This window comes from Pusillimonas sp. T2, assembly GCF_002236805.1.
Classification (GTDB): Bacteria; Pseudomonadota; Gammaproteobacteria; order Burkholderiales; family Burkholderiaceae_B; genus Neopusillimonas.
On the sequence record NZ_NIQA01000008.1, the window covers coordinates 1 to 57,671 of the forward strand.

Consider the following 57,671-nt stretch of genomic DNA (forward strand, 5'->3'; position numbering starts at 1 on the left):
CCCGATAATGGGGTAGAGCCGCTTGATCGAGCAGTTTGAACAAAGTCCGGCGCGAGCATTGGCCCAAACGCTCAGGGCGTGGCTCGAGCCCATCGTGAGAATGTGGCGCTTTACCAAATCCAACGGCATTACAGAGGGCTTCCACAATAAAATGGAAATGCTCTCGCGCCGTGCGTATGGATTCAGGAACTTTGAAAATTACCGCATGCGGGTCTTGGCTCAGTGCGGTTGGAACGGTGTGATTAACCGTGTCTAGTGAATGCGTATCCCCCGATAATGGGGTAGAGCCGTCAATTTCAAGATAGTGGTGCGAACGGAGAGACTCGAACTCTCACACCTCTCGGCGCCAGAACCTAAATCTGGTGCGTCTACCAATTCCGCCACGTTCGCAAATGGGAAGCCGATAAGTATAGCAAGTGCAACGCTGCATGGCAACTGCATGCAACCCCAATACAGCCAGCGCACGGCTTGCTAAAATGGCAGGTTAACCCTGCATATTCAGAACCATGAACCCCAGACTCGGCGACCTGCACCCCTATCCGTTCGAAAAGCTGCGTGCTTTGCTGGCACAGGCCAAGACACCCCCTGCGCATCTTGCCCCTATCAGCCTGTCTATTGGCGAACCCAAGCATCCAACCCCTGACTTTATTATCAAGGCGATGCAAAACGCCATGCAGGGTTTGGCTGTGTACCCGCCCACCAAGGGCGACGCTCAGGTTCGAGGCACCATCGCCGACTGGATCGCTCGCCGATACAGCGTCGAGCGGCCTGACCCCGAAACGCAGGTTCTGCCCGCCGTCGGGTCGCGCGAGGCGTTGTTTTCGTTTGCGCAAACCATTGTCGACAGTCAGGCCGGCGGCTGGGTCGTTTGCCCCAACCCGTTTTACCAAATCTACGAAGGCGCGGCCTTGCTGGCTGGTGCCAAGCCGTATTACATCAATGCCCAGCCCGAACGCAATTTTGGCTACGACTGGGCCTCTGTACCTGCCGATGTCTGGCAAAAAACGCAACTGGTGTATGTATGCTCTCCCGGCAACCCGGCGGGCAATGTACTCGAATTGTCCGAATGGCAAACTCTGTTTGAACTGTCCGACACCTACGGATTTGTCATTGCGGCCGACGAATGCTATTCAGAAATTTATTTTGACGAAGCCAAGCCACCTTTAGGCGCCCTGCAAGCTGCGCGCGCCCTGGGACGCAACGACTATCGCAATTTGGTCAGTTTTTCCAGTCTATCGAAGCGCTCGAACGTACCAGGGCTGCGATCCGGTTTTATTGCAGGCGATGCCAAGCTGCTGAAGCATTTTTTACTGTATCGCACCTATCATGGCAGTGCGATGAGCGCCGTCGTATCGGCGGCAAGTATTGCAGCCTGGAACGACGAAACACACGTACTTGAAAATCGTCGACAGTATCGCGAGAAGTTCGATGCCGTCTTGCCCATTCTGGCCCCAGTGCTTAAAGTAGAAAAGCCGCAAGCCGGGTTTTACCTGTGGGCCCAAACCCCAGGCAGCGACACCGACTTTACCCGAGACCTGCTAGGTGCCACCAACGTCACCGTGTTGCCCGGTAGCTACTTGGCACGCGAGGCCCACGGCCTGAACCCCGGGGCCAACCGGGTTCGCATGGCATTGGTTGCCACTAAAGAACAATGCATTGAAGCCGCCGAGCGCATCGCCGGCTTTCTTCGAGGTTGAAGCCGGCAGACCTGGTCACGCATTACGCTGTGGCTAGGCTCACATGCCGCAACACCATCCTTTCCTTTCATTAACCCTGAATAACGAAAACGACCATGACCACAGATTTACAAAACACCATTGAAACCGCCTGGGAAAACCGGGCCGACCTAAGCCCTGCCAACGCACCGGCCGCAGTTCGCGATGCCGTCAACCACACCCTGGCTGAACTCGATAAAGGCACGCTGCGCGTCGCCGATAAATCCACCGGCCAATGGGTTGTTCACCAGTGGATCAAAAAGGCCGTGTTGTTGTCGTTCCGTCTGGAAAACAACGGCGTAATGGGCCAGGCGCCTGCGCAGTACTACGACAAGGTTGGCCTGAAGTTTGCCGACTACACCGAACAAGATTTTGCCAACGGCGGCTTCCGTGTCGTGCCCCCCGCCGTGGCCCGTAAAGGCTCGTTTATTGGCAAAAATGTCGTCCTTATGCCCTCTTACGTCAACATCGGCGCCTACGTCGACGAAGGTACCATGGTCGACACCTGGGCTACCGTTGGCTCATGCGCGCAAATTGGCAAAAACGTCCACCTCTCCGGCGGCGTCGGTATCGGTGGCGTACTCGAACCCCTGCAGGCCAACCCCACCATCATCGAAGACAACTGCTTTATCGGTGCGCGCTCCGAAGTCGTCGAAGGCGTGATCGTTGAAGAAAACTCGGTATTGGCCATGGGTGTCTACCTGTCGCAAAGCACCAAAATCTACGACCGCACCACGGGCGAAGTCATTTACGGTCGTGTCCCCTCGGGCTCTGTGGTCGTGCCTGGCGCGCTGCCGGCCGCTGACGGCTCGCACAGCCTGGCCTGCGCGGTCATCGTCAAGCGCGTCGACGCACAAACACGTTCCAAAACCAGCATCAACGAACTGCTGAGGGCTTGATGTCATCTTCCGCTGTACTGCACCTGACCAAAGACCTGATTTCACGCGCTTCGGTTACGCCGGCCGATGCCGATTGCCAGGCCGAGCTGGCCCGCCGGCTCGAGCCCCTGGGCTTCAAGGCCGAGACACTGGCTTTCGACGACGTCACCAACTTGTGGCTACGTAAAGGCACGGCGGCGCCGTGCGTTGTCTTTGCCGGCCATACCGACGTCGTTCCGACCGGGCCACTCGACAAATGGGACAGCGATCCGTTCACACCAACGGAGCGCGACGGACTATTGTTTGGCCGCGGTGCAGCGGATATGAAAAGCAGTATTGCCGCATTTGCCATTGCGGCAGAAGAGTTTGTGTCGGCACACCCCGATCACGCCGGATCAATCGCCATGCTTATCACATCCGACGAAGAAGGGCCGTCGATCAACGGTACCGTCAAGGTGTGCCAGGCGCTGCAGGCCCGCAACGAAACGCTTGACTATTGTCTGGTGGGCGAACCGACCTCGGTATCTGCCTTGGGCGACACCGTCAAGAACGGTCGGCGCGGATCGTTGTCGGGTCGCCTGACGATAAAAGGCAAACAGGGGCATGTTGCCTATCCTCATCTGGCCCGCAACCCCATACATCTGGTGGCCCCTGCGCTGGCCGAACTGGCGGCCGCCCAGTGGGACAACGGTAATGAGTACTTCCCGCCCACCACATTCCAGATTTCAAATTTTCATTCGGGTACCGGCGCCACCAACGTTGTTCCCGGCGAGGCCGTTATCGATTTCAACTTCCGGTTCTCGACCGAAAGCACGCCGGCATCGCTCAAAGCGCGGGTTCACGGCGTTCTTGACGCCCTATCGCTCGAATATGACCTCGTCTGGACACTGTCCGGCGAACCGTTCCTGACGCCAAAAGGCGAACTGAGCCGTGCGCTGGGCGACGCCATTTTGGCTGAAACCGGTGTTGCTACCGAATTGTCGACCACGGGCGGGACATCCGATGGCCGATTCATTGCCAAGATCTGCCCCCAGGTGATTGAGTTCGGCCCGATCAACGCCAGCATTCACCAGGTCAACGAACATATCCGGGTAGCCGACCTGGAACCCCTGAAAAACATTTACCGGCGCACCCTCGAAAACTTGCTGCTTAAATAACGCATACGGAACACGCATGAACCCATCGGCCTACCAAGAACTGCATACCGTACGCGACCTGCTGCGTTACACCGTCAGTCAATTCAACGCAGCAAAACTAAGTTTTGGCCACGGCAGCGACAATGCCTGGGACGAAGCCGTTTACCTTCTGCTTCACGTCCTGCATTTGCCACTCGACACGCTCGACCCATTTCTGGATGCCCGTGTCCTGCCTGAAGAACGGGAAAAATTCCTCGACCTGGTTACACGCCGACTTGATGAGCGCGTACCGGCCGCCTACCTGACGGGCGAGGCCTGGCTGCAGGGCCACCGATTTGTGGTCGACCCTCGCGTCATTATTCCCCGCTCTCCCATTTCCGAACTGCTAGCTGAACAACTGTCGCCGTGGGTTACCGATCCAGACGACGTTGATTACGTACTTGATTTATGTACAGGCTCGGGCTGTCTGGCGGTGCTTGCCGCGCTCGCCTTTCCAGGTGCACAAGTCGACGCCGTCGACCTATCAGAACATGCGCTTGAAGTCGCCGATCAAAATATAGAATTGCTAGGCGTCGATGGCCGCGTCACTACGCATCGCAGCGACTTGTTTGATCAACTGCCCGATTGTCAATACAACGTCATCATCTGCAACCCGCCCTATGTCAACAGCCATGCCATGGAGTCCTTGCCTCCCGAATACCGGCATGAACCCACACAGGCACTGGCGGGCGGCCCCGACGGCATGGACTTAGTCCGGCGCATCGTCCGCGACGCACCCCGCTTCATGGCACCAGAAGGCATTCTGGTACTTGAAATTGGCAACGAATACGAAAACTTCATCAATGCCTTCCCCGAACTAGACCCCGTCTGGCTGAGCACCGAAAACGCTGAAGATCAGATTCTCATGCTGACGCGCGAGCAGTTGCAGGAGCCCATGGCATCGTGATCAGGGCAACCGGCATTACCCTTCGACGCGGCACAAAAGTGCTGCTCGACGACACTGACTTTGTCATCAACCCAGGCGAGCGCGTCGGCATTGTCGGCAAGAATGGCGCTGGCAAATCCACGCTATTTGCATTGCTTAAAGGCGAGCTCGATGCCGACGCCGGCACACTCGACCTGCCTGCTGCCTGGCGCATTGCAGCGGTCGAACAAGACATCAGCACGCCCGAGCGCCCCGCGCGTGAGTTCGTTATTGACGGCGACACCGGATTACGCCGTCTACAAGCCGAGCGAGCAGCGACCCCCGACAGCGAAGGCACACGCATAGCCGAGCTTGAAGCCGCCCTAGTCGAAGCCGACGCCTGGAGCGCACCGTCGCGGGCGGAACAACTGCTGGCCGGTCTGGGTTTTACGCCCGACCAATGGCTAAACCCGGTACGCAGCTTTTCGGGCGGGTGGCAAATGCGCCTGGCCCTGGCCCGCGCCCTGATGGCACCGTCAGACCTGTTATTGCTAGACGAGCCGACCAACCACCTCGACCTCGATGCCATGCTCTGGCTTGAGCGCTGGCTGGCGGCCTACGATGGCACGGTCATCCTGATCTCGCACGACACCGAGTTTTTAGATGCGGTAGCCCGCGCAATATTGCACTTCGACAATGGCAAACTGGTGCGCTACAAAGGTGGGTATGAAGACTTCCTGACCCAGCGCGCCGAGCGCATGCGCCAAACGCAACTGGCACACGACCGTCAAGCGCGCGAAACAGCACGCCTGCAAAGCTTTATTGACCGCTTCAAGGCCAAAGCCACCAAAGCTAAGCAAGCGCAAAGCCGTGTAAAGGCCTTGGCCCGGATGGAAAAACTGGCACCGTTACAGGCCGATTCGGGCATTGACATCCGTTTGCCCGAGCCGGACAGCATGCCCGACCCTTTGTTGATTCTCGAGCACCTCAGCACAGGTTACCCCGGCGCTGACGGCAAGCCGGCCGCGGTACTTCAAGACATCAACCTGATGGTTCGCGGCGGCGCGCGTATTGGCATTTTGGGTGTCAACGGCGCAGGCAAAAGTACGCTGATCAAAACCCTGGCTGAGGAGCTGGCCCCCATAGCGGGCGAGCGCCGGGCCTCGAAGGGCCTGAAAATCGGTTACTTTGCCCAGCAACAGCTCGATATGCTCGACGCTGGCTCGACACCACTGCAACACCTCGCACGGCTGGCCCCCGAACTGCGCGAGCAAGAGCAACGCAATTACTTAGGTAGCTTTGGCTTTAGCGGCGACATGGTCAACCAGCAAATTGCGCCTTTGTCGGGCGGTGAAAAAGCCCGCCTGGCGCTAGCCCTGGTTGTCTGGCAAAAGCCCAACCTGCTGCTGCTCGACGAGCCCAGCAACCACCTCGACGTCGATACGCGCGAAGCCCTGGCTACTGCGCTGGCCGAATATGAAGGCAGCGTGCTTTTGGTGTCGCATGACCGGCACCTGCTGCGCACAACCGTAGATGAATTCTGGATTGTTGCCGATGGCCAGGTCAACGCTTTCGATGGTGACCTGGAAGATTACCGCGATTGGCTTAACCAACGCACGGCAAACCAGCGTGCTGCGGCGCGTAACGATGCCCTGCGCGACGCGGGCGACACGGAACCCGTTATCGACCGCAAAACACAACGCCGTCTTGATGCCGAAGCACGCCAACGTCTTGCTGGCCTGCGCAAACCCTTGTTGAAGCAGGTTGAGGGGCTAGAAAAGAAAATGACCCAAGCGCGAGCAAGGCTGGATGCGCTCGATGCCTTGATTGCCGACCCTGATTTCTACAGCGACGACCGGCGCGACGAGCGCGTGGCTGCGCTGGCCGAACATGGTGAGACAACAAAAGCCATGGCTCAAATGGAAGAAGAATGGCTTGAAGCCCAAGAAGCGCTTGAAGCCATTGAACAACCCGCAGACTAGGGTTTGACGGGTGTTTATCGTAAACGTGCCGGCGTACAGCCGGCACCCTACCCTTTAACCGGCAGTAATAGCCAGTTTGGCCACGCCCAACGCTAGCGTTTTGGTACCCACATCGCGAAACTGGATTTGCGCTTGTGCGTCGGTGCCGCTTCCGCTTAGACCAATAATAGTGCCATCGCCGAACTTGGCATGATGCACCCCCTGGCCGATACGAAAGTGCTGCTCGCCCACCGTAACACCCGTCGTCAGGCTACGCGGTGTACGGGGCGCCATGGTGCCCGTAGAAGGACGCCCGTAAGCATCCCCCCGCCGATAAGCGCCCGCCCATGGCGGGGTATCAACCGGCGCACGCTGCTGCTCGCGTGGCGTGAGCCACTTGAGATGAACATCGGGAATTTCGGACAGAAACCTCGAGCGCAAGGCATAACGTGTTTGCCCATGCAGCATGCGGCTTTGCGCGAGCGTAAGGTACAACCGCTTGCGCGCGCGTGTCATGGCCACATACATTAGCCGGCGCTCTTCTTCAAGACCGCCCTGCTCGGTCAGACTGTTTTCGTGCGGAAATAAGCCCTCTTCAAGACCGGTAATGAATACGGCATCGAATTCGAGCCCTTTAGCGGCGTGAACCGTCATCAACTGCACAGCATCTTCACCGGCCTGGGCCTGGTTGTCGCCAGCCTCGAGAGAAGCATGCGACAAAAAGGCATCGAGCGGCGAAAGCGTTGGACCACCCACCGCTTCTGGATCAGGCGCATTGGTTTGCCCGGCCAGCAACAGAGCCTGCCCCGACAGCAACGGATCTTCGGCGCGTGCAGACTGCGACAGCGCAGGCTCGCCCATCAGCCCTTCTTCGCCCACAAACACAGCGGCCGCGTTCACCAGTTCTTGAAGGTTCTCGAGGCGATCGGCGCCTTCTTTTTCGCCCATGTAGAACGTGCGTAGACCACTGTGATGCACCACATGCTCGATCAACTCGGGCAATGGCAGCTCACGGGCTTGTTCAGCCAGACCGGAAAGCAGCTCGACAAATGCTTGAAGCTTGGCCCCGCTTTTACCTTGCAAGGCATCAACGGCCTGATACAGGCTGGTACCGGCCTCGCGAGCGAGGTCGCCCAACTGTTCGAGCGTACGCGCGCCGATGCCCCGCGTCGGGAAGTTGACCACGCGCAGCCAGGAGGTATCGTCGTTGGGGTTGGCAATAAGCCGCAGATACGCCAGGGCGTGCTTGACTTCTTGCCGTTCAAAAAAGCGCTGGCCCCCGTAAACCTTGTACGGAATACCGGACGAAAACAATGTGTGCTCAATAACGCGCGACTGCGCGTTACTACGATACAGGACCGCAATATCGCGACGCGGGTGACCACTGGAGATCAGTGCGCGCATTTCATCAACAACCCACTGGGCCTCGAGCAAATCGGTGCCCTGTTCGCAAATACGTACCGGCTCGCCTTCACCCTGCTCTGTCCAGAGATTTTTACCCAGACGGGCACTGTTATGCGCGATAAGGGCGTTGGCCGAATCGAGGATATGGCCGAACGAGCGGTAGTTTTGCTCGAGACGGATGACATTACCTTGCGCGAACTCTCGCTCGAAGGCCGCCATGTTGCCCACATTGGCCCCGCGGAAAGCGTAAATAGACTGGTCGTCGTCGCCCACGGCAAAAAGCGAGGCACCCCCACCAGCCAACAGTTTGAGCCAACGGTACTGCAGGTCGTTGGTGTCTTGGAACTCATCGACCAGAATATGTTGAAAACGGCGCTGGTAATGCTCGCGAATCGGGGCATTACGCAAAAGCAACTCGTAAGCACGCAGCAACAGCTCGGCAAAGTCGACTACGCCTTCGCGTTCGCACTGCGCCTGATACTGCCGATAAAGATCAACCATGCCGCGGCGGTGCGCGTCGTAAGCCTCGACATCATCGGGGCGCAGACCTTGTTCTTTTGAACCATTGATAAAGCGCTGGACATCGCGGGGCGGGTACTTGTCGTCATCGACACCCGCCGCCTTGAGCAGGCGCTTGATCGCCGAGAGCTGGTCGGCGGAGTCAAGAATTTGAAAGGTTTGCGGCAAGCCGGCATCGCGATGGTGCGCACGCAGCAAGCGGTTGCACAAGCCATGAAACGTGCCCACCCACATGCCGCGGGTGTTGATGGGCAACAACGCCGAAAGGCGCGTGAGCATTTCACGCGCCGATTTATTGGTGAAGGTAACTGCCAACAGGCCAAAAGGACTGACCTGACTGGTTTGAATCAGCCAGGCCATGCGGGTGGTAAGTACCCGGGTTTTACCGCTACCGGCACCGGCCAGCACCAGGGCATGGCCGGTAGGTAACGTAACTGCGGCTTGTTGTTCGGGGTTAAGCGACCCGATCATGCCGCGTAGCGGCGCAGACGCAGTGCAAACTGCTCAAGACCTTCGATACCGCTTTGCTGGGCGCGATGGCACCAGGCCTGGAGGTCGGTTAACAATTGCTCGCTGCTGGCGCTTGAGCTTTCCCAGAGGCGGATGAGCTCGCGACGCATTTGAACCAAAGTAGAGAGCGACTGGTTCTGTGCCAACACGGTGTCGAGTTCGGCACGTTGGTCGGGGGCTAATTGACTGTCGTCAACCTGGCTTAGCCACTTTTTGGCACGAGCCAGCAATGACCAGCGGCAATCGGCACTACCCTTTTGACGCGTAGGTTTAAGCTTGTCGAGTTCGTCGGCAGCCGCCTTCTTAACCAAGTCGGTATAACGGGCCAGAATTTCGTAACGATGCTGAATGACGCCTTCGAGAGTTTTCAGGCTGACGGAGGCATCGGCGGCGGGTTCGAGCTTGAGCTTGGGCGCCACGCGGCGTACTTTGGCCAGGCCCAGCACGCTGAGGATTTGGATGTAACCCCAACCGATATCGAATTCGTACCACTTGGCCGAGAACTTGGCCGACGTACCATAAGCGTGGTGATTATTGTGCAGCTCTTCGCCGCCGATAATCAGGCCAATGGGGAATACGTTGGTGCTGGTGTCGGGACTGGCGTAGTTGCGATAACCCCAGAAGTGACCGATACCGTTAACCACACCGGCCGCCCAGAACGGGATCCAGGCCATTTGGACTGCCCAGACGGTTAAGCCCAGCACACCAAACAAGGCCAAGTCGATACCCAGCATGATGAGAATGCCCATAGCGCTATGGCGCGAATAAACGTTGCGCTCGAGCCAGTCGTCGGGGGTGCCGTACCCGAAACGCTTAAGGGTTTCTTGGTTGGCGGATTCTTCGCGGTAAAGTTCGGCGCCTTCGAAGAACACACGGTTAATACCGTAAATCATGGGCGAGTGCGGGTCGCCTTCGCGCTCGCACTTGGCATGGTGTTTACGGTGAATGGCGACCCATTCTTTTGTGACCATACCAGTGGTCATCCAGAGCCAGAAACGGAAAAAGTGCATGACCACGGGGTGCAGATCGAGGCCCCGGTGGGTTTGGCTGCGGTGCAGGAACAGCGTGACACCAACAATAGTGATATGGGTGAGCACCAGCGTGACGAGCGCTACCTGCCACCAGCTAAGCTGCAGCAAACCGCCCGAGAGAAAAGATAAGACGTAGTCCATAAACCGTGTGTTTGGTCCTTACAAAATAACCATCAAAGTGTAGCGTAGATGGAAGTGGTGTGACAGTACTATTGCAATTAAGTTCTTGCGGCAAATCAAACGTCTGGCTTGGCTGGCGCCGGTTTCACCCGCTCTAGTACTGCGGCAAAGAAGCCGTCAGTGCCATGCACGTCGGGGCGCAATGCCAGCATTGGCGTTTCAAACGTTAGATTTTTACAACGATCCGCCACGATTTTGCCGGCATCTAGCAGCGTAAATTCGGGATTTTCTGCCAAAAACGCCTCAACTTGCTGTTCATTCTCTTCGGGCAAGATGCTGCAGGTGGCATACACAAGACGGCCACCTGGGGCCACACACTGCGAAGCCTGACGCAAAATGCGCGCCTGCAGGGCCAGCAAAGCACCAAGCGACTCGGGGTGCTGACGCCATTTCAGGTCGGGGTTACGGCGCAGGGTACCCAGCCCGCTACACGGCGCATCAACCAGTACCCGATGCGCCTTCCCGCGCAGCCGCTTGACACGCTGGTCGTTGTTCTCGGCAATAACCACAGGCACAATATTAGACAAACCGCTACGCGCGAAACGGGGTTTGGCGCGCGCCAAACGTGCGGCCGACACATCAAAGGCATAAAGTCGGCCCGTAGAACGCATCAGAGCTCCCAGCAACAGCGTCTTGCCGCCCGCACCTGCACAATAGTCAATAATCATTTCGCCGCGCTTGGGCGCCACCAGCGCGGCCAGCAACTGGCTACCCTCGTCCTGCACCTCGATTTCACCCTTTTCGAACATGGGCCAACGATTGACAGGCGGACGCCCCTGAAGACGAATCCCCCAAGGCGAATACGGCGTAGGCTCGGGGTTGAACTTTGCCGCCGGCCCGTCTCGCAAGACCGCAAGCATTTCTTCCCGATCGGCTTTGAGCGGGTTGATACGAAGGTCGAGTGGAGCCGGTTGATTCAGGGCGGCAATAAGGGCGTCGGCGTTGGGCAATGTAGACAAACGCTCGTCGAGCCAGTCGGGCATGCTGTCGCGTACTGCACGCGGCAAACGCGCTACCGGAATCTTTGCCACATGCGACAGCCAGTTTTTCTCGGGCTCGGTAAGCGCTTCTGCCAATAATTTTTCGGACACGACCGCTGAAAGCCCCAAAATGGCCAGACGACGCGCAGCTGGGCCCATGCCACTTTCGGAAAAATGGCGATACCGGCGCAAATGCCGTAGTACATCGAATACGGCATCGGCCACCTCGCCGCGATCTCGTACGCCAAGCTTGGGGTGTGCTCTCATCCAGCGCGACAACACGGCATCAGCCGGATGCGCCCATTGGAGAACCTCGCCCAGAACGGATTGCACCTGTTCGACGCGCGCCGCGCCCAGGTTGTACGGACGCTGCGTGGTCTTCTTTTGATTCATTTCAAGCCTTCAAGTATTTACTGTATAGATTGCGCATGCCCTGCGGGCAAAACATAAGCGCGAAGCGTGTCGGCCTCGACAGTGACCCGCCCTTCTGGTGACAGGTGCACCCGGCCAGCCGTCAACCAGCCCAGCACATCGGCATACAGACGATGCTCGGCAACCAGCACCCGTTGCGCCAGCGAATTGGACGTATCGTCGGCCAGCACAGGCACGACAGCTTGCGCAATAATAGGGCCGCCATCGAGTACCGGCGTGACAAAGTGAACTGTGCACCCGTGCCATTGCACACCGCAAGCAATGGCCTGCTCGTGGGTACGCAACCCCGGAAACGCCGGCAGCAGCGAAGGGTGGATATTGACCAGCCGACCCGCGAATTGTTGCACAAAGCCATCGGAAAGTATCCGCATGAAGCCAGCCAGCAACACATAGTCGGGATCGAAACTTTCGATCAGTGTCGCCAGGGCCTGATCATACTCTTCTCGGGTAACATAACCGGCCGACTCAAGCACTCGGGTTTCAAGCCCCTGGCTTCGCGCCCAGAGCAGGCCAGGTGCCTGGGACTTGTCTGATACGACGGCCACTACCTGGGCATCCAAGCCCCGGTCGGCAATCGCACTGACAAGCGCCTGCATGTTCGAGCCCCGACCTGAAATCATGATGACCAGACGGCGAGGATGCGAACGGTGATTGGAAGCTGGGGTTGAGTCAAATGTGGTCAAAATCGAATTCCTGAGCAATGCAACATAAAATTGTAAACTGTCGTCTGTGAAATCAGCCCTGAAAATCTACCGATCATTGCCTCGTCACGACAGCCACAGCCCCAGCGCGGTGTCTATCGGCAATTTCGACGGCGTACACCGCGGCCATCAAACCATATTGGCCCGGGTTGCGCACGTCGCGCAAGAGCGCGACCTGACCCCGACAGTCATGACCTTTTACCCGCACCCGCGGGTATATTTTGCGCGCACCGGCAATCGGCCCGAACTGATGCCGACACAAATCAGCAGTTTGCGCGATAAGGTCTGGGGCATTCAACGCCTGCACATTCGGCAACTGGCCTTAATGCGTTTCAACCAGAAACTGGCCGAACTCTCGGCAGAAGACTTCATCCGGCATACGCTGGTAGACGGCTTGAATACGCGCTGGCTGCTCGTGGGCGAAGACTTCCGTTTTGGCCGCAAACGTACGGGCGACCTCGACATGCTGCGCAAAGCCGGACGCGAGTACGGTTTCGAAGTCGATATCATCACCGATGTCGTCGACGAACACGGCCACCGCATTTCAAGCTCTGAAGTACGTACTGCACTGGCCGTCGGCAACCTGGCGCGGGCCGAACACCTGCTGGGCCACCCCTACCGTATCAGCGGGCATGTGGTGCACGGCAAGAAGTTGGGACGCACCCTGGGCTACCCTACGCTCAACGTCAACGTACCGCAGCTTTGCGCGGCCCGTTCGGGCATATATATTGTGCGTGCCCACGGGCTGGCCGAGCAACCCCTTAACGGTGTGGCCAGCCTTGGCGTGCGGCCCACCGTAGACAACAACGGTCGTGTCCTACTTGAAGTGCACTTGCTCGACTGCCGGGTAGATGCATACGGTAAACTGACACGCATCGAATTCCTCAAGTTTCTGCGCGACGAAGAAACGTTTCCCGACTTACCTACAATGACCGCTGCCATCGACAACGATGCACAGCGCGCTCGCGATTATTTTGCGCTCCATGGACTATAGAAAAACCCTCAACCTGCCCGAAACCCCCTTCCCAATGCGCGGCGATCTAGCCAAACGCGAACCCAAATGGGTTGCCGAATGGGAGGAAAACAAGATTTACGCGGCCATCCGCGCGGCAAGCCAGGGGCGTCCCAAATTCATCCTCCATGACGGCCCTCCTTATGCCAACGGCGACATTCACATTGGCCATGCCGTCAACAAAGTTTTAAAAGACATCATTGTCAAAAGCCGCAATATGGATGGTTTTGACGCACAGTATGTCCCGGGTTGGGACTGCCACGGCATGCCCATCGAAATCCAGATCGAAAAAAAATACGGTAAGCACCTGCCCGTCGCTGAGGTGCAGGCCAAGGCGCGCGCCTACGCACTCGAACAAATCGACCGGCAGCGCGCCGACTTCAAACGCCTGGGCGTGCTGGCCGAGTGGGACAACCCTTATCTCACCATGAATTACAGCAACGAAGCCGACGAGCTGCGTGCGCTGGCCAAAATCATGGAAAAGGGCTTTGTATTCCGCGGGCTCAAACCAGTTAACTGGTGCTTTGATTGCGGCTCGGCCTTAGCCGAGGCCGAAGTCGAGTATGCCGACCGCACCGACCCGGCTGTTCATGTGGCGTTCCGTTTTAACGACCCAACCGCCGTCGCCGCGGCATTCGGGCTGCAAAACGCCGTCGACGGCGCTATCGTCATATGGACAACCACCCCCTGGACGCTTCCGGCAAACCAGGCCCTGAACGTCGGCCCTGAAATTACCTACGCGCTAGTCAAACTGGCAACGCCGCGTGCAACTGGCAGCCATCTGTTGATCGCCGCCGACCTGGTCGAATCTTGCTTGCAAGAGTGGGGTCTCGAAGGCGAAATCATCGCCAAGGCGCCAGGTCAGGCACTGGCCGGCCTCGAGTTCCGCCACCCCTTGTATGACGCAGACGCCGGCTACCAGCGCTGCGCACCGGTTCACCCGGCCGACTACGTCAGCCTGGATGCGGGTACTGGTGTTGTACACGCTGCACCTGCTTACGGGGTCGACGACTTTTTATCGTGCAAGGCCCACGGCCTGCACGACGACGCCATCATCAACCCGGTCATGGGCGACGGCCACTATGCCAGCACCCTACCGCTGTTTGGCGGCCAGCTTATCTGGAAAGCCAACCCTGAAATCATCAAAGCCCTAGAAAGCGTGGGCAGCCTGCTCAAACAGGCGCCGCTCAAGCACAGCTACATGCATTGCTGGCGCCACAAGACACCCGTCATTTACCGAGCAACCAGCCAATGGTTTGCAGGCATGGATCGCGTTGTCGAAGGCAGCCCCACACTGCGCGAAATGGCGCTTAAAGGCATCGACAACACCCAGTTCTACCCCGCCTGGGGACGTGCCCGACTGCATGCCATGATTGCCAATCGCCCCGACTGGACACTGTCGCGTCAACGCCAATGGGGTGTGCCCATGGCGTTTTTCGTGCACAAAGAAACCGGCGAGCTACACCCGCGTACACCCGAGTTGCTTGAGCAAATTGCCCAACGGGTAGAACAACACGGTATCGAAGCCTGGCAGACCCTCGATCCGGCCGAGCTGCTGGGGGACGAAGCCGCGCTGTATGAAAAGAACCGCGACACGCTCGACGTGTGGTTCGATTCGGGCACCACACACGCCACCGTGCTTGGTGGACGCGATCATGCACTCAAAGGTTCGCATGCCGACGCGTTGCGCTGGCCTGCCGATCTATACCTCGAAGGCTCAGACCAGCATCGGGGTTGGTTTCATTCGTCGTTGCTGACAAGTTGCATGATGTACGGCGAGCCCCCCTACAAAGCCTTGCTGACTCACGGGTTTGTCGTCGACGGCAAGGGCCGCAAAATGAGCAAATCGGTGGGTAATGTCATTGCACCGCAAAAAGTGTCCGATTCGCTAGGGGCTGAAATTTTGCGCCTCTGGACGGCATCTACCGACTACTCAGGCGAGCTGTCCATTTCAGACGAAATCCTGAAGCGCGTGGTCGAAAGCTATCGCCGTATCCGCAATACGCTCAAATTCTTGCTGGGCAATATTGAAGATTTCAACCTGGCCGAACATGGTGTCGCACCCGAAGCCTTGTTCGAAATCGATCGCTACGCGCTGGCCATGACAGCACACATGCAAGACGAGGTGCTGGCCTGCTACCGTCGCTACGAATTCCACCCTGCTGTGTCGCGACTGCAAATTTTCTGTTCCGAAGACCTGGGGGCGTTCTATCTCGACGTGCTTAAAGACCGGTTGTACACCACAGGCGCCAACAGCCTGGCCCGTCGTTCGGCGCAAACCGCGCTTTATCACATTACCCACGCGCTTCTGCGCCTGATGGCGCCCATACTGTCATTTACTGCCGAAGAGGCCTGGAAAGACCTGCATCACGACCAGAACGTCGGTACTATCTTTACACAGCTCTACCATAACGTACCAGTCCAGGCCGATACCGATGCGCTGTCAGCCAAATGGGCCCGACTGCGCGAAATTCGCGCCGAAGTCATGCGCCAGATTGAAGTCGTGCGTACCGCAGGCGACATTGGTTCTTCATTAGCCGCCGAAGTCGACATCACTGCAACAGGCGCCGATGTCGACCTGCTGCAATCGTTGGGCGACGATCTGCGCTTTGTGTTGATTGTGTCGCGCGCAACGGTTAAACCCGGGGCCGAGCTGACCATAGCGGTCAATGCCAGCGGTCATGCCAAGTGCGACCGCTGCTGGCACCATCGGGCCGATGTAGGCGTCAATGCCGACCACCCCGCCATTTGCGGACGCTGTGTCGACAATCTGTTCAACGAGGGCGAATCACGTGAACATGCGTAACGCTCGCCTGGGGTTCGCCGGTTGGCTGCTGGGGGCCGCACTTATCGTGCTGGCCGACCAGCTGACCAAAATTTACTTCGATTCCTCGTTGTCGTACGGTGAACGTTGGCCGGTTTTGCCGTTCTTTGACTTCACGCTGCTGTACAACCCAGGCGCGGCCTTCAGTTTTCTGGCCGAGGGCGAAGGCTGGCAACGCTGGCTTTTTAGCGGTATTGCACTGCTGGCCACGGGCTTAATTCTGCATTTGCTCTGGAAAAGCCCGGGGCAACGACTGTTCTGTGCGGCACTCATGGCCATTTTGGGCGGCGCAATCGGCAACCTGATCGACCGTCTCCAACATGGCCATGTCATTGATTTCCTGCTGTTTTACTGGCAACAATGGCATTTTCCGGCGTTTAATATTGCCGACATCGCCATTACCTGTGGCGCCACCTTGCTGATTCTCGACGAAATTTTGCGTGTCGTGCGCCAGCGTCGTCAGACAAAACAAGAAAAAGCCGTCGACGCCGGGCACTAACCTGCCCTTCGCCGGTCAAACCCGCCAACACTCTACTTTCTACCACTGCCATGGGCGACCTCGACAACAAACGCATCGTACTGGGCTTAAGCGGCGGAATAGCCTGCTATAAATCGGCCGAGCTGCTTCGACGACTGCAAGACCAGGGCGGCGTTGCCGACGTTGTCATGACAGATGCCGCCACCCATTTCATTACCCCCACAACGTTTCAGGCCTTGTCAGGGCGCCCCGTATACACCAGCGCCTGGGACGCCCGCGTTCCGAACAGCATGGCGCATATCAACCTGACGCGTGATGCCGATGCCGTTCTCATTGCCCCTGCCAGCGCCGATCTGATGGCCAAGTTGGCCAACGGGTTGGCCGACGACCTGTTGACGACGCTTTGCCTGGCGCGTGGAGCCTGCCCGTTGCTGGTCGCACCGGCCATGAATCGGGAAATGTGGGAATACCCTGCAACGCAGCGCAACATCCTTCAGCTTGCGGCCGATGGTGTCGTCATTCTGGGCCCCGGCTCGGGCGACCAGGCCTGCGGCGAAGTAGGCGACGGCCGTATGCTTGAGCCCCACGAACTGCTGGCCGAACTCATTGCTTTTTTTCAACCCAAGGTGCTTGCTGGCCGACGGGTTTTAATCACCGCAGGGCCCACCACCGAACGAATCGACCCGGTGCGGGTGATCAGCAACCGATCGTCGGGCAAAACAGGTTACGCCATTGCCCGAGCGGCCCGTGAAGCCGGCGCGATGGTCACATTGGTATCCGGCCCTACCGCCCTGGCCACACCGTATGGCGTGCAGCGCATCAACGTCGAAAGTGCACGCGACATGCACGACGCTGTCATGGCCCACGCCTGCGCCGCCGACATTTTCATTGCCGTTGCCGCGGTCGCCGACTGGCACGTTGCCAACGCCAGTGAACACAAACTGAAAAAGGTCGAAGGTCAGGCGGTGTCAGGACCGCCTGCGCTAGAGTTTGCGCCCAACCCCGACATTTTGGCCGACGTTGCCCATATGCCAAACGGGCCGTGGTGTGTTGGCTTTGCCGCCGAAACAGAAAACCTCCACGAGTACGCCGCCGCAAAACGCCAACGCAAGGGTGTACCGCTACTGGTCGGCAACTTGGCCCAAGAGGCCATGGATGCCGACCACACCACATTTATTTTGTTCGATGAGGCCGGTGCGCACCCCCTGCCCCGACTGCACAAAGCCGACGCGGCCCGCAAACTGGTGCAAGCCATCGCACAACGCTGCCCCCAAGGCTGACACTCGACAACGCACGCGCCTAATCCCCTGCAGCGCATCATCCTCAAGGCTTTTCATGGAACAGATCGTACTAGAAATCACCCAATTTATTAATGCTAACCAGGAATGGGCAGCAATGATTCTTGGCCTGCTGGCTATGGGCGAATCACTGCTTATTGTGGGCCTGGCCATCCCGGCGACAGCAGTCATGCTGGTCGTTGGCGGTCTGGTCGGTAACGGCACTCTGGATGCCGGCCCGGTTATTTTCTGGGGCGTGATCGGCGCTACCATAGGCGATGCCATTTCGTACTACATTGGACGACTGCTGGGCCCGCGCATTATTCATCGTTGGCCGCTCAATCAGCAAAAACGGGCTGTGGCGCGAGCACGTTACTTTTTCTATCGCTACGGCATGCTGTCGATTTTCGGAGGCCGATTCCTAGGCCCATTGCGCGCCATTTTGCCCACCGTAGCTGGCATCATGAAAATGCGCCACTGGCGCTTCCAGCTCGCCAATGTGTTGTCGGCCATTATCTGGATTCCCGTCATGTTGTTGCCTGGCTACCTGACCGGCCGCAGCATCGGTGCCTTGGGGTCCAACGGCACAAACGCCGGCCTGATCGTCAGTTTTGTGTTGTCGGTGGTGATTGCCGTATGGATTGCCATGGCTCTGATGCGCAAACGCAAAACACGCCAAATCAGTGAAGATGTTTAAAAAATGAAAAAAATTGCCCTGAAAATTCTCGACCCTCGTATGAGAGACTGCCTGCCGGCATACGCGACCGCTGGCTCGGCCGGGCTCGACCTTCGCGCCTGCATTGATCAGACCATGGTGCTTGAACCTGGTCAGACACAACTCATTCCGACCGGGTTATCCATTCATATTGCCGACCCGGCATACGCTGCCGTCATTCTGCCCCGATCTGGCCTGGGCCATAAACACGGCATTGTGCTGGGTAATCTGGTGGGGCTGATCGACTCTGACTACCAGGGGCCCTTAATGGTGTCAGCCTGGAATCGCGGCCAGACGGCGTTTACGCTTGAACCCATGGAACGCCTGGCCCAGCTGGTTTTTGTGCCCATACAGCAGGTTGCGTTCGATATTGTTGACAGCTTCGAAGACAGCGAGCGCGGCGCCGGTGGCTTTGGCAGTACCGGGCGCGCCTGATCTGCGCTCAAGCCGCGGTGCAGCCTTGCAGCGTCAGCGTAGATGACGCCCAGTCGGGCGCCTTGGCCTGTTGCGCGGGTTTACCTTCGCGCAACTGTTGCACCTGTGCGGCTATCAGCCCCGAGACTGCCGCCAACGCCTGCTGATGCGCCTGAACGAGGGCATCGACACTGTTCCCGGCCGGCGCAATAGCAATGGCGCGGCACACCAACGGTAGGCCCTTGGCTTTACTGCCGGCATTAACCGCAGCCAAGCGCCAGCTGATGTCCAGCCTGGCTTGCGCGTCGTACACTGAATCGAACTGATGCACTGTCAGTCGAATTGTCCAGACAGGCAGATCGCCTGGCGCACTGAGACGATCGAGGTCGGGGACACCCAGTTGCCGGCTTAGATGAGCAGCGACGGCCTGCCGGATTTCATCGCCCAAAGGCGCGGCCCATAGCGAATCGTTTAACAAGTTGACCTGTGCCCCGCCCGCGCGACTGACAACGAGTTGCGGGCGATCGACCTGAACCGGCACGCTGACCGACTGAACGCTGATGGCGTCGACAATCTGCGTAATGGCTGCGGGCGGTACGCTTGCAGGGCTTTGAAGGCTGTAATACTGGCTATTGGGCGCGGCGCACCCGACCAGAACGGCGGCCGACAGGTACAGCGCCCCGCGCAAACTTTGTTTTCTTGAATTGCACATAAAACTCACCACAGCTCCTGTCATTCGGGCAAACGATCGGACGCACGCCCGGTAATAAGGGCATTAGGGTGCGCCTGCAGATAATCACCCAGGTTTCGCAATGAACGTGCCGCGCCACTGAGTTCGCGCAACGTACGATCAAGGTTGTTACCCGTGGGCGAATCGGCTGAAAGCAGCGAGTCGACACTCTCGAGCGATTTTTGTGCCGCCTTGAGGGCCGCCGCAGCCTGCGGCGCAACTTTGGTATTGATTTCTTTGAGCATGGCGTTCATGGACTTCAGGCCGTCGCGCAAGTCGTTGCCAATACCCTCGAAAGGCACGGCATTCAGCTTGGTCACGATGGCACTGATTTGCTCTTGAAGGCGATCGAAGTTACCCGCGATTGTTGGCAAGACCAACGGCTCGCGCTTGGGGTCAAATTCTACCGGGTCGGCATCGGGGAAAAACTCGAGCGCCACAAACTGTTGCCCGGTCAGCAAGCTGGCTGCCTGCAACTGCGCGCGCAACCCATGCTTGACCATTGGCCCCAACAGCAGACTACCGGGGTGCTGGGAAGCAGACTCAAGCTTCATCAGGCCGTCGTAGGCGTTACCAAACCGTCGCGGGTACAAATTGGTTTTTACCAACACATGGAAACGCTTGGTCTCGTCATCGAATTCGAGATCAATGTCGTACACCTTGCCCAGTTCCATCCCCCTGAACTCGACAGGCGCGCCCACTTTCAGACCCCGGACCGACTGATTGAACACAAGATCGACCCTGAACGGCGGCCCATCGGGCTCGGCCATGGCTTCGACTTCAGTGCGGAACAGGTCATACACTGCGTCGGCCTGCGCAGGTATTTCGTTGGCCGGGTTGGCCGATGCAAACGAAATACCCCCGGAAATGACCGAAGCCAGCGACCCGGTTTGCACATTCACCCCTGCGGTCGACAACGACACATTAATTCCGCTGATGTTCCAGAAACGCGCGTCTGAGGTCACGAATCGGTCGTTAGGCGCGTCGATAAACACCTGAATATCGACAGAAGTCCCTTCATCTGCCAGGGCGTAATCTATCACTCGCCCAACGGCGATTTGGCGATAATAAACAGGCGAACCAATTTCGAGTGAGCCCAGTTCGGTGGCACGTAAAGTAAAGCGCGTTCCCGACCGATCGTTGGTGACCGCCGGCGGTTTTTCGAGCCCTGTAAATTTGTATGCCGTAGACGGGTTCTCGGCGATGTCGGGGCTGACATCAGCGCTGATATATGCCCCCGAAAGCAACGTACCCAACCCAGAGACACTGCCTAGCGACAACCGGGGTTTGACCACCCAATATCGCGCACCCTCGCGGGCCAGATAGTGCGAAGCATCACGATCGAGCTGGGCCATCACCAATACATTAGAGCGATCGTTGGACACTTTGATATCGGTGACCAGACCAACGACGACATCTTTGTAGCGTACCTTCGTCTGCCCTATTTCGAGGCCTTCGGCCGATTCGAAGGCAATCGTAATTGTGGGTCCGGTATTGATCCAGGTACGCACAATAAACGACAACCCGACAATAGCAGCCACCAGAGGGACCAGCCAGATCCAGGAAAAACGCGCGCCTCGGCGCTCGGTGATAAACGGATCGGCCACGGCATCGGCACCGGAAGGCTTCGAACGGGAAGACTCGACTTCTGACATGACACTCCTTAATACACCACAGGCCGTTTAACAGCGGGTTGCGGGTCGGCGGCATCCCACCCTTTGCGCGGATCGTAACTCATTGCGGCAAACATCGTCAGAACCACCACCATCCCGAAAAAGGCTGCGCCGGGTTCAGCGCGCACCTGAGACATGCCAGGGAAGTCGACCATTGCGGACAGCAGCAACACTACAAAGACGTCAAGCATAGACCATTGCCCGACAAACTCGACAAGTTCATACATACGCGTTCGCTGACGTTGCACGCGGTCGCCGCGCCAATGGCGACTCAACATCAGTATGCTCAAGGCTAACAACTTGCTCAGCGGAACAACCACACTGGCAATGAATACAATGAGGGCGAGATCCCACGACCCGTATCCCCAAAGCTCAATCACGCCGCCCAGAATGGTATGCGATGACGAGCCGGTCGGTAGACGCAAGGTCATGACCGGCCATACGTTGGCCGGTATGTAAAGGATGGCGGCGGTAAGGAGCAACGCCCAGACGCGGTGCTCAACCCGGGGCTTTCGAAAATGGAACGTGGCCTTGCAGCGGGCGCAACGACAAACACCCGAATCGGGCATGTTCTGCACAAACCCGCAAGCGGTGCACCCAGCCAACGGCTTGTCGAAGTCAACGGCTTGACCCGACCGAGGCACCAACCCGGCATCTTCAGTCATACGCCACAAGCGCGAGGCCGACAGCCGACTCAGCATCGTCAGCAATACACTGAGCACCCCGAACGCCCACAGCCCTTCTCCCAGACGCAGCACAGCCATGTCGGCCAGCTTCACCATAGCCACCACAATACCTAGCAGCAGCACCGGCACCATGCTCCAGTGAGATAACCCCTGCAGCACGCGAAGGCCATAACGAAAGTCGTGCGGCAAGCGACGACGCCGTATACATTGCAACGCCCACATGGCAAAGAGAATTTGGCCCAACGGAAACGCAAAGGTAAAGAGCGCCGCGGTGACCGCAACAAACCACGCGCCCTGCTGCCAGGTAATGTAAAGCGCAGCCGGCAAAGAGGCGCTAAGCGACAACCCCTGCATGGACAAATACGCAACCGGGAAATAATTGGCCAGGCAAAAAACGGCCAGCGCTCCCCAAGTCAGGGCGAGCCAGGATGATAAAGAAAGCCTTGAGTGTCGGTAAAGCTCGTGGCCGCAACGTACGCAAGACGCCACTGCGCCCGGCTTCAGCAAGACGCGCTGATGAAGCCGGGCGCAGTGGGGACAAACAATCAGGGACGGACCCATTAGTCGATAAGTTCAGCTTCCGACACCTTCGGTGGCGGTTTGGCCGCCGCGGCGTTCTCGTCGAAGGACAGGACCACTTTGCCTTCGTCGGAGAGATCAACCGTGACATTACCGCCGTCAGTCAGACGACCGAACAAGAGTTCGTCGGCCAGCGCACGCCGGATGGTGTCTTGGATGAGCCGCTGCATGGGCCGTGCACCCATAAGCGGGTCGAAACCTTCTTTGGCCAGGTAGTCGCGCAAGGCCTGGGTAAACACGACTTCGACGCGTTTTTCGTGAAGCTGGTCTTCGAGCTGCATGAGGAACTTGTCGACCACCCGCAAAATGATGTCGCGCGTGAGTGGCGTAAACCCAATGATGGCGTCGAGACGGTTGCGGAACTCGGGCGTGAACATACGCTTGATGTCGGCCATTTCGTCGCCGGTTTTGGGCGCTGCGGCAAAACCAATGGTATTGCGGTTGAGCATTTCGGCGCCCGCGTTGGTCGTCATGATAATGATGACGTTACGGAAATCGGCCTTGCGCCCGTTATTATCGGTAAGCGTGCCGTGATCCATCACCTGCAACAAAATGTTATAGACATCGGGGTGAGCTTTTTCGATTTCGTCGAGCAGCAGCACGCAATGCGGCTGCTTGCTGACGGCCTCGGTGAGCAGGCCACCCTGATCAAACCCCACATAACCGGGAGGCGCGCCAATCAGGCGCGACACAGCGTGCCGCTCCATGTACTCGGACATATCGAAACGCAAGAGCTCGACACCCAGAGTAAAGGCAAGCTGGCGAGCGACTTCGGTTTTACCGACCCCCGTAGGACCGGAAAACAGGAACGAACCAATAGGTTTGTCGGGTCGGCCCAGGCCAGAGCGCGCCATTTTGATGGAAGCAGCCAAGGCTTCGATGGCAGCGTCTTGCCCAAACACCACCGTTTTGAGGTCGCGCTCAAGGGTGGCCAGCTTATTGCGGTCGTCGGACGACACATTTTGCGGCGGAATACGGGCGATTTTGGCCACCGTCGCTTCGATTTCGGCCTTGCCAATGGTTTTCTTTTGACGCGACTTGGGCAGCAAACGCTGGGCGGCCCCCGCTTCGTCGATAACGTCGATGGCTTTATCGGGCAGGAAACGATCGTTGATATGGCGCGATGACAATTCGGCTGCGGCGGTTAACGCGGCGGAAGAATAACGCACCCCATGGTGAGCCTCGAAGTGCGACTTGAGACCACGCAAGATCTGGATAGTTTGCGCTACTGTGGGTTCGGCCACGTCGATTTTCTGGAAGCGGCGCGACAGAGCGTGGTCTTTTTCGAAAATACCGCGGTACTCGTTGTAGGTGGTGGCCCCCATGCACTTGAGCTTGCCGGACGACAACGCCGGCTTGAGCAAATTGGAGGCATCGAGCGTACCGCCCGACGCAGAGCCCGCGCCAATCAACGTATGAATTTCGTCGATGAACAATACCGCGTTGGTATTGTCTTGGAGGGACTTGAGGACGGCCTTGAGGCGTTGCTCGAAGTCGCCGCGGTACTTTGTGCCGGCCAGCAATGCACCCATATCGAGCGCATACACCTGGGCATCAGCCAAGATCTCCGGGACATCGTTTTGCGTGATGCGCCAGGCCAAGCCTTCGGCGATAGCCGTTTTACCTACGCCGGCTTCGCCCACCAGCAGTGGGTTGTTTTTACGACGGCGGCACAGCACCTGGATAACCCGTTCGACCTCGGATTCGCGGCCGATGAGCGGATCGATACGCCCCTGACGAGCTTCGGCATTGAGGTCGAGCGCGTAGAGTTCGAGCGGCGATTTTTGCTGATCGGACTTGTTGTCATCGGAAGCGCCGCCGGACGACGGCGAAGCAGCCGCTTTGGGCGGCTCTGTGCGCGGCGGTTCGGGCGTTTTGGTAATGCCGTGCGACAGAAAATTGACGACATCCAGACGCGTTACCCCCTGCTGAAGCAGGAAGTGCACCGCGTGCGAGTCTTTTTCGCCGTACATGGCCACCAGCACGTTGGCGCCGGTAACCGTATTTTTACCCGAGTTAGCCGACGACACATGCATGATGGCACGCTGAATTACGCGCTGGAACCCCAGCGTGGGCTGAGTATCGACCTCGCCCTCACCAGGGAACACTGGCGTGTTGTCGGCAATGAATTTACGCAGCTCGGTGCGCAGTATGTCGATGTCGGCCGAGCAGGCGCGCAAAACTTCGAGCGCAGCGGCATTGTCGAGCAACGACAACAGCAGATGCTCGACGGTTATAAATTCGTGCCGGGCTGTACGAGCCTCGACAAAGGCCAAGTGCAGGCTGACTTCAAGTTCTTCAGAGATCACGCTTCCTCCCGTTACCGAAGCGGACAAACATCATTCAAGGACGTTTAAAAATCCATTTGTCCTAAGGTATCACCCATTATGCTGCGAGTACATTGGGTGTGACCCGATTACATCAAAAAAGTTTAGTTGCCGCGCCTCAGGCCTCGGGCGCGGGTTCCATAATGCACTGCAACGGATGCTGCCGTGCGCGGGCCAACTGCTTGACCATTTCGACCCGTGTTGCAGCAATATCGCGTGTATACACGCCACACACCCCCCTGCCTTCGTGGTGCACTTTCAACATGATACGCGACGCTTCGTCTTCGTTTTTGCCAAACACCCGCTGCAAGACCGCAACGACGAACTCCATGGGGGTGTAATCGTCATTGAGCAACACCACCTGGTACATGGGCGGCGGTTTGAGCTGTTCTTTTTGGCGATCCAGCGCGGTGTCGCGCTGAATATCGGTATTAATTGCCATGATTCATTTCAAATCTAAGTAATTTCCATAGTTGACTATGGCAAGCAACATTAAGCATTATCGACGTGTTCCGGAAAAGGTCGGGGGGACCGGGCTTCTGCCGGAACTAACAGGCTACCGCAAAAATGGTACGCCTGGTTTCAACCCAACACTATAGTCGAGAGAGGCAGTACGTATGTCCGAATCTAGCACCACCGCAACAGGGGACACCCAAAAGCTCACCGGAACCGTAAAATGGTTCAACGATGCCAAAGGGTTTGGTTTTATTACCCCCGACAATGGGGGCGAAGACCTTTTCGCACATTTTTCGTCCATCCAGATGAACGGTTTCAAGACCCTCAAAGAAGGTCAGAAAGTCGCATTTGAAATTGCGCAGGGCCCCAAGGGAAAACAGGCGCTTAACATTACGGCCGCCTCCTGACACCTTAACAAGAAGTCAAAATACAAGAATAATAATACTCAAGAACACCACTTCATTCGGGGCCGCGTGCCCCGTTTTTATTTGCCGGACCACACATCATGTTGTTACGTAACACCACATTGGGCCTGATACTGGCGTTGTGCACCCTCAGCGCACACGCTCAAACCTTATTACCGGTCCGCGAGTTAACCATCAAAAGCGCGACCATTACAGCCGAGGTCGCCGCCACCCCCGAAGCGCTTAGCAAAGGGCTGATGCACCGACCCACCCTGCCGCCAAACCATGGCATGCTGTTTGTCTTCAACCCACCCACCTTTCAGTGTTTCTGGATGAAGAACACGTTCTTGCCGCTGTCTATTGCCTTTATCGACAGCAAGGGCGTCATTACACGAATTACCGACATGCGGCCGCTTGACGAAACAGCGCATTGCCCGCCCGGCGACATCGCCTACGCGCTAGAAATGGCACAAGGCTGGTTCCGTCAGAATCACATCGGCACAGGTGATCAGCTGTCGGGCTTACCCGACTGAAGTGCAGCCTTCAGCACCCAAAAAATCGAAAGGGGCGAGCTCTGTTGAGCCCACCCCTTCGGTTTGAACGACACTACAAGCTAACGATAAGCCGGCAACACGCGATGGCCGGCCCGCCGCCCGCCTTATACGCGCTCGAGAATGACGGCAATACCCTGACCCACGCCAATGCACATGGTGCACAGCGCGTAGCGGCCGCCGGTGCGATGCAGATGGTAGGTTGCCGTAGTTGCCATACGAGCACCGCTGGCGCCCAAGGGGTGCCCCAAGGCAATCGCACCACCGTAGGGGTTGACGCGCGGGTCATTGTCGGCAACACCCAACAGGCGCAGCGTCGCCAGACCTTGTGAGGCAAAAGCTTCGTTCAGCTCGATCACATCGATCTGGTCGATTGTCAGGCCAGCTAGTTTCAGTACTTTTTCGGAAGCAGGCGCAGGACCAATACCCATAATGCGGGGTTCGACACCCGCTGCGGCCATGGCAACGATACGGGCACGCGGAGTCAGACCATTAGCGCGCGCGGCTTCTTCGGAGGCCACGATAAGCGCACATGCGCCGTCGTTGACGCCAGAGGCGTTGCCGGCGGTTACTGTGCCGTCGGGGCGCACAACAGGCTTCAGACGCGCCAGGGCTTCGAGTGTGGTTGCGCGTGGGTGCTCGTCGGTATCGACTACTACCGGGTCGCCCTTACGCTGAGGAATAGTGACAGCAGTAATTTCGTCTTTGAAAATACCGTTCTTTTGCGCTTCGGCACACTTGGTTTGGCTGGCCAGTGCGAACAAGTCTTGATCTTCGCGCGACACTTTGAACTGATCGGCCACGTTTTCAGCCGTTTCGGGCATGGAGTCAACACCATACTGTGCTTTCATCAATTTATTGACGAAGCGCCAGCCAATGGTGGTGTCGTAAATGGACGCACTGCGCGAAAAGGCGGTTTCGGCCTTGCCCATAACGAAGGGTGCGCGGCTCATGCTTTCGACGCCGCCAGCGATCATCAGGCTGACATCACCCGAACGAATGCCACGGGCCACCGTACCTAAGGAATCGAGGCTCGAACCACACAGTCGATTAATCGTGGAGCCTGGTACGGTGTGGGGCAAACCAGCCAGCAACGAAGCCATACGGGCCACGTTGCGATTGTCTTCACCCGCCTGGTTGGCGCACCCGAACACTACGTCATCTACGCGCGACCAATCTACATTGGGGTTGCGCTCCATGAGCGCCTTGATGGGGATGGCAGCCAGGTCGTCGGTACGAACCGAGGACAGCGCGCCGCCATAACGGCCAAACGGAGTGCGAATTGCATCGCAAATGAAAGCGTGTGTTGTCATGATGGAAACCTAAAGGCTTTTAAAGACAAACCCCCGCAGCGCACCGCGCCGCAGGGATCTGGTTGAAAAACAAAATAATGCGCGGGATATTAACCCAGATTTTTTGCTGCAAAATCCCAGTTGACCAGGCTCCAGAAGCTTTCGAGGTACTTAGGACGAGCGTTGCGGTAATCGATGTAGTAAGCATGCTCCCAGACGTCACAGGTCAGCAAAGCGACGTCAGACGTTGTGAGCGGTGTGGCGGCGTTGCTGGTGTTGACGATATCGAGCGAACCGTCGGCCTTTTTAACCAGCCAAGTCCAGCCCGAGCCAAAGTTACCTGCGGCCGATTTATTGAAGGCTTCTTTGAATGCAGCCACGCTACCCCATTTGGCATTGATGGCGTCAGCCAGTTTGCCGGTGGGCTCGCCGCCGCCGTTGGGCGACATGCTGTTCCAGTAGAAAGTGTGGTTCCAGACTTGGGCTGCGTTGTTGAATACACCACCCGACGATTTCTTGACGATTTCTTCGAGCGAAGCGGATTCGAATTCGGTACCGGCAACCAGATTGTTCAGGTTGGTGACGTAAGCCTGATGATGCTTGCCGTAGTGGAATTCGAGAGTTTCTTTGGAAATGGTAGGTGCCAGGGCATCCATTGCGTAGGGCAGTTCAGGAAGCGTAAAAGCCATTTTCGATATCCTTATAAAAAGAACCCTTGGCCAAAAAGCCGTTGGGCAACAATGAGAAATGCAAAATCGATCGACAGGCCACCGGAACCTGCGGGGCTACAACAAACCTGTCGTTTTCAAAACTTCGACATCGGCGCTACCCTGGCTCAGCTCTAGGGTAAGTCGGTCTCCTGCCGACAAGTCTAACGCATTTTTAACCAGCTCCCCGCGCGGGTCACGCACCAGCGCGTAGCCACGAGCAAGAATTTTTCGGGGGCTGAGCGCCTGCAAAGTCAGGGCTGCCGCATCGAGCCTCGCCTGCGGAGCACGTAACTGACGAGCCCCTGCGGCAAGCAGACGCCGCTGAAGTGCGTCGAGCTCGCGGCGGCGTCGGGCAACTGGCGGCAGTGCCGCGCCCAACCTTGTTTTTAACAAATTCAGCCGGGCGCCTTCAAGCTCGCTATGCCGGCAGACGGCCCGCCAGAGTTGCTGCTGCAACGTACTGATCTGCCGACGCTGTTGGGCCAGCCTTTGCTGAGGCGAAACCAGTTGTGCCATCGCCCTGTCGAGGCGAAGCGCCGCCCGCTCGAGGATACGTCGTTGCTGGCGCGCTAGCGCGACGACCAGATCTTCGACCTGATCCAGGCATTCCTGACGGGCAACACAAGACAACTCGGCGGCCGCAGTAGGTGTCGGCGCTCTTAAATCGGCCACAAAATCGCAAATGGTGAAATCGGTTTCGTGCCCCACGCCACAAATGACAGGTATCGGACTGGCTGCAACCGCCCTGGCAAGCGCTTCATCATTGAAGCTCCATAGATCTTCGAGGCTGCCACCGCCCCGCACCAGCAACAAGGTGTCGACCTCATTGCGATCGATAGCTGCATGCAAGGCTTGCCGCAATTGGGCTGCCGCGCCTTCACCCTGAACGGGTGCTGGGTAGACGATCACCGGCACATGAGGTGCGCGACGAGCCATTGCCGTCAGCACATCATGTAGCGCCGCCGCCGCCAGTGACGTAATGACACCCACAGCGCGCGGCATGGTTGCCAGAGCACGCTTGCGCGAGGGATCAAAGAGCCCTTCAGCCGTCAGCTTTTCTTTCAGACGTATAAAGGCTTCATGCAGGTCGCCCTGGCCGGCACGACGCAGGGTTTCAACTTGCAGTTGATAATCACCCCGAGGTTCATACAACGTGACCGTGGCCCGAAACTCGAATCGCTCTCCGGCCTTCGGCACGAATGAAACAGCCTGAGCCCGCCCGCGAAACATGACAGCACGCACTGAAGCGCGTTCATCTTTGATCGTGAAATACCAGTGCCCGGAAGCCGCCTGGGTGAAGTTTGACACTTCGCCCCGCACCCAGATACGCGAAAAACTGCCCTCGAGCAGATTACCCACCTGCCGATTCAGCTGCGCCACGGTCAGCACTGTGTCGGCGCCAGCGGCGGGCAAATCGGTCGAAAAGGAAGGGTTTGTCGTCATGGGACGTCGGTAAGGGGGCTGCCTTGACATGGGCCGCCAGTATACCCAACCGGACAAAATTTTTGGCGCTATAGGCTGTTCGGCCAAACCATGTACCGATAAGCTCCCGCCGCGACAGGGAAAACCCTGCTTTACGCCTATTTTCGGGCGCTTTCGAAGCCAACCTGTCCACAGCTTTTTTTACTTTGTCAAATTGACTACAGATCAAGCCAATCAGGGCACCTGTTATTCCAAAACATTAAGAAAAAAACACAACCAATTGTTTTTAAACAACTATTTAAAGTTGTAAAAAATGGGCTCAAATTGATCAACGAACCTTGAGCGCCCGTAAAACAATGGCTTCACGACAGTTTTGCACATAATTATCCACAGATTCTGTGGATACCTTTCGGTAAGCCTTTATTTACGCCATTTGGCGCATAAAAACACCGTAATTCGGCCTTTTGAAAGCCGCCAACCGTTCCAATCCCCCAGCGCTGGCGATGTTCAGACAACGCGGGTTTGCGGGTGACGTAATCAATCGTAAAATGGCCCGCAACGTCAAAGCCACGACACGAGCTCAACGCTTGGCGTCGGCAGACCCTGGTGGCGCTCATCGCCTCCAACACCTACCCGGAGACCTGTTTTGCTGCAAATCATTCATGACGCCGGCTGGCCTATCTGGTTGCTCATTGCAACGTCAGTTATCGGGCTGGCACTGGTCATCGAACGTTTCCTGGCACTGCGTTCAAAAAACATTACCCCACCTCGCCTGCTCGATCGCGTCACCGAACTCATGCGGCAAACAGCGCCTTCGGGTGCCGCTCTAGAGAAACTCGCCAGCAGCTCGCCCCTGGGCCGCGTGTTTGCCGAAGTGATCGCCGTACGCCAACACGATACCGCCTATCGCATAGCGGCCATCGAAGACGTAGGTAAAGATGTCGCTTATCGGCTTAACCGGTATGTCCCCAGTTTGGCCACGGTATCGGTAGTTTCCCCCTTGTTGGGACTATTTGGCACGGTCGTCGGGATGATCGAGATTTTTGCATCGTACACCCCCGCCGGCGGCGACCCGGCGCAACTGGCGCGCGGCATTTCGGTCGCGCTGTACAACACCGGCTTCGGCATTATCATCGCTGTTCCGGCACTGATCTTCCACCGCTACTTCAAAAGCCGGGTCGAACACTTCCTGCACATCATCGAACATCAGGCCGCTACGCTGGACCGCATTTTGCAGCAAGAGCGCAAAAAAGGTGACGGCGAATGAACTTCCGCCAACGTCTGGCCCATGATGAGCCTGAAATCAATCTGATTCCACTCATCGACATCCTGCTGGTGATCCTTATTTTTCTGGCAGCCACCACGTCGTTTCAGCGCTTCCAGCAATTGAACATCAACTTGCCTCAAGCCTCGGCCCAAGCCATTACTGCCGAGCCGCTTGTCATTGCCATCAGTCAGGACGGCATGGTTGCGCTGGGCAAAGATCTTCTCGACGGTACCAATCTTCAGAATCTGGTCGCAAACCTGCAAAATGCCACCACAGAGCAAGCCGAGCCACTGCTGCTTATTAATGCCGATGCCCAGGCACCCCACCAGGCCGTGATCCGTGTCATGGAAGCGGCTCGTCTGGCCGGCATACGCCAGGTCAGTTTCGCTACGCAAGGCCCCTGACATGCACGACAACCAACAAGGCACGCCGTGAGCTTTCGCCAACGCCTGGTCGAGCGCGTCCATGACATCTGGCAAACACCCGGCCTGATCAGTACCCTGCTGTTGCCGCTGTCTTGGCTGGTGTGGCTGTTTGTCACGCTTAAGCGTCGGCGCTGGCAAAAACAGCCCCCTGCCCGCCCGACGCACTTACCCGTCATTGTGGTGGGCAACCTGGTCGTGGGCGGCACGGGCAAAACGCCGGTAGTCATCGCCCTGGTTAAAGGCCTGCAGGCCCTGGGTCTACGCCCCGGGGTCATCAGTCGGGGCTATGGCGCCCAGTCGGCCGGCGCCGAGGCGCGCACCGGAGTCGCCCCGCTCGACCCCGCCCAGTTCGGCGATGAGCCCAGCCTGATTGCGTCGGCCACAGGCGCGCCCGTCGCCGTGCACCCAAAGCGGGCGCTCGCCCTGCATGCGCTGCATAGCCAGTGGCCTGAAGTAAACATCGTGATTTCCGACGATGGTCTTCAGCACCTTGCCCTTGCGCGCGACATAGAAGTGGTCGTGCAAGACGCGAGGGGTCTGGGCAATGGCCGTCTGCTGCCCGCCGGCCCTCTGCGTGAGCCCCGCAGTCGGCTCAACACGGTCGACCTGATCATCACCAATGCCACCGCCGCCGATACTCGCGAAGCTGTGACCAACCCCCATCGCCACAAGCCTTTGCCCGGCATGCCTTCGCATGTGCCGCAATTACGCATGCAGCTGCAGCCGGTGTCATGTACCCATCTGCAAACCGGCGAAGTGATCGCATGGGCACGCTGGCGCCAACAATTTGCCAGCGCGCGCATCGGTGCCGTCGCGGCCATCGGCCAGCCCGAGCGTTTTTTTGGCATGCTGCGCCGTCTGGGCGTCACGCTGGATGCCACCCTTGCCCTGCCGGACCACGATACCTACAAAAACCCGCCTTTTGACAAGCTCGACACTACGCTTATACTGGTGACCGACAAGGACGCCGTCAAATGTCTACCCACCACCGACGCCCGTTTGTGGTCTGTACAGGTCAGCCCCAGGTTTTCTGATGACCAATGGGTCGAACACCTGTACCGGCAATTACAATCACGCTCCCCAACCTAACGACACTGCCCCATGGACTCGCATCTGCTTGAAATTCTGGTGTGCCCTGTTTGCAAAGGCCCTTTGCAGCACGACGCTCAAAATCACGAACTCATCTGCAAGGCCGACAAGCTAGCCTTCCCGGTTCGCGATGGGATACCGGTCATGCTCGAAAACGAAGCCCGGCCGCTGACGACCACCGAAACACCGCCTCCGGACGCCGCCGCGTGAGCTTCATTGCCGTCATTCCTGCCCGAGCCGCGTCAACACGTCTGCCGGGCAAACCATTGCTCGACCTGTGCGGCAAACCTATGGTGGTGCGCACGGCCGAGCAAGCGGCACAGTCTGACGCTGTTCAGGTGGTTGTCGCCACCGACGCACCAGCCATTTCAGATGCTGTCCAGGCGCACGGGTTTACCGCCCTGCTCACCCGGGCCGATCACGCAACCGGTACCGACAGGTTGGCCGAAGTCGTCACGCAACTCGGGCTCGATGACGAGGCCATCGTTGTCAATGTCCAAGGCGATGAACCTCTTATCGACCCGGCGCTGATAAACGCCGTCGCGGCATGTCTGAAGGCCAGTCCGGAAGCCGCCATCGCCACCTGCGCCACGCCCATCAATGACAGCGAAACGCTATTCAACCCGAATGCAGTCAAAGTGGTCTGCACCCACGACGGCAAGGCGCTGTATTTCTCGCGAGCGCCCATTCCATGGGCTCGCGACGCGCTGGCCGACGGTCAACGTCGCCTGGCCCCCGGAATTCCCGCATTGCACCATATCGGACTTTACGCGTATAAAGTCAGTTTTTTAAAGCAGTTTCCCGGTTTACCCGTTGGTCCCCTCGAAACGTTCGAGTCTCTTGAGCAGCTTCGGGCCCTTGAAAACGGCTATGCCATTACGGTTTTGGTCACCGACGGCTACCCTGCCGCTGGTGTTGATACCCAGGCCGATTTAGATCGTGTGCGCGGCATTTTTGCAAATCGGTTATAAATCGTCTGCAAAATGATCCACTCGACGCAATAATTGCTGCGTCGCCGCAATACAAAAATTAAGTTCAAAAGTTACTTGGAGGTTCTTTCATGCGACTGATTTTGCTCGGTCCCCCCGGTGCTGGCAAAGGCACGCAGGCTGCGTTCATCACCGAACAATTTGGCATTCCCCAAATTTCTACTGGTGATATGTTGCGCGCCGCCGTCAAAGCACAAACTCCCTTGGGCCTCGAAGCCAAAAAAATCATGGATGCCGGCGGGCTGGTTTCTGATGACATCATCATTGGGCTGGTGCGCGACCGCCTGAAACAAGCCGACTGCGAAAACGGCTATCTTTTCGACGGCTTCCCTCGCACTATTCCACAGGCCGACGCCCTGAAAGACGCCGACGTGCGTCTGGACTACGTTGTCGAAATGGTCGTACCTGATGAAAACATCATCGAACGCATGAGCGGCCGACGCGTCCATCCTGCCAGCGGCCGCAGTTACCACGTCGTTTTCAACCCACCCAAAGCGCCCGACACCGACGACGTGACCGGCGAACCTTTGGTCCAGCGTGATGATGACCGCGAAGAAACGGTACGTCACCGCCTGTCGGTTTATCAAGATCAGACCCGACCCTTGGTTGACTACTATTCCCGTTGGGCAGAAACCGGCGACGCAAAGGCGCCAAAGTTCCGTCAAATTTCGGGCGTCGGCAGCGTCGACGAAATTCGTAGTCGTATCAATAGCGCCCTCAAGGGCTGATTACATGCTTTGGCCCTGGTTTTTGGGCCAAAGCATTACATGTACACATCATCCTCATGAGCCTGATACGGTCAGCCGCAACCGTCAGCAGCTTTACCCTGCTATCGCGAATCACTGGTCTGGTTCGCGATATTTTTATTGCCAGCTCATTTGGCGCCGGCCCACTGACCGACGCCTTCTGGGTGGCGTTCCGCATTCCCAATCTGTTACGTCGCCTGTTTGCTGAAGGCGCGTTCGCACAGGCCTTTGTACCCATTCTAGGCGAGGCCAAGAACAATCACCCTCCCGACACCGTCCGCCAGTTGCTTGACAGGGTTGCCCTGTTGCTTACGGCAGCGCTCATGCTGGTGACACTCCTAGGGATGTTGGCCACGCCGTGGGTCGTCAGCGCCATGGCAAGCGGCATGCGAGTCGCCTCAAAGCAAGCCGAATTCGAAGCCGCCGTCTGGATGACCCGGCTGATGTTCCCCTACATTATCTGCATGTCGCTCGTGGCATTTGCGTCGGGGGTCTTGAATACGTGGCGCCGCTTCGCCGTTCCGGCATTTACACCGGTACTGCTGAACGTCGCCATGATTCTGGCCAGCGTGTTTCTGGTGCCCTTGTTTGAAACCCCCATTTATGCGCTGGCCGTCGGCGTCATGGCAGGCGGTGTTGCCCAACTGACCGTGCAGTGGGTTGCATTGGCCAGACTGGGGCTAACGCCTCGGTTCTCTCTCAAATTGCGCACGGCGGCGCAAGACCCAACCGTAAGACGCATCATGCGGCAAATGCTGCCGGCCATTCTGGGGGTTTCAGTCGCCCAGATTTCACTACTGATCAATACGAATATCGCAACCTGGCTAACCTCGGGCAGTGTCACCTGGCTTTCATTTGCCGACCGCCTCATGGAGTTCCCGACCGCACTGCTGGGGATTGCACTGGGTACAGTATTGCTGCCTAGCCTGTCGGCAGCGCATGCCGCCAAAAATGGCAATGACTACAGCAACTTGCTAGACTGGGGCCTGCGACTGGTTATTTTGCTAGGCCTGCCCGCTGCCTTGGGCATGGCGCTGCTGGCAGAGGGTCTGGTCGCTACCCTGTTTCATTATGGTGCTTTCACGGCCGGCGACGTAGCGCAAACGCGCCTTGCCGTCATGGCTTATTCGGTTGGGCTGTTGGGTTTGCTATCCATCAAAATTCTTGCCCCCGGCTTTTACGCCAAACAAGACATTAAAACGCCGGTCAAAATTGCCATTTTGGTGTTGGTTCTGACCCAACTGTTCAATCTTGCTTTTGTGCCTTTATTTGCGCATGCGGGTCTGGCGCTGTCCATCGGGTTAGGCGCCACGGTCAATGGCCTTTTGCTCCTGGTGTTACTGCGCCGCAAGGGGGTTTATCAACCCGGGCCTGGCTGGTTAAAATTTTTTGTGCGCGTTATACCAGCGCTTCTGGCATTGGGGTTAGTATTAGTGCTGGCCAACCAGCACATCGACTGGATCGCACCCGGCCGTGCCTACCTGCGGGTCTTGTGGCTAGGCGCTGTACTAGCCGTAGCGGGGGCCGCATACTTCGCAACGTTGTTTGTATGTGGATTTCGCCCACGGCACTTTACAAAAAAGGCCCTGTAAGATAGAATCTTGGTCTTTGCTAATTAAACAGCTGCGATAAGTGTTGGGTGGGTGTACCACCCAGACCTTTGGCGGCATTACACTGTAAAATAAATATCACTATGGCTAACACCGCACAAGCTCGCAAACGCGCCCGCCAATCGGTTGCGCTCAATAAACACAATTCCAGCCTGCGCTCTATGTTGCGCACGTCCATCAAGCGCGTTCGTCAGGCTATCGAAGCCGGCGATAAAGCTGCCGCCACCGAAGTGCTGCGCAAAACATCCAGCATCATCGACCGCGTTGCCGACAAAAACATCATTCACAAGAACAAGGCTGCTCGTCATAAAAGCCGTCTTGCCGCTGCTGTCAAAGCAATTTAATTTCTGCAGTGGTTTAATTGGCAAAATTGCCGGGGTAGCGTATTGCTGCCAGCAATAAAAATCGGGGCGCCTAGGGCGCCCTGTTTTTTTGCCTGTTTTATTTACGCCAATTTGGCGACAATTTTTCAACCACTTGTCGCCGCTGCTTGCCTATACCGCTGGCGCTGTTATTTGCTAGCCCCCCAAACGCTCGACTCTCCATCAGCTTCGGTCACAACGCAATCGAGCCAAAGGGTCGTAAAAAAGCCCGGCTAGTCCGGGCGTTCGGGCGGTGCTTGCCGCTCTTGGGTTTTTAGCTGGTTGCTTTTGGCAAAATCACAAACAAAAGCCCAGGCCAGCGGTTCGAGATCTCGGAGCCGGTGGTCGACAACGACACACCTTACCCCATCGATATACGTGGGTACCACGTACGGCGAATAGGTAAGCCGATCACCCCGCATACCGGGCGGACGAAACTGCGACATGACCCCGGCAAGGCGCTCGGCCCAGTCGCTGGGACGAAACCGTTGGCCGGTTTCGGTAATGCCAAAAATAATTAGCTGCTGCACGATTCTGACAAAAGATTATTTACCCCATCATTGTACCGCTTTAAGCAGGTTGCCGCAGCGCACACCGGCCGCTCAGAGGCGGCCGTAAACACCACGCATCAGGGCGCGAAAATTGTTTATGATAGACAGCTTAAATCCGTACTCTCATCAAGGTTCACGATGTCCAACGTAACGTCCAATGCAACGACGCAAGCCGGCCCTTTACGCCACTTCCTGCAGTTCAAAGACTTCACGCCCGACGAAATCGAATACGTGCTCGACCGCGCTCGCCTTATAAAAGATAAATTCAAGCGTTATCAGCCGCATCACACCTTGCACGACCGCACGTTGGCGATGGTTTTCGAGAAAGCCAGCACCCGCACACGCGTTTCGTTTGAAGCCGGCATGTACCAGCTCGGCGGCTCAGTCATTCACCTCACCACAGGCGACTCGCAACTGGGTCGCTCCGAGCCCATCGAAGACACCGCCCGCGTTGTCTCTCGCATGGTCGACGTGGTCATGATTCGCACCTTCGAACAAACCCGTATCGAACGCTTTGCCGCACATTCGCGGGTGCCGGTCATCAACGGCCTGACCAACGAATTTCACCCCTGCCAGATTCTGGCCGACATCCTCACCTTTATCGAACACCTGGGCCCCATACGCGGTAAAACTGTCGCCTGGATCGGCGATGCCAACAACATGTCGTATACATGGCTGCAAGCGGCAGAACTGCTCGGGTTCACCCTGCATGTTTCAACGCCCAAGGGTTACGAGCTCGAGCCAAAACGTATTGGCAGCCCGCCCGCGCATACCTTAAAGGTCTTTAGCGACCCCATCGATGCCTGCCGGGGGGCACACCTTGTCACCACCGATGTCTGGACAAGCATGGGCTATGAAGACGAAAACGATGTACGTCGCAAAGCATTTGCCGATTGGTGTGTCGACACCGACATGATGTCGGTGGCGGACCCCAAGGCTATTTTCATGCATTGCCTGCCCGCTCACCGGGGCGAAGAAGTCACCGCCGAAGTCATCGACGGCCCGCAAAGCGTTGTCTGGGATGAAGCCGAAAACCGCATGCATGTACAAAAAGCGCTCATGGAGTTTTTGCTGTTGGGCAAGGTCGCCTGAACCCAACCCAAAATCAAGGCTCGCAAAAAAGCCCGGGGTGTTAACACCCCGGGCTTTTTTACGACGATATCAGTTTAGTAAAACGATACTTCCGGGGCGAAGCCCGGCGATACCCTTATTTTTTTGTTGCGTCTTGCAAAACAGGGACGCCATCGCCTTTCGAGGACGACAACAACCCGACCTGCGTATACGTGCGCAACTTGTCGCGCGTATCGACGATATCGAGGTTACGCATGGTGAGCTGACCAATGCGATCACGCGGGGAGAATACGGATTCGCCTTTTTCCATGGTGAGACGTTCGGGGTGATACGTCAGATTGGGCGACGTTGTGTTCAGAATGGAATAATCGTTACCCCGGCGCAGCTCAAGCGTGACCTCGCCTGTCACTGCTGCGGCAACCCAGCGCTGGGCGGCTTCGCGCAGCATAATGGCTTGCGGGTCGAACCAGCGGCCCTGATACAACAGGCGCCCCAATTTGCGACCGTTTTCACGGTATTGCTCGATGGTGTCTTCGTTGTGAATACCCGTGACCAGGCGCTCGTAGGCAATGAACAACAGAGCCAGACCCGGCGCCTCGTAGATCCCGCGGCTCTTGGCTTCGATAATTCGGTTTTCGATCTGGTCGCTCATGCCCAGGCCATGACGGCCGCCAATCGCGTTAGCTTCCATCAGCAGTTCGACCGTGTTGCCAAAGGTTTTGCCATTAAGCGCAACAGGCTGACCTTCTTCAAAGCGCACCGTCACTTCTTCGGCCTTGACCTGGACGTCGTCGCGCCAGAACGCCACACCCATGATGGGTTGAACGATCTTGATACCCGAATTCAGGTGCTCGAGGTCTTTGGCTTCGTGAGTAGCGCCCAACATGTTGGAATCGGTGGAATACGCTTTCTCGGCTGACATTTTGTAGTCGAAGCCATGCTGACGCATGTACTCGGACATTTCGGCACGACCGCCCAGCTCGTCGATGAACATCTGGTCGAGCCAGGGCTTGTAAATTTTGAGCTCGGGGTTGGTCAACAGGCCGTAGCGATAAAAGCGCTCGATGTCGTTACCCTTGTAGGTACTGCCATCACCCCAGATATTGACGTCATCTTCTTTCATGGCTGCAACCAGCATAGTGCCAGTAACCGCACGACCAATAGGCGTCGTATTGAAATACGTAACACCCGCTGTCGTTACGTGAAAGGCGCCGCTTTGCAAGGCGGCAATGCCTTCGGCCACCAGTTGCGGACGGCAATCGATCAGGCGCGCTTTCTCGGCGCCGTATTCAAGCGCGCGCTTGGGAATGGCATCGTAATCAGGCTCGTCGGGCTGACCCAGATTGGCCGTATACGCATAGGGGATTGCGCCTTTTTCACGCATCCACAACAGTGCAGCGCTGGTGTCCAGGCCACCCGAAAAAGCAATGCCGACCTTCTGGCCGACCGGAACGTTTTGAAGAATTGTGGTCATTGAATGGTTGCCCGAAACAAAGCTGTAAAAGGTGAAATTCTACACTGTATACCCATGACGCTACAGCAAAGGCGACATCCCCATGGGCGCAAGGTCGTCAGGCTGATCAACATCGCGCAAGACGCCGGCATGATCGACGGCCACCAGCACACGGGCAGGCAAATTAGCCTTGATGACCCGGCGGGCGCCCTCGTCGCCCTGCACCGCCTGCAAAGCGAAACGCCAGGACGCCCCCCACAATACCGGGTTGCCCGGCTGACCTTCGAAAACAGGCTGAAAAAACTGCGTCGCGGCCAACGACGGGTCTAGCCCGGCAGCTGCATCGTAAGCTTTAACCAGCGCGTTGATGACCCCGGTATCGACCTGCGGCATATCGCCCAGCATGATCAGTATGGGCGAATCGAGAGGCGTCATGTGGGCGGCCACCCTGACGGAAGCAGCCAGCCCTTCGGAAAAATGCGGGTTATCGGCAAAATCGACAGGCAAGCCGACCAGGGCCTGGCGTACGACATCGGACTGATGCCCCAGGACAACAACCACACGATGACACAACGAAGCCAAGGCCTGATTAACGATGTGCCGCAGCATGGGCTGCCCCTGGTACGGTAACAACAGCTTATTGCTTGCGCCCATACGCCGACCTAGGCCGGCGGCAAGAACAACGGCCGTAACCAGAACTTTACCCTGCGAGTCGGGGTGTAGGCTCATTAGCGTGTTGCGACATATCGATGACACGAGCTGCCGAATCGATGACGGCATCGCGTTTAAGTTTAAACACCGCCACCGCCTGCGCCAAGTGCTGCACCTGGGTTTCGAGCGAAGCGGCAGCCGACGCAGCTTCTTGAACCAAAGCGGCATTCTGCTGCGTCACGTCGTCCATTTGCACAACGGCCATATTAATTTGCTCGATACCGCTGGACTGCTCGTTGGAGGCCGAAGAAATTTCGGCCATGATGTCGGTTACACGCTTGACCGAGGTCACGATGTTGTTCATGGTCTCGCCAGCCTTTTTGACCTGCAACGAACCGGCCTGCACTCGGCCTACCGAATCAGTAATAAGGTTCTTGATCTCTTTGGCCGCCTCGGCACTACGCAACGCCAGGCTGCGCACTTCGCCCGCCACCACCGCAAACCCCTTACCCTGCTCGCCCGCACGAGCGGCCTCGACCGCCGCATTCAAAGCCAGAATATTGGTCTGGAACGCAATGCCTTCGATTACGGTCACGATGTCGGAAATCTTGCCGGAGCTGGCCGAGATATCGTCCATGGTCGTCACAACCTGGCCCACCACTTCACCACCTTGCAACGCCACGTCAGACGCGGTACGCGCCAATTGATTGGCCTGGACGGCGTTATCGGCATTTTGCTTGACGGTAGACGCCAGCTGCTCCATGCTGGCGGCCGTTTCTTGCAACGATGCAGCCTGCTGCTCGGTACGACTGCTCAGATCGGTATTGCCACTAGAAATCTGCGCCGCACCCACACTGATTTCTTCGACGCTCTGGCGAACCGCCAACACCGTGCTACTCAGGGCATTTTGCATCTGCTTCAGGCTGTCGAACAGCGCATGTACCTCGCTTTTGGAACGTGCTGGCACAGGCGGCAATTCGGCGCTTAGGTCGCCCTGCCCCACCCGCTGCATGGCGACAATCATTTGACGTACAGGGCGCAAGGTGACCGCGGCGCGCCAACCCACCAGCAACGCAATCAACAGCGCTCCAACCAGCATAATGACCATCTGCAATTTCAGGTCTTCGCGGCTGGCGGCCATAAATAGTTCGCTTTCGCCCTTGGCAAACAACAACCAGTTCCAGTTCTCGACCGATTGCCATGCCATCAGCGCTTCGCCACCATCCATTTGCAGGGCAACGCGTGAAAAGCCTTGAGGCTGGGCGAAATACTTGTTGAGTTCGACCTCGTCGTCGGCTGGATAGCGCGATGCCAGATCGGCACCGGCCATTGCCCCGCCCCCGGCCACATAGTGCCACTTGCCACCGTCACCCGACTTTTCAAGGATGGCAACCGAACCGAAATCTGCCACTTTTTGCGTGGCCACCCAGGCCAGCAGATTCTGGACGTCGGCATCGACATTGACACGTACCGTGAGACCACCAAAAACTTTACCGTCGGCAGTTACCAATGAACGGATGGCTATGGCGTACCACTGGCCATTGCGCTGGACCAGACCGGTATAGTCCTGGCCTTCGCTCAGGGTGCGCACCAGAAAATCATCGGCGGGAATAACGCTACCAATACGCGGCTGGCCGTTGTCGTCTTTCAGCAGTGTGGCCGCGCGAGCCCATTTGTCGCCCACTTTTACGATAATGGCCGGGTCAGCCCCTGTCATGCGGTTGATTTCTTCAAGCACCGCCGTATCGCCGTTAACCGTGATACCACCGGCCATGATACGAGGCGCGTAACCGATTTCGCCCGTGAACGCGTCTGAGTCTCCGAGCGTCGGCTCGCCACCCAACGCATCAATAAATGTAGGCATCAGATCAGACGCGCGACGCGAGGCAGAACGGAACACCAGTTGCAAAGACTGATCGACAGCGCTGAGTGCGGATTCCATTTCGCTTTGAACAGCAGCTCGGGCATTGTTCTGACTTTGCCAGCCCACCACCGCAGCCACAATAGCCATGACCGCCAACGTGGACAACAGCGCCGAGAACACAACCCGAAACGCTAAGCTTTGGCGACTGAACCAACCTGTGCCGACATTGACCTTTTTGCTATGCTTTGCCTTGCTGCTTGCCATGATGTTGTTCCGTGCCAGTTAAAGCGACATGATGTTAAAAAGATTGCAGGATAGTAACCGGACGTGACGTTTGATAAACGTCAAATACGAGTAAGAAAACCGTCGTATTCTTTATTTTTCAAGAATTTAAGGGTAAACACTTAGAGCCTGATCGCCCGTGCGCAACGACATAAATACGCGCATACACTTGAATTGCTTCTACCCGTACGCGCCGGTGTGCCCACCCCAAGGACAAATCCATGAAGGTTTCCAACGCGCAACTGTATGGCCAAAATGGCTTGTGGGATATCGAGCTGGCTCATGGGGTCATACAAACCGTGACCCCGGCCAGCCGCGCCAAGCAAGAACCGTTACCCGCCATTGCCGAGCAGCTCGACGCGACTTGTATCGACGCCAAAGGCGCACTGGTTATTCCACCTTACGTCGAGCCGCATATCCATCTTGATGCCACGCAAACGGCAGGCCAGCCCCGATGGAATCAGTCGGGTACGTTATTTGAGGGCATTGCCTGCTGGGCAGAACGCAAAGCGCAGCTCACCATCGACGACGTCAAGCAACGCGCCTGGCACACCCTCAAATGGCAGATCGCAAACGGCATCTTGCATGTCCGAACGCACGTCGACGTCTCCGACCCCACGCTCACTGCCCTTAAGGCCATGCTCGAGGTTCGCAGCGAAATCGCCCCATGGCTCGACCTGCAAATCGTCGCCTTCCCGCAAGAAGGAATATTGTCTTACCCCAATGGTGAGGCGTTGCTCGAGGAGGCCCTGAAATTGGGCGCAGACGTCGTCGGCGCAATCCCCCACTTCGAATTCACACGCGAATATGGTGTCGAGTCCCTGCACAAGGCGGTGGCGCTGGCCTGTCGCTACGACCGGCCGGTCGACGTTCATTGCGACGAAACGGACGACGAGCAGTCGCGGTTTCTTGAAACCCTGGCCATGCTCGCTCATCGTGAAGGTCTGGGGGCCCGCGTCACGGCCAGCCACACCACGGCCATGCACAGCTACAACGGCGCCTACACCTCACGCCTGATGCGTCTGCTAGCCCTGTCAAAAATCAATTTTGTCTCAAACCCGCTGGTAAACATCCATTTGCAAGGCCGATTCGACACCTATCCAAAACGGCGGGGGCTGACGCGCGTCGACGAACTCATGTCCCATGGTCTGAACATGTGCTTCGGGCATGACGACGTGTTCGACCCCTGGTACCCGCTGGGCACGGCCAACTTGCTTCAGGTACTGCACATGGGCATGCATGCCACCCAAATGATGGGGTACGAACAACTTGAACAGGGGCTTGACCTGGTGACGCGTAACGCCGCCATCACGCTGGGCCTTGAAGGCTACGGACTGGCGCCGGGCAACGCCGCAAACCTGGTTATTCTGCCGGCAACCAGCGGATTTGATGCCTTACGAAGACAAGTCCCCGCGCAATATGTCATCCGGCAGGGCAAAGTGATTGCCCACACGCAGCCCAGTCAAACACAGATCTGGCTGGGTACCGCTGAGCCGGTCGATTATGGGCAAATGCGCTAAATGTAAGCAATCCGACCAGGGCTAAACACGCCGACCGTACCGACCAACATTAGACACAACAGCGATCATACGCTTCGCGCACAGCCTCGACGCCATACTGGCGTTCAAGCCGGCGCACAATGAAATGACCGCGCGCCATGTCCTGGAAGTGGCTCATGAACAGCGTATTGATGGCCGCACCGCCGGCTGCGCCAATGGCGGGAATAGCTTGTGCAGCTGCCTTTTCGGTGACCTGAATGCCAAAACGCTTGGCCACCCGAGCAATCAGCTTGACCATCATCGGGGCCCCTTGGTCGGCCAGGCCCTTTTCGGCAATGTACTTACCGGCTTCGGTCACCGACTGAGCCAGAGCGGCGCGTACCGCAAAATAGCCGCTTTCGGCGCTGTCGTCGGCGGCCGTCCTGCCCCCCAGAGCAAATACCTCGATACAGGCGCGACGCGTGTCTTCGTGAGAAATGGATTCGCCGTGACCACGCGCGATGTCAGCCACAGAGCGCAGCATAATCGTAGTGGATACGGGCAGCTCGATGGCAATGGCGCCTAAACCAAAAAAGCCCCCAACCCCGCCGGATACCGCTACCCCGACCTTATGCCAACGGTTCGAGGGGTTGCGGCCAGGCTGGTCTCTCAAGGTGTACAGCGCCGCATTGGCCGCCTGCGTCAGCGCCTTCTGGGTCACATCACCGATCTGGCGCGACCACGATGCCGGCAAACGGGCCAAGCCTTTTTCTATCGGCATGCCGATAACCCCCGTAATGCGGGAGGCTAAACCGGGGTGTTCAAGCAAGTTTTTGGCCTGTTGCAAATCGGCCAGATCGTCTGGAGCAAACATAGAAGCCAAGTTTTGATGCATAAAAGCATAGCTTAGCGTGTTGCCCCGTAAAAAGCACCGATGCTACCCTGCAGGCAATACATACTTACAGCGCAACAACACGATTGCGACCCTGGCGCTTGGCTTCGTAAAGGGCCTCGTCTGCACGCTGAAACAGCATTGCCGCCTCTGCAGGGTCTTGCAACACCATGGCGGTACAACCTAAGCTGATACTGACATGAGGCGCGACGGGCGAGAACTCGTGCGGCAAAGCCAGCTTGCGTACGGCATCGCATAATCGCTGAGCTACAGCACGGGCCTGGCCAAGATCGGTTTCCGGCAAAATGGCCGCGAACTCTTCGCCCCCGTATCGGGCCAATAAATCGCCAGGGCGGTTCACGGCCTTGCGCAGCGCTGTCGCTACCTTGATAAGACACTCATCGCCGCGGCCGTGGCCGTAGTTGTCGTTGTACGGCTTGAAGAAGTCAATATCAATCATCACAAGGGCCATGGGCAAGCCATTACGACTTAACCGGCTGGCTTCGCGCGCCAATGTCAGGTCGAAACTGCGGCGGTTGGCAATTTGGGTAAGCCCGTCGATATGCGACATTTCCTCGAGCATGTCAGCCTTGGCCTTGAGCCGCACCTGATTGCGGATACGCGCCCGCACAATAGGCAGATGGAATGGCTTGGTAATGTAGTCGACAGCCCCCAAATTGAGCCCTTGCTCTTCCTCGACGGCCTCTGTCAGGGCGCTGACAAAGATAATCGGAATCGACTGGGTCGCCGGATTATTCTTCAGGGCACGACACACCGCGTAACCGTCCATACCGGGCATCATGATGTCCAGCAGGATCAAGTCGGGCGGGTGATCGCCCTGCGCAATGGCCAGTGCCTTCTCACCTTTACCCGCAACCTGAATAACATAATCGTCTTTCAAATAGTTGGCGAGCATTTTGACGTTAGCGGGCACGTCGTCGACGATCAGCAAGGTCTTGCGCTCGTCGCCGGGCGTACTCATCGCCACGGCGAGCTCGGCCGGCCGTTCGGACATGGCCTCAAGCCAAGCCGCCAGCACCTCGCTCAAGGTCTGGACATCAAACGGCTTGCCTAAATGAGCGTCCATACCTGCAGCCAGCGCTCGATCAAGGTCTTCCACCAGACCCGCCGCCGTCATGGCGATAATGGGTACGGCTTCGTCCAGGTTTCTGATCTGCCGCGCCGCCTCGTAGCCGTCCATAACCGGCATTTGGATGTCCATCAGAACCGCATCGAATTGACCTTCTTTAAAGCACTCGACAGCTTCGACGCCATTTGCCGCCGAGACGGCTTGCAACCCCAGCCGTGCAAGCTGCGACATCGTGACCTCGCGGTTAATCTCGTTATCGTCCACAACCAAGACCCGCTGTCCGGCAAACCGGCCCGCCACAACCGCAGACGTCTCGTCCAGACCCGATCGACGCAATTGCTCGAACATATCGCGCAGTCGTGCGCGCAGAACCGGCTTGGGCAATACAGGAAAGTCATCTTCGGGCAACATACTGGCTTGAGCAATGGCCTCGGTGCCCGCAAGCACAAACCAGGGCTCAGTCTTGTTTCGGGCGCGGTACAAATGACGCAAACGGCGTAAAGTGTTCAGTCCGGTTAGCGGTGCCAACGACCAGTCGACAATCACAATATCGAAAATGCCGCCGGTCTCGAGACGAGCCGCAATCAGCTCAATTGCCTGCTCACCGCTTTCGACTGTGTCGACAACGGCGCCCCATGCCGCCAACAGCTCTGTTAACGCCTCTTGTGCCCGCGCATCATCCTCAACCACGAGCACATGACACGGCTCAGATCCGCAGGGCGGTTGGTCGGGCACAGCTTGTATTGCCGGATCCAGTGAAAAAGCCAGCTCGAAACTGAATTGCGACCCCTCGTTCAAGCGGCTTCGGGCATTGATGCCGCCACCCCCCATCAACTGCACCAAAGCTTGACTGACCGGCAGCCCCAGCCCCGCTCCGCTGTACCGCCGCGTATTAGACGAATCTAATTGCGAAAAAGGCTTGAATAAATAAGGCAACTGGTCATTTTCGATACCCGGGCCGCTGTCTGAAACGTCGAATCGAAGCCAGGCCTGTCTGCCCTCGCGCCGAACCAAGCTTACGCCGGCCGCGACATAACCTTGTTCGGTAAACTTGACGGCATTACCCACCAGCTTCATCAGCACTTGGGCCAGCCGCAACGGATCACCCGTCAGCCCGGCCGGAATGTCCGGGTCGACACGCAGCACCAATTCGAGGCGTTTGTCGGATGCCGGGCGCGCAAACATCGCGGCGAGTTGCTCGAAGACATCATCTACCTGAAACGGCTGCAGCTTGATCTGCAAATCGCGGCTATCCAGCTGCGAGTAATCAAGAATGTCGTCAACCATCAGCAGTAACGCGCGCGCCGCCTGCCTGACCTGCTCGGTGCGCCGATGCTGCAACGGTGACTGCGATTCGCCCAATTGCAGGTCAGCCATACCGATAATGGCGTTCAAGGGGGTACGAAGTTCGTGGCTCATGTTGGCTAGAAAAGCCGATTTTGCGCGGTTCGCAGCATCTGCCTGCACCTTGGCATCTCGCAACTCAAGATTCTGATGCGCTTGATGACCCATCAACCGGTTAAAGGCGTGCACCAGTTGCCCCACTTCATCAGGCTTGGCGACCTCGAGCGTCGTCGAGTCGCGCGTGCCTTCAATCATGGCCTGAACATCAGTTGCCGCGATTTCGAGGGGCCGAAGCTGACGACGGATATACACGGCCACGCACGCACCCGCCCCTATCGTCAGCAAGCCGGTAAGTAACGCCAGCTTAAGCAATAAAGCATGCACCGGCGCCAGGGCTAGGTCGGTAGGCAAGGTATGCACGACCAACCAGTCCATCATCTTGAGTGGCCGCGCTGAATAAATGACACGTTCTCCAAGCGGCGACCGAGCCACGCCCTGCAAATGCCCCGCCATTATCTGCGAAACCAATCCATTATCATGCAACGCATCCAGAGGCTGCAGGGCCAGTTCAGCAAGGGTTGACGCCACAACCACCTTGCGCTCAAGGTCTAGTACAAACAACTGACCGCCATGGCTCAGTTGTTTGGTTGACACCTGGGTCAACAGATTGTCTCTGGTCAGCCGGGTCACGCCAAAAACCATACCCAACAAACTGCGGTCGCCCGACAAAATGGGCACGGCAATGACAAATACCGGCTCGGCAGTCGCCCCACCAATAACCGGTGGCGATATCACCGGCACCTTATCGCGTAGCACTCGCTGGAAATGCGCCCGGCCCGACAGGTCCCGGCCGACCCGGCCGGGCCGCGTGGGAGAATCGATAAGGACCACCCCGTTCTCATCGGTGATGACAAGCCCGTTATTAAACGCTGAGCGCAACATCACTCGACTATCGAGCGCCGTGCGCAATTCGGACACGTCACGCAAGGCATTTCCGTCGTGCAGTAACTGCGAAAACACAACAAGCGCCTCTCGGCGGTCAGCCAGCCCTTGGTCGATACGCTCAGCCACAAGATCCGTCGTGGACTCTTCATGAACCAATAACTGTGCCCGATTATCTTGGTAAACGAAATAACCGACCGACAACAGCGAACAGAGCGCGGTGATGCCAATGACCCACAGCATGGCCAACGTCAGCCGCCGCACCAGCGAGGACCTGACTCGAAAAGCCGACATGGCGCTACCCTGCTCCCAGCTCGCGACGCAAGGCCGCCAACGCTTCGGCCGCCGCATCAAAATCCAGCCCGTCAAGTGCCGACTCAAGTGGCGGCCAGAAGGTTTGCCTCAACGTCGTTGGCAAACATGCGGCAATATCAGCCAACGTTTCCTCACTGATAAACTGGCTTGACGCAATCGCGGCCGACAAAGCCTGCAACCTGAACATAAGCGGCCGCGTGTCTATTGGCCCGGTATTGAGCTGCTGCCACTCAGCGGGCTCTGCTGGGTCTGAGAGATACGCGGCTATTTGGTCCGACAACTGCAACCGCAAGGTTTCGAAAGAATCGATCAGCGTCGGCGCAGGCACCTTGCGCTGTTTCAGGTGCCGGTCGATATCGCCGGCCAGTACGGCCAGCTCTTCCAGGGCAAGATTGCCCGCCACACCTTTTAAACTATGCACCAGGCTTTGCGCAACGACAAATTCCGCGGCGGTGCTTTTGGCGTCCAACCCAAGCAAGATTGTGACCAGCCGACCGTAATGTCGGTCGAGTTGCTCTGAAAACTGGGCGAGCAATTTACGATACAGCGTCGCGTTCCCCATCAGACGATCAATCGCGGCCTGGACATGCAGGTAATCGGTATGATCATCGCGCGGCGGCGATACTGCCGCCATCTGGCCTGAACCCCCGAAGTCGATCGCCCCGTGTCCCAACCAGCGAGCCAGCGTGTCATATAAATCGGCCGACTCAACAGGCTTGACCAAATACGCGTCAAAGCCCGCTGCCACGCTGCGGACACGATCGTTTTGCGTTGTAGCCGCCGTCAGCGCAATCACCGGCACACTCAGGCCTCGCGCGCGCATACTGCGCGCAACCGCAAAGCCGTCGATATACGGTAAACCAATATCCAAAATAACTGCATCGAAGACCTGAGTGTCGATCAGCTTCAACGCCTCGGGCCCGCTAGCGGCACACACGACGGACAACCCAAACTGAACCAGCTGTGCAGACTCGATTTCCTGACTGATCGGGTCATCCTCGATGAGCAGTACCCGCCCCGCCAGCGCACGTACTGTCAACTGACCAAAAGTTGTGTCGATAGGTTCGGGCAACGGCAACTGACCGCGTCGCAACGGCAACACAAAGCTGAAGGTTGCACCCTCACCCGGACGACTGTCGATATGAATGTTGTCCCCGCCCATGGCACTTACCAGGCGCTGACAAATGGCCAAACCAAGCCCAGACCCGCCATAGTCCCGACTGATGGTGCTGTCAGCCTGAATAAAAGCCTTGAACAAGCGGTCGTGCTGACCACCGGCAACGCCTATCCCCGTATCCGACACCGAGAACTTCAACCACTCGGTATCATCCTGCCGGCGCACGACATCGACATGCAATTCAACGCCCCCGCGTGCCGTGAACTTCAGCGCATTGCTCAGCAAATTCTGCAACACCTGACGCAGGCGCAATTCATCGCCTTCGTAAACGTTCAGGGTGACCTCATCGGCAAACACCCTAAGGTCAAGCCCCTTGTCGTCGGCAAGGGGCTGGAACAAGCTCACGACCGCATTGACGACGTTTGCGGGTGAAAACGGGCGCGACGCAATATCCAGTTTTTGGGCGTCTATTTTTGACATGTCGAGCACGTTGTTAAGCAACGTCAACAAATGCCTGGACGACTGGTTAATCTGGCGCAATGTCTGGTGAAGAGTCGTGACCTCGGTGGCCTGCAGGCCCATCTGACTTAAACCGATCAACCCAGACAGTGGTGTGCGTATTTCGTGGCTGAGGTGTGCCAGGAAGACCGATTTCGCCTGGTTCGCCATCTCGGCCTCTTGCCTGGCCAGCTCGACCGCATGCTGCGCCTCGATGGTGCTGTCTATGGGCACGTGTGTGCCCAACATGATCAGGGGTCGCTGTTCATTGTCGTAAGCCGTGACCTTGCCGCGCGACTCAAGCCAGGTCCAGCCGCCCTCTGCGTTTCTAAGTCGAAACCCGACCTGAAAACTTTGATTGACATGTTTTAGCGGCCCCACACGTGAAAAGGCCTCGGGCGCGTCATCGGGATGCATGAGCGACCTGAACACCTCGAGGGTCATGGGAAACGACTGCGGCGCGTAACCCAGCTGACTATAAGCCTCATCAGACCAATTGACCTCGTTCGTGTGAAGGTCCCATCGCCACAGACCCGTATTCGAGGCTTCCATGGTCAACAGAAAACTGGCCTGCATTTCGGCCAGTGTGGCCTCTTGCTGCTTTCGACTCGTAATATCGAAGATATACCCGTACCATAGCGTTGCGCCGTCGGCGAGCCGCTGCGGCGTAGACTCGCCGCTGACCCAACGCACAGGCTGCCCTGGGCAACAAACGCGATACTCGGCCCGCCATAGTTCAAGCGTGCGTGCCGACGCCAGAATGCTTTCGCGAACCCGCGGTAAATCGTCAGGGTGCAGCAGCGCCAGCACTTTACTTGCATCGGCCACCACTTCTTCAGGGCTGACACCGTAAATGTCACGCATCCCCCTGCTGGCATAAGGAAACGCCATACGTCCATCGGGATACATGACGAACTCATACAAGACCCCGGGCACATGATCGGCCAAACGGTTCAACGGCATTAAAAACCCTGCTTATAGGTAGAGATATAAGCGGATTCTATTACACGGCACCAGAATGAGCCGTGTGAATTTAGACTTTGAAGGCGTCGATTGCGCGCAACCGGGTGGCTTTAAGGTCAACCATCATGTCGACGTAGCCCCGGGCTCGGCGGGCAATTGGCGACGGATCGTGGATTTCGCGCGCGGGCAAGTCGGCCAGTTCGGGCAACCAATGCCTGATAAACCGACCATCCGGATCGAATTTCTCAGACTGACTCAGTGGATTGAACACCCTAAAGTAAGGCGCAGCATCTGCCCCCGTCGACGCACTCCATTGCCACCCCCCATTGTTGGAGGCAAAGTCCCCGTCGATTAGATGGCGCATAAAAAAAGCCTCGCCCTGCCGCCAGTCAATCAGCAGATTTTTCGTTAGAAACATCGCAACGATCATGCGCAGGCGATTGTGCATCCAGCCAGTAGCCAATAACTGGCGCATCGCGGCATCGATAATAGGCACGCCGGTACGACCTTGAGCCCAACGATCGAACTCATCGGGCGCCTGACGCCAGGCGACCTTGTCGGTTTCGGGACGCATCGGCTTGCACATGGACAATTGCGGATAGGCCTGCATCAGATGCCGGTAAAACTCGCGCCAAAGCAATTCGTTCATCCAGCTCAACGCCCCCCGGACGCCAGAGTCGAGCTCGCCCTGGTTGGCGCGGGCTGCGGCAACGAAACAGGTTCGGGGAGACAGCAGCCCAGCGGCAAGATAGGGCGATAACTTACTGGCCCCCTCGATGGCTGGATAATCGCGCTGGTCGTGGTAGACCGACAGGCTCGATTCGACAAACTTCGCCAGGCGGTCGTACGCCGCATCGGCAGACGCCGGCCAAAGCGTTGCCAGACGATCGCGCATTTGGGTGCTCAAGTCACCGTAACCTGCGCGGTCGATCAACGTTTCGGGCGGCTCGAAGCTCAAAATGGACGCAGGGGCCATCGGCTGACGTCGAGGCGCAGGCAAAACAACCGGCATGGCGGTTCGCAACCGTTCGCGACATGCCTTGGCAAACGGTGTAAACACGCGATAAGGCGCGCCTGCACCCGTCAGCACCGTACCCGGTTTAAGCAAAGTGGCATCATCAAAGCCTTCCATGACAATGCCATGCGCCTGCAAAAGACGATAGGTTGCCCGATCGCGCTGGCGTTCATTAACACCAGATTCGCGATTGCAAAACACATTATGCGCCTGTATTTGTTGACAGAACTCAAGCATCGCCTGCGGGACATCAGCCCATTCTTGAACACATAGCCCCACCAGCGGGACGTTCAGGTCTGCAAGATCGGCATGCAAGGCCTTTAGCGCACGGCGCCAAAAATCCACTTTCACGGGCGCATCGTCGTGCTTGGCCCATTGCGACGGCGAAACCACGTAAACACCTACTGTCGGCCCAGCCGACATCGATGCCGTCAACGCTACATGATCAGCCACGCGAAGGTCCGTTCGGAACCAGCACACCGAAATATTGTCTGACATAAAACACCTGCACGTTCACGGCCAAAATCGGCCGCAATCAAATTACCGGGAAGCAACGATAATGCCACGTAACAACCGCCCAGTGCCGGCCACACAGCAGACAACCGTTACACTAGAGGTTTAGATTTAGATTCAGACATTGTCATGTTTTCCGGGAAGCGACACAAAAAACAGGGCAAGATAACGGGCGCTCCGGCCCGTCTTGGCGCTGTTATTGCTGCGGTGGCAGCCGCATGGTTTGCCTACTCGCAGAACGGTTCCGCCGGTTCGACCGCAACGCCCGATACGCTTGTCTGCACCATCAGCAGCGTTCACGATGGCGACAGCCTGCGAGCCAACTGCCCGGGGCAAAAGAACAGCGTCAAGGTCAGGCTGCACCAAATCGACGCCCCCGAACTTGACCAGAAGCACGGTATTGCATCGCGGGACATGCTGCGCAACCTGTGCCGCCGGGGCGAACCCGTTGAGCTGACGGTGACGGGTACCGACCAGTACGACCGGATGTTGGCCGATGCCCGCTGCGCGGGTAAAGATGTGGCGACAACCATGGTGTCTGAGGGCGCAGCCTGGGTCTATGCGCAATACGTGCGCGACAAAACACTGCTCTCGGTTCAGCAACGCGCCCAAACTGCCCGCATCGGGCTCTGGAACGACAGCGCGCCCACCGCGCCCTGGGAGCACCGGCGCGAACAACGCCACCAGTAAAACCAGGTTATTACCCCCCTGCCACCCTTTTGCATCACAAACCCGACTTCGCTTCGGCCCACTTACTGAGGTACCACGCATGACCGCATATTCAATACTTGACCTGGTTCGCATCCGCGAAAACGGCAATGCAAAAATATCGCTGGACAACGCTCGCGACCTGGCTGCTCAGGCCGAAAACTGGGGCTATACCCGGTTCTGGATGGCGGAACACCACAATATGCCCGGCATCGCCAGCGCCGCCACCTCAGTGGCTATTTGTCATGTGGCTGCAGGCACCTCAAAAATTCGTGTCGGTTCGGGCGGCATCATGCTGCCCAATCATTCGCCGTTGGTTGTTGCAGAGCAGTTCGGCACCCTTGACGCTTTGTACCCCGGGCGCATTGACCTGGGCCTGGGCCGCGCCCCCGGCACCGACCAACTGACTTTACGCGCATTGCGCCGCCACCCAGGCAGCGCAGACAGCTTCCCACAAGATGTTCTTGAGCTGCAGGCCCTGCTGGGGCCAATCGAACCAGGCCAGCGCATCCGCGCCATTCCGGGCGCCGACAGCAATGTCCCGCTTTACATTCTGGGCTCCAGCACGTTTGGGGCGGCACTGGCCGGCCAGTTCGGCCTACCTTATGCGTTTGCCTCTCACTTCGCCCCCGACTACCTTTACACCGCCCTTGAAACCTACCGCTCCCGTTTTACGCCTTCTGAACAACAGAAGACTCCCTACGCCATAGTCGGCGTCAATATTATTGTGGCCGACACCGACCACGAAGCGCAGCGACTGGCCACTACGCAGCAGATGTCGATTACCCACCTGTTGCGAGGCGATCGCGGGCTCAGCAAAGCGCCCATCGACGATATCGACGCGTACTGGAGCATCGAAGAAAAGCGGCAGGCACAGCGTATGCTGGCTTGCTCAATTATTGGTTCGCCCGACACCGTCCGCGAAGGCATCAAGACATTGCTGTCGCAAACAAAAGCCGACGAGCTGATCATCGTCTCAGACGTCTACGACCACGAACGCCGGCTTCGTTCCTATCAGCAGATCGCAGAGATCATGACGGCACTAAATGAAACAACACACGCCGCAGCAGGCCAACCCGCGTAGTCATGAGCCCGGAAGACCTTGAAAAGCTGGTGAGTTGGACAATGCCCTTTGGCAAATACAAAGGGCGGATATTGGCCGACTTGCCCGGTCACTACCTGAACTGGTTTGCGCGCGCCGGTTTCCCCCCCGGAGAAATCGGGCGGCTGTTGGCCTTATTACAAGAAATGGACCACAACGGGCTCAAACCCCTGCTGAACCCGCTACGCTCACGCCAGCAAGCCAAGCCTTCGCCCGGGTCTTAAAAAAGAAGCTGCCAGGCGCACGCATTGTCTCTGCGCCTGACAGCCTCACCCCTAAAAACCGATAACGATCAAAGCCCCAGATACGCCTGTCGGACACGGTCGTCTTGAAGCAATGCCTCGCCTGCACCCTCAAGCACCATGGCCCCCGTTTCAAGGACATAAGCCCGATCACACAATTCGAGCGACTCGACAACATTCTGCTCAACCAGCAGCACACTCAGGCCGTTCGCATGCAGACTGCGAACCACATCAAACATCTCTTCGGTCAGCAACGGAGACAGCCCCAACGAGGGCTCATCGAACATAACCAGCATGGGGTTGGCCATAAGCGCACGTCCGATAGCCAGCATCTGCTGCTCGCCACCCGACAACGTACCTGCCTTTTGCGTCTTGCGTTCTGCCAGTCGTGGAAACGTGTTGTAAACACGATCGATATTGTTTTGGCGGTCGGCGCGCGAACGACGCAATGTCGCCCCTAAGCGCAGGTTCTCTTCAACGCTCAAGCTCGGAAAAATCTGACGCCCTTCGGGTACCTGTGCAATACCGAGCTCGCACACCTGCGTACTGTCGAGCCCGAGAATAGGCCGACCTTCGAAATCGACCTGCCCGCCCGTTGCTGGAATCATCCCCGCAATCGCCCGGATCAAGGTTGTTTTACCCGCCCCGTTTGCCCCGACGATAGAAACGATTTCGCCCCGGTTAATATGAAAACTGACGCCTGCCAGAGCCTCGGCCTCGCCGTAACTGACGCGCAAATCGCGAATATCCAGCAGGGGTGCCATGTTAGTGGCCATGCTTTGCTCCCTTCCCCAAATAACTTTCAATGACGCGCGGATCTTGCGTAACGGCGTCAGGCGTGCCCTGCGTGATCAGTTCGCCGTGATGCAGCACAGCCACATGGTCTGCGATCGACATCAAAATACGCATGACATGTTCAACCAGCACAATCGTCAGCCCTTCTTGGTTCAGGGCACGTAAGACAGCGATAATTTCGTCGGCCTCTGTCGGTCGCAACCCAGCCATGACCTCGTCAAGCAGCAAGAGGCGTGGCCGAGTTGCCAATGCCTTGGCCAACTCAAGCATTTTTCGGTCGGGCAACGTTAAATGCATGGCCTTGATGTCTTTCTTAGGCCCCAGCCCCACTTTGTCGAGCGTTGCTGCGGCAAGGTCGCGAGCCTGGCCCATGGTAGGCGTGCGCAACAACGCGCCAACCATGGCGTTTTCGAGTACGGTCATGTCTTGCAATGGCCGCACTACCTGGAACGTCCGTGCCACACCCAAGGCGCAAATATCTTCCGGATCAAGTCCGGTAAGACGCCGCCCATCAAAAAAGACTTCGCCCTCGGTAGGCGCTACCGCGCCGGCAATCATTTGAAAACACGTCGTCTTTCCGGCCCCGTTGGGGCCAATCAGCCCCATGATGCTACCGTGGGGAACGTCGAAACTGACATGGCTGACTGCTGTCAAGCCGGCATAGCGCTTAGTGATATCTTTAACCTGAAGCAATGCTTGTGTCATGACTCAACCTTCTTCAATACCTGTGCCTCGTCATGACGACGCTTGTAGCAACGTTCGATGCGGCGAGCAATCGGTGGCCAGATCCCGTCGGGCAAAAAGATGATGACCGCCAGAATCAACACCCCATAAATCAGAATATTGAGCCCGAACACGCCCATGGACTGAGCCGCATGGTTGGAAAATTCGTTAATGGGAATGACGAAAAAAGCACCGACGATAGGCCCGAACAACGTCCCAATGCCGCCAATGATGGGCGCAATAATGACCTCGATCGAAAACCGCATGCCCATGATGGTGTCTGGAAACAGGCTACCGCTAAGCAAGGCGTAAAACGAACCGCCCACGCTGGTCATGGCGGCACTGATCATGACGGCCAGAATTTTCAGGCTGAAGGCCTTGACCCCTATCGCGCGCGCCGCGTCCTCGTCTTCGCGGATGGCGCGCCAAAAGTACCCCAGGCGGGAGCGTGCCAATAACGCACAGGCCAGAAACGCCAGGCCGGTCAAAACCAAAAAGCAAAAATAGAAAAACGTTGTACCGCCACGCAGATTAAGCAATGGGTTAGTTTCTTCGGGTACAGACAAAAAGTAACCCGCTGAGCCCCCGACAAAAGACCAGTTCTCGAATGTCAGGCGCCCTAGTTCGGCAAAGGCAATGGTCAGCAAAGTGAAATAAATGCCCTTGACCGCAAAACGAAACCCTAACCAAGCGATGCAAGCCCCGACAACAGCGCTGATGCACGCGCCGATGACGATACCAACCCACGGCGACAAGCCAAATGAACCCACCGAAATAGCGCATACGTAGGCCCCCAGGCCAATGTACAGGCCATGCCCCAGCGACAATTGCCCCACATACCCCATCATCAGGTTCCAGGCCTGGCCGAAAAAGGCAAACATCATGACCAACGTCAGTACCGCAATCAAAGAGTCGGACGTGAACGACGGCAGCAAAGCCATGATCACAAAAAAGGCAATGGACAAAGATGTCCAAAGCTTCACCGTTTCTTTATTCATCGTTGCTTCTCCCCGAACAGCCCCTGAGGACGCAGCAACAGGACCAGAATCATCAGCCCGTAAGAAATCATTGATTTCATGGCTGGGTTGATCAGCAGTGCGGCCAGGCTTTCGGAAACGCCGATCAAAATACCGCCGACCAGTGCGCCCATGAGGCTGCCCAAACCGCCCACAATAACGATAATGAACGCCAAAAGCGTGAGCTCGCCCGCCAGATAGGGCTGGGTATCGAATACCGGCGAAATCAGCGTCCCCGCAACCCCGGCACAGGCCACGCCAATGCCGGCAGTAACCGCATACAAACGATTGACACGCAAACCAATAGCGGCCGCACCCACCTGGTTATCAGCCGCAGCCCTGATGGAAGCCCCGGTGGTCGAATAGCGCAAAAACACCAGCAGCAGCACAATCATGACCAAGGCTACCGCTGCGCCGTACACTCGGACCGCATCCAGACGTAAGCCGGCAAATTTGTACGTATCAAAACTGGAAGGGTCGGCAATAGAGCGGGCGTCGGGGCCAAACACCAGCATATGAACGCCGGTGATGACAAGGGCCAACCCGATAAACAAAATGAACTGCGCATGGTGCGGGCGACGGATGAAGCGATTAACCAGCCCGGCCTGCAACACATAGCCAAAACAAAACATGACCACCGCTGAAATGGGCACTGCC

General features: G+C 57.4%; 51 protein-coding genes and 1 tRNA gene (1 of these 52 running past the window's edge). 27 read left to right on the forward strand and 25 right to left on the reverse strand.

Annotated features, from left to right (window positions below):
* Positions 1–22: 22 nt before the first annotated feature.
* Positions 23–256 (forward strand): transposase, encoded by a 234-nt coding sequence (locus PuT2_RS12060; RefSeq protein ID WP_216820817.1) that lies wholly within the window; start codon positions 23–25, stop codon positions 254–256.
* Positions 257–305: 49 nt separating this feature from the next.
* Here the strand turns inward: PuT2_RS12060 and PuT2_RS12065 are convergent.
* Positions 306–390: transfer RNA gene (locus tag PuT2_RS12065), tRNA-Leu, on the reverse strand.
* A 116-nt stretch (positions 391–506) separates the two neighbouring features.
* Here PuT2_RS12065 and dapC point away from each other — a divergent pair.
* The 5 genes from dapC (at position 507) to PuT2_RS12090 (ending at position 6,615) form a co-directional block, all read left to right on the forward strand.
* Positions 507–1,697: a succinyldiaminopimelate transaminase gene (gene dapC / locus PuT2_RS12070; RefSeq protein ID WP_093971238.1), complete on the forward strand. Its 1,191-nt coding sequence runs from the start codon at positions 507–509 to the stop codon at positions 1,695–1,697.
* Between the two features lie 95 nt (positions 1,698–1,792).
* A complete protein-coding gene (dapD, locus tag PuT2_RS12075; protein WP_093971239.1) occupies positions 1,793–2,614 on the forward strand; it encodes a 2,3,4,5-tetrahydropyridine-2,6-dicarboxylate N-succinyltransferase in 822 nt (273 codons plus the stop codon).
* A complete protein-coding gene (gene dapE, locus PuT2_RS12080) occupies positions 2,614–3,750 on the forward strand; it encodes a succinyl-diaminopimelate desuccinylase (RefSeq protein ID WP_093971240.1) in 1,137 nt (378 codons plus the stop codon). The genes dapD and dapE overlap by 1 nt, the downstream gene beginning before the upstream one ends.
* Before the next feature lie 16 nt (positions 3,751–3,766).
* Positions 3,767–4,675 (forward strand): 50S ribosomal protein L3 N(5)-glutamine methyltransferase, encoded by a 909-nt coding sequence (gene prmB / locus PuT2_RS12085; RefSeq protein WP_093971241.1) that lies wholly within the window; start codon positions 3,767–3,769, stop codon positions 4,673–4,675.
* The gene (locus tag PuT2_RS12090; protein ID WP_093971242.1) at positions 4,672–6,615 is read left to right on the forward strand and encodes an ABC-F family ATP-binding cassette domain-containing protein; all 1,944 of its coding nucleotides are present in this window, start codon (positions 4,672–4,674) and stop codon (positions 6,613–6,615) included. The genes prmB and PuT2_RS12090 overlap by 4 nt, the downstream gene beginning before the upstream one ends.
* Positions 6,616–6,669: 54 nt before the next feature.
* Here PuT2_RS12090 and PuT2_RS12095 read toward each other — a convergent pair whose 3' ends face one another.
* The 4 genes from PuT2_RS12095 to purN form a co-directional block, all read right to left on the reverse strand.
* On the reverse strand, positions 6,670–8,988 hold the full coding sequence (locus PuT2_RS12095) for a UvrD-helicase domain-containing protein (protein WP_093971243.1): 2,319 nt from the start codon (positions 8,986–8,988) through the stop codon (positions 6,670–6,672).
* A complete protein-coding gene (locus PuT2_RS12100) occupies positions 8,985–10,199 on the reverse strand; it encodes a fatty acid desaturase (RefSeq protein ID WP_093971244.1) in 1,215 nt (404 codons plus the stop codon). Before PuT2_RS12100 ends, PuT2_RS12095 begins: the two co-directional genes overlap by 4 nt.
* Before the next feature lie 95 nt (positions 10,200–10,294).
* Positions 10,295–11,611: an RsmB/NOP family class I SAM-dependent RNA methyltransferase gene (locus PuT2_RS12105; RefSeq protein ID WP_093971245.1), complete on the reverse strand. Its 1,317-nt coding sequence runs from the start codon at positions 11,609–11,611 to the stop codon at positions 10,295–10,297.
* A gap of 17 nt (positions 11,612–11,628) precedes the next feature.
* Positions 11,629–12,270 carry a phosphoribosylglycinamide formyltransferase gene (gene purN, locus PuT2_RS12110; protein WP_093971360.1) on the reverse strand — a complete coding sequence of 214 codons (642 nt, stop codon included), beginning with the start codon at positions 12,268–12,270 and terminating at the stop codon, positions 11,629–11,631.
* 109 nt (positions 12,271–12,379) lie between these two features.
* On the opposite strand from purN, the gene PuT2_RS12115 reads away from it, so the two are divergent.
* The 6 genes from PuT2_RS12115 to dut are packed head-to-tail and all read left to right on the forward strand — an operon-like array spanning position 12,380 to position 19,092.
* Positions 12,380–13,345, forward strand: coding sequence for a bifunctional riboflavin kinase/FAD synthetase (locus PuT2_RS12115; RefSeq protein ID WP_093971246.1), 966 nt, complete (start codon positions 12,380–12,382; stop codon positions 13,343–13,345).
* Positions 13,335–16,169 carry an isoleucine--tRNA ligase gene (gene ileS, locus PuT2_RS12120; RefSeq protein ID WP_093971247.1) on the forward strand — a complete coding sequence of 945 codons (2,835 nt, stop codon included), beginning with the start codon at positions 13,335–13,337 and terminating at the stop codon, positions 16,167–16,169. Before PuT2_RS12115 ends, ileS begins: the two co-directional genes overlap by 11 nt.
* Positions 16,162–16,686, forward strand: a complete 525-nt coding sequence (lspA, locus tag PuT2_RS12125) for a signal peptidase II (protein WP_093971248.1) — start codon at positions 16,162–16,164, stop codon at positions 16,684–16,686. The genes ileS and lspA overlap by 8 nt, the downstream gene beginning before the upstream one ends.
* A 50-nt stretch (positions 16,687–16,736) precedes the next feature.
* Positions 16,737–17,945 (forward strand): bifunctional phosphopantothenoylcysteine decarboxylase/phosphopantothenate--cysteine ligase CoaBC, encoded by a 1,209-nt coding sequence (gene coaBC / locus PuT2_RS12130; RefSeq protein ID WP_093971249.1) that lies wholly within the window; start codon positions 16,737–16,739, stop codon positions 17,943–17,945.
* Between the two features lie 55 nt (positions 17,946–18,000).
* On the forward strand, positions 18,001–18,639 hold the full coding sequence (locus PuT2_RS12135; RefSeq protein WP_093971250.1) for a DedA family protein: 639 nt from the start codon (positions 18,001–18,003) through the stop codon (positions 18,637–18,639).
* 3 nt (positions 18,640–18,642) lie between these two features.
* Complete coding sequence (dut, locus tag PuT2_RS12140) at positions 18,643–19,092, forward strand: dUTP diphosphatase (RefSeq protein ID WP_093971251.1); 450 nt, start codon at positions 18,643–18,645, stop codon at positions 19,090–19,092.
* 7 nt (positions 19,093–19,099) lie between these two features.
* Here the strand turns inward: dut and PuT2_RS12145 are convergent, their stop codons facing one another.
* The 5 genes from PuT2_RS12145 to clpS all read right to left on the reverse strand — a co-directional run bounded on the left by PuT2_RS12145 (position 19,100) and on the right by clpS (position 25,508).
* Entirely contained in the window at positions 19,100–19,783 is a 684-nt protein-coding gene (locus tag PuT2_RS12145) for a membrane integrity-associated transporter subunit PqiC (RefSeq protein ID WP_158214042.1), read from the reverse strand.
* Between the two features lie 20 nt (positions 19,784–19,803).
* Positions 19,804–21,456: an intermembrane transport protein PqiB gene (locus PuT2_RS12150; protein WP_093971253.1), complete on the reverse strand. Its 1,653-nt coding sequence runs from the start codon at positions 21,454–21,456 to the stop codon at positions 19,804–19,806.
* 8 nt (positions 21,457–21,464) lie between these two features.
* Positions 21,465–22,721 (reverse strand): paraquat-inducible protein A, encoded by a 1,257-nt coding sequence (locus PuT2_RS12155; RefSeq protein ID WP_093971254.1) that lies wholly within the window; start codon positions 22,719–22,721, stop codon positions 21,465–21,467.
* Positions 22,721–25,048 carry an ATP-dependent Clp protease ATP-binding subunit ClpA gene (gene clpA, locus PuT2_RS12160; protein ID WP_173862542.1) on the reverse strand — a complete coding sequence of 776 codons (2,328 nt, stop codon included), beginning with the start codon at positions 25,046–25,048 and terminating at the stop codon, positions 22,721–22,723. Before clpA ends, PuT2_RS12155 begins: the two co-directional genes overlap by 1 nt.
* Before the next feature lie 136 nt (positions 25,049–25,184).
* The gene (clpS, locus tag PuT2_RS12165; RefSeq protein WP_093971256.1) at positions 25,185–25,508 is read right to left on the reverse strand and encodes an ATP-dependent Clp protease adapter ClpS; all 324 of its coding nucleotides are present in this window, start codon (positions 25,506–25,508) and stop codon (positions 25,185–25,187) included.
* 175 nt (positions 25,509–25,683) lie between these two features.
* On the opposite strand from clpS, the gene PuT2_RS12170 reads away from it, so the two are divergent.
* Both PuT2_RS12170 and PuT2_RS12175 read left to right on the forward strand, forming a co-directional pair.
* Positions 25,684–25,929: a cold-shock protein gene (locus PuT2_RS12170; RefSeq protein ID WP_093971257.1), complete on the forward strand. Its 246-nt coding sequence runs from the start codon at positions 25,684–25,686 to the stop codon at positions 25,927–25,929.
* A gap of 98 nt (positions 25,930–26,027) precedes the next feature.
* Positions 26,028–26,459 (forward strand): DUF192 domain-containing protein, encoded by a 432-nt coding sequence (locus PuT2_RS12175; protein ID WP_093971258.1) that lies wholly within the window; start codon positions 26,028–26,030, stop codon positions 26,457–26,459.
* A gap of 125 nt (positions 26,460–26,584) precedes the next feature.
* Here the strand turns inward: PuT2_RS12175 and pcaF are convergent, their stop codons facing one another.
* The 3 genes from pcaF to xseA all read right to left on the reverse strand — a co-directional run bounded on the left by pcaF (position 26,585) and on the right by xseA (position 29,922).
* Positions 26,585–27,790, reverse strand: a complete 1,206-nt coding sequence (gene pcaF, locus PuT2_RS12180) for a 3-oxoadipyl-CoA thiolase (protein ID WP_093971259.1) — start codon at positions 27,788–27,790, stop codon at positions 26,585–26,587.
* Positions 27,791–27,879: 89 nt separating this feature from the next.
* Positions 27,880–28,458 (reverse strand): superoxide dismutase [Fe], encoded by a 579-nt coding sequence (gene sodB, locus PuT2_RS12185; RefSeq protein ID WP_093971260.1) that lies wholly within the window; start codon positions 28,456–28,458, stop codon positions 27,880–27,882.
* Between the two features lie 96 nt (positions 28,459–28,554).
* A complete protein-coding gene (gene xseA, locus PuT2_RS12190) occupies positions 28,555–29,922 on the reverse strand; it encodes an exodeoxyribonuclease VII large subunit (RefSeq protein WP_093971261.1) in 1,368 nt (455 codons plus the stop codon).
* A 625-nt stretch (positions 29,923–30,547) separates the two neighbouring features.
* Here xseA and PuT2_RS12200 point away from each other — a divergent pair.
* From PuT2_RS12200 to rpsT, 8 genes are all read left to right on the forward strand, one after another.
* Positions 30,548–31,168, forward strand: a complete 621-nt coding sequence (locus PuT2_RS12200) for a MotA/TolQ/ExbB proton channel family protein (protein ID WP_093971263.1) — start codon at positions 30,548–30,550, stop codon at positions 31,166–31,168.
* Positions 31,165–31,572, forward strand: a complete 408-nt coding sequence (locus PuT2_RS12205) for a biopolymer transporter ExbD (RefSeq protein ID WP_093971264.1) — start codon at positions 31,165–31,167, stop codon at positions 31,570–31,572. The genes PuT2_RS12200 and PuT2_RS12205 overlap by 4 nt, the downstream gene beginning before the upstream one ends.
* A gap of 27 nt (positions 31,573–31,599) precedes the next feature.
* Positions 31,600–32,682: a tetraacyldisaccharide 4'-kinase gene (gene lpxK, locus PuT2_RS12210; RefSeq protein ID WP_254047001.1), complete on the forward strand. Its 1,083-nt coding sequence runs from the start codon at positions 31,600–31,602 to the stop codon at positions 32,680–32,682.
* 12 nt (positions 32,683–32,694) lie between these two features.
* A complete protein-coding gene (locus tag PuT2_RS12215) occupies positions 32,695–32,892 on the forward strand; it encodes a Trm112 family protein (protein ID WP_093971265.1) in 198 nt (65 codons plus the stop codon).
* A complete protein-coding gene (kdsB, locus tag PuT2_RS12220; RefSeq protein WP_093971266.1) occupies positions 32,889–33,653 on the forward strand; it encodes a 3-deoxy-manno-octulosonate cytidylyltransferase in 765 nt (254 codons plus the stop codon). The genes PuT2_RS12215 and kdsB overlap by 4 nt, the downstream gene beginning before the upstream one ends.
* Positions 33,654–33,742: 89 nt before the next feature.
* Entirely contained in the window at positions 33,743–34,399 is a 657-nt protein-coding gene (gene adk / locus PuT2_RS12225) for an adenylate kinase (protein WP_093971267.1), read from the forward strand.
* 56 nt (positions 34,400–34,455) lie between these two features.
* Positions 34,456–36,009 (forward strand): murein biosynthesis integral membrane protein MurJ, encoded by a 1,554-nt coding sequence (gene murJ, locus PuT2_RS12230; protein WP_093971268.1) that lies wholly within the window; start codon positions 34,456–34,458, stop codon positions 36,007–36,009.
* Positions 36,010–36,110: 101 nt separating this feature from the next.
* Positions 36,111–36,371: a 30S ribosomal protein S20 gene (gene rpsT / locus PuT2_RS12235; protein ID WP_093971269.1), complete on the forward strand. Its 261-nt coding sequence runs from the start codon at positions 36,111–36,113 to the stop codon at positions 36,369–36,371.
* Positions 36,372–36,622: 251 nt separating this feature from the next.
* On the opposite strand, the gene PuT2_RS12240 is transcribed toward rpsT, so the two are convergent.
* Positions 36,623–36,922 (reverse strand): DUF3579 domain-containing protein, encoded by a 300-nt coding sequence (locus PuT2_RS12240; protein ID WP_093971270.1) that lies wholly within the window; start codon positions 36,920–36,922, stop codon positions 36,623–36,625.
* Between the two features lie 156 nt (positions 36,923–37,078).
* On the opposite strand from PuT2_RS12240, the gene argF reads away from it, so the two are divergent.
* Entirely contained in the window at positions 37,079–38,032 is a 954-nt protein-coding gene (argF, locus tag PuT2_RS12245; RefSeq protein WP_093971271.1) for an ornithine carbamoyltransferase, read from the forward strand.
* A gap of 115 nt (positions 38,033–38,147) precedes the next feature.
* On the opposite strand, the gene argG is transcribed toward argF, so the two are convergent.
* The 3 genes from argG to PuT2_RS16170 are packed head-to-tail and all read right to left on the reverse strand — an operon-like array spanning position 38,148 to position 42,243.
* Positions 38,148–39,485: an argininosuccinate synthase gene (gene argG / locus PuT2_RS12250; RefSeq protein ID WP_093971272.1), complete on the reverse strand. Its 1,338-nt coding sequence runs from the start codon at positions 39,483–39,485 to the stop codon at positions 38,148–38,150.
* Between the two features lie 60 nt (positions 39,486–39,545).
* The gene (locus PuT2_RS12255) at positions 39,546–40,193 is read right to left on the reverse strand and encodes an NTP transferase domain-containing protein (RefSeq protein ID WP_158214043.1); all 648 of its coding nucleotides are present in this window, start codon (positions 40,191–40,193) and stop codon (positions 39,546–39,548) included.
* On the reverse strand, positions 40,165–42,243 hold the full coding sequence (locus tag PuT2_RS16170; RefSeq protein WP_199722889.1) for a methyl-accepting chemotaxis protein: 2,079 nt from the start codon (positions 42,241–42,243) through the stop codon (positions 40,165–40,167). The genes PuT2_RS12255 and PuT2_RS16170 overlap by 29 nt, the downstream gene beginning before the upstream one ends.
* 239 nt (positions 42,244–42,482) lie before the next feature.
* Here PuT2_RS16170 and codA point away from each other — a divergent pair, with 239 nt between their 5' ends.
* Complete coding sequence (gene codA, locus PuT2_RS12265; RefSeq protein WP_093971274.1) at positions 42,483–43,781, forward strand: cytosine deaminase; 1,299 nt, start codon at positions 42,483–42,485, stop codon at positions 43,779–43,781.
* A 49-nt stretch (positions 43,782–43,830) separates the two neighbouring features.
* Here codA and PuT2_RS12270 read toward each other — a convergent pair whose 3' ends face one another.
* From PuT2_RS12270 to phrB, 4 genes are all read right to left on the reverse strand, one after another.
* The gene (locus PuT2_RS12270; RefSeq protein WP_216820818.1) at positions 43,831–44,634 is read right to left on the reverse strand and encodes an EcsC family protein; all 804 of its coding nucleotides are present in this window, start codon (positions 44,632–44,634) and stop codon (positions 43,831–43,833) included.
* A gap of 64 nt (positions 44,635–44,698) precedes the next feature.
* Positions 44,699–48,301, reverse strand: a complete 3,603-nt coding sequence (locus PuT2_RS12275) for a response regulator (RefSeq protein ID WP_158214044.1) — start codon at positions 48,299–48,301, stop codon at positions 44,699–44,701.
* 4 nt (positions 48,302–48,305) lie between these two features.
* On the reverse strand, positions 48,306–50,900 hold the full coding sequence (locus PuT2_RS12280) for a PAS domain-containing hybrid sensor histidine kinase/response regulator (protein ID WP_093971276.1): 2,595 nt from the start codon (positions 50,898–50,900) through the stop codon (positions 48,306–48,308).
* Between the two features lie 70 nt (positions 50,901–50,970).
* Positions 50,971–52,413 (reverse strand): deoxyribodipyrimidine photo-lyase, encoded by a 1,443-nt coding sequence (gene phrB, locus PuT2_RS12285; protein WP_093971277.1) that lies wholly within the window; start codon positions 52,411–52,413, stop codon positions 50,971–50,973.
* Positions 52,414–52,557: 144 nt separating this feature from the next.
* On the opposite strand from phrB, the gene PuT2_RS12290 reads away from it, so the two are divergent.
* From PuT2_RS12290 to PuT2_RS12300, 3 genes are all read left to right on the forward strand, one after another.
* On the forward strand, positions 52,558–53,118 hold the full coding sequence (locus tag PuT2_RS12290) for a thermonuclease family protein (RefSeq protein WP_093971278.1): 561 nt from the start codon (positions 52,558–52,560) through the stop codon (positions 53,116–53,118).
* A 79-nt stretch (positions 53,119–53,197) separates the two neighbouring features.
* Positions 53,198–54,220 carry an LLM class flavin-dependent oxidoreductase gene (locus PuT2_RS12295; RefSeq protein ID WP_093971279.1) on the forward strand — a complete coding sequence of 341 codons (1,023 nt, stop codon included), beginning with the start codon at positions 53,198–53,200 and terminating at the stop codon, positions 54,218–54,220.
* 2 nt (positions 54,221–54,222) lie between these two features.
* On the forward strand, positions 54,223–54,462 hold the full coding sequence (locus PuT2_RS12300; protein ID WP_093971280.1) for a DUF3820 family protein: 240 nt from the start codon (positions 54,223–54,225) through the stop codon (positions 54,460–54,462).
* A 68-nt stretch (positions 54,463–54,530) separates the two neighbouring features.
* On the opposite strand, the gene PuT2_RS12305 is transcribed toward PuT2_RS12300, so the two are convergent.
* The 4 genes in view from PuT2_RS12305 to PuT2_RS12320 are tightly spaced (at most 10 nt apart) and all read right to left on the reverse strand, a layout consistent with a single transcriptional unit that may run on beyond the window.
* Positions 54,531–55,235, reverse strand: coding sequence for an ABC transporter ATP-binding protein (locus PuT2_RS12305; protein ID WP_093971364.1), 705 nt, complete (start codon positions 55,233–55,235; stop codon positions 54,531–54,533).
* A 10-nt stretch (positions 55,236–55,245) separates the two neighbouring features.
* Positions 55,246–55,980 (reverse strand): ABC transporter ATP-binding protein, encoded by a 735-nt coding sequence (locus tag PuT2_RS12310; RefSeq protein ID WP_093971281.1) that lies wholly within the window; start codon positions 55,978–55,980, stop codon positions 55,246–55,248.
* The gene (locus PuT2_RS12315; RefSeq protein ID WP_093971282.1) at positions 55,977–56,996 is read right to left on the reverse strand and encodes a branched-chain amino acid ABC transporter permease; all 1,020 of its coding nucleotides are present in this window, start codon (positions 56,994–56,996) and stop codon (positions 55,977–55,979) included. Before PuT2_RS12315 ends, PuT2_RS12310 begins: the two co-directional genes overlap by 4 nt.
* Positions 56,993–57,671, reverse strand: the 3' portion of a protein-coding gene (locus PuT2_RS12320; protein ID WP_093971283.1) for a branched-chain amino acid ABC transporter permease. The gene runs 191 nt beyond the window's last position; 679 of the gene's 870 nt are visible here — the last part of the coding sequence; its start codon lies beyond the right edge, outside the window — the gene reads right to left on this strand; it ends in the stop codon at positions 56,993–56,995. The genes PuT2_RS12315 and PuT2_RS12320 overlap by 4 nt, the downstream gene beginning before the upstream one ends.

What these genes read in the sequence shown, in the direction of transcription:
- dapC (WP_093971238.1), top strand. Translation starts at nt 507, where the DNA reads ATGAACCCCAGACTCGGCGACCTGCACCCCTATCCGTTCGAAAAGCTG.
- dapD (WP_093971239.1), top strand. Translation starts at nt 1,793, where the DNA reads ATGACCACAGATTTACAAAACACCATTGAAACCGCCTGGGAAAACCGG.
- dapE (WP_093971240.1), top strand. Translation starts at nt 2,614, where the DNA reads ATGTCATCTTCCGCTGTACTGCACCTGACCAAAGACCTGATTTCACGC.
- prmB (WP_093971241.1), top strand. Translation starts at nt 3,767, where the DNA reads ATGAACCCATCGGCCTACCAAGAACTGCATACCGTACGCGACCTGCTG.
- PuT2_RS12095 (WP_093971243.1), bottom strand. Translation starts at nt 8,988, where the DNA reads ATGATCGGGTCGCTTAACCCCGAACAACAAGCCGCAGTTACGTTACCT.
- PuT2_RS12100 (WP_093971244.1), bottom strand. Translation starts at nt 10,199, where the DNA reads ATGGACTACGTCTTATCTTTTCTCTCGGGCGGTTTGCTGCAGCTTAGC.
- PuT2_RS12105 (WP_093971245.1), bottom strand. Translation starts at nt 11,611, where the DNA reads ATGAATCAAAAGAAGACCACGCAGCGTCCGTACAACCTGGGCGCGGCG.
- purN (WP_093971360.1), bottom strand. Translation starts at nt 12,270, where the DNA reads ATGATTTCAGGTCGGGGCTCGAACATGCAGGCGCTTGTCAGTGCGATT.
- ileS (WP_093971247.1), top strand. Translation starts at nt 13,335, where the DNA reads ATGGACTATAGAAAAACCCTCAACCTGCCCGAAACCCCCTTCCCAATG.
- lspA (WP_093971248.1), top strand. Translation starts at nt 16,162, where the DNA reads ATGCGTAACGCTCGCCTGGGGTTCGCCGGTTGGCTGCTGGGGGCCGCA.
- coaBC (WP_093971249.1), top strand. Translation starts at nt 16,737, where the DNA reads ATGGGCGACCTCGACAACAAACGCATCGTACTGGGCTTAAGCGGCGGA.
- PuT2_RS12135 (WP_093971250.1), top strand. Translation starts at nt 18,001, where the DNA reads ATGGAACAGATCGTACTAGAAATCACCCAATTTATTAATGCTAACCAG.
- dut (WP_093971251.1), top strand. Translation starts at nt 18,643, where the DNA reads ATGAAAAAAATTGCCCTGAAAATTCTCGACCCTCGTATGAGAGACTGC.
- PuT2_RS12145 (WP_158214042.1), bottom strand. Translation starts at nt 19,783, where the DNA reads ATGTGCAATTCAAGAAAACAAAGTTTGCGCGGGGCGCTGTACCTGTCG.
- PuT2_RS12150 (WP_093971253.1), bottom strand. Translation starts at nt 21,456, where the DNA reads ATGTCAGAAGTCGAGTCTTCCCGTTCGAAGCCTTCCGGTGCCGATGCC.
- PuT2_RS12155 (WP_093971254.1), bottom strand. Translation starts at nt 22,721, where the DNA reads ATGGGTCCGTCCCTGATTGTTTGTCCCCACTGCGCCCGGCTTCATCAG.
- clpS (WP_093971256.1), bottom strand. Translation starts at nt 25,508, where the DNA reads ATGGCAATTAATACCGATATTCAGCGCGACACCGCGCTGGATCGCCAA.
- PuT2_RS12170 (WP_093971257.1), top strand. Translation starts at nt 25,684, where the DNA reads ATGTCCGAATCTAGCACCACCGCAACAGGGGACACCCAAAAGCTCACC.
- PuT2_RS12175 (WP_093971258.1), top strand. Translation starts at nt 26,028, where the DNA reads ATGTTGTTACGTAACACCACATTGGGCCTGATACTGGCGTTGTGCACC.
- pcaF (WP_093971259.1), bottom strand. Translation starts at nt 27,790, where the DNA reads ATGACAACACACGCTTTCATTTGCGATGCAATTCGCACTCCGTTTGGC.
- sodB (WP_093971260.1), bottom strand. Translation starts at nt 28,458, where the DNA reads ATGGCTTTTACGCTTCCTGAACTGCCCTACGCAATGGATGCCCTGGCA.
- xseA (WP_093971261.1), bottom strand. Translation starts at nt 29,922, where the DNA reads ATGACGACAAACCCTTCCTTTTCGACCGATTTGCCCGCCGCTGGCGCC.
- PuT2_RS12205 (WP_093971264.1), top strand. Translation starts at nt 31,165, where the DNA reads ATGAACTTCCGCCAACGTCTGGCCCATGATGAGCCTGAAATCAATCTG.
- PuT2_RS12215 (WP_093971265.1), top strand. Translation starts at nt 32,695, where the DNA reads ATGGACTCGCATCTGCTTGAAATTCTGGTGTGCCCTGTTTGCAAAGGC.
- adk (WP_093971267.1), top strand. Translation starts at nt 33,743, where the DNA reads ATGCGACTGATTTTGCTCGGTCCCCCCGGTGCTGGCAAAGGCACGCAG.
- murJ (WP_093971268.1), top strand. Translation starts at nt 34,456, where the DNA reads ATGAGCCTGATACGGTCAGCCGCAACCGTCAGCAGCTTTACCCTGCTA.
- rpsT (WP_093971269.1), top strand. Translation starts at nt 36,111, where the DNA reads ATGGCTAACACCGCACAAGCTCGCAAACGCGCCCGCCAATCGGTTGCG.
- argF (WP_093971271.1), top strand. Translation starts at nt 37,079, where the DNA reads ATGTCCAACGTAACGTCCAATGCAACGACGCAAGCCGGCCCTTTACGC.
- argG (WP_093971272.1), bottom strand. Translation starts at nt 39,485, where the DNA reads ATGACCACAATTCTTCAAAACGTTCCGGTCGGCCAGAAGGTCGGCATT.
- PuT2_RS12255 (WP_158214043.1), bottom strand. Translation starts at nt 40,193, where the DNA reads ATGAGCCTACACCCCGACTCGCAGGGTAAAGTTCTGGTTACGGCCGTT.
- PuT2_RS16170 (WP_199722889.1), bottom strand. Translation starts at nt 42,243, where the DNA reads ATGGCAAGCAGCAAGGCAAAGCATAGCAAAAAGGTCAATGTCGGCACA.
- codA (WP_093971274.1), top strand. Translation starts at nt 42,483, where the DNA reads ATGAAGGTTTCCAACGCGCAACTGTATGGCCAAAATGGCTTGTGGGAT.
- PuT2_RS12270 (WP_216820818.1), bottom strand. Translation starts at nt 44,634, where the DNA reads ATGCATCAAAACTTGGCTTCTATGTTTGCTCCAGACGATCTGGCCGAT.
- PuT2_RS12275 (WP_158214044.1), bottom strand. Translation starts at nt 48,301, where the DNA reads ATGTCGGCTTTTCGAGTCAGGTCCTCGCTGGTGCGGCGGCTGACGTTG.
- PuT2_RS12280 (WP_093971276.1), bottom strand. Translation starts at nt 50,900, where the DNA reads ATGCCGTTGAACCGTTTGGCCGATCATGTGCCCGGGGTCTTGTATGAG.
- phrB (WP_093971277.1), bottom strand. Translation starts at nt 52,413, where the DNA reads ATGTCAGACAATATTTCGGTGTGCTGGTTCCGAACGGACCTTCGCGTG.
- PuT2_RS12290 (WP_093971278.1), top strand. Translation starts at nt 52,558, where the DNA reads ATGTTTTCCGGGAAGCGACACAAAAAACAGGGCAAGATAACGGGCGCT.
- PuT2_RS12295 (WP_093971279.1), top strand. Translation starts at nt 53,198, where the DNA reads ATGACCGCATATTCAATACTTGACCTGGTTCGCATCCGCGAAAACGGC.
- PuT2_RS12300 (WP_093971280.1), top strand. Translation starts at nt 54,223, where the DNA reads ATGAGCCCGGAAGACCTTGAAAAGCTGGTGAGTTGGACAATGCCCTTT.
- PuT2_RS12310 (WP_093971281.1), bottom strand. Translation starts at nt 55,980, where the DNA reads ATGACACAAGCATTGCTTCAGGTTAAAGATATCACTAAGCGCTATGCC.
- PuT2_RS12315 (WP_093971282.1), bottom strand. Translation starts at nt 56,996, where the DNA reads ATGAATAAAGAAACGGTGAAGCTTTGGACATCTTTGTCCATTGCCTTT.